The sequence below is a fragment of the Actinomyces slackii genome, from assembly GCF_900637295.1.
GTDB lineage: Bacteria > Actinomycetota > Actinomycetes > Actinomycetales > Actinomycetaceae > Actinomyces > Actinomyces slackii.
The window spans coordinates 1,553,341-1,611,011 of record NZ_LR134363.1 but is presented as its reverse complement, the minus strand read 5'-3'; the positions used below and the strand labels follow the sequence as shown (position 1 = coordinate 1,611,011).

Annotated in this window: 43 protein-coding genes, 2 pseudogenes and 1 riboswitch (1 of these 46 running past the window's edge); of the genes and pseudogenes, 16 read left to right on the top strand and 29 right to left on the bottom strand. The window is 70.8% G+C overall.

The window, feature by feature from the left end; translation table 11 throughout:
- On the bottom strand, nucleotides 1–1,686 hold the 5' portion of the coding sequence (locus EL266_RS06695; protein WP_126412245.1) for a hypothetical protein. Its footprint begins 645 nt before the window's first position; the window shows 1,686 of its 2,331 coding nt (coding positions 1–1,686); it begins with the start codon at nucleotides 1,684–1,686; the stop codon falls past the left edge of the window.
- 388 nt (nucleotides 1,687–2,074) lie between these two features.
- On the opposite strand from EL266_RS06695, the gene EL266_RS06690 reads away from it, so the two are divergent.
- Nucleotides 2,075–3,556 (top strand): coiled-coil domain-containing protein, encoded by a 1,482-nt coding sequence (locus EL266_RS06690; protein WP_232012151.1) that lies wholly within the window; start codon nucleotides 2,075–2,077, stop codon nucleotides 3,554–3,556.
- 144 nt (nucleotides 3,557–3,700) lie between these two features.
- On the top strand, nucleotides 3,701–4,156 hold the full coding sequence (locus tag EL266_RS06685; RefSeq protein ID WP_026428143.1) for a hypothetical protein: 456 nt from the start codon (nucleotides 3,701–3,703) through the stop codon (nucleotides 4,154–4,156).
- A gap of 19 nt (nucleotides 4,157–4,175) precedes the next feature.
- Here the strand turns inward: EL266_RS06685 and EL266_RS06680 are convergent, their stop codons facing one another.
- The 5 genes from EL266_RS06680 to EL266_RS06660 all read right to left on the bottom strand — a co-directional run bounded on the left by EL266_RS06680 (nucleotide 4,176) and on the right by EL266_RS06660 (nucleotide 8,994).
- Nucleotides 4,176–4,469 carry a hypothetical protein gene (locus tag EL266_RS06680; protein WP_026428142.1) on the bottom strand — a complete coding sequence of 98 codons (294 nt, stop codon included), beginning with the start codon at nucleotides 4,467–4,469 and terminating at the stop codon, nucleotides 4,176–4,178.
- A 58-nt stretch (nucleotides 4,470–4,527) separates the two neighbouring features.
- Entirely contained in the window at nucleotides 4,528–5,406 is an 879-nt protein-coding gene (locus EL266_RS06675; protein ID WP_051281489.1) for a carbohydrate ABC transporter permease, read from the bottom strand.
- Nucleotides 5,407–5,414: 8 nt separating this feature from the next.
- Entirely contained in the window at nucleotides 5,415–6,374 is a 960-nt protein-coding gene (locus EL266_RS06670) for a carbohydrate ABC transporter permease (protein WP_126412243.1), read from the bottom strand.
- Nucleotides 6,375–6,421: 47 nt separating this feature from the next.
- On the bottom strand, nucleotides 6,422–7,756 hold the full coding sequence (locus tag EL266_RS06665) for an ABC transporter substrate-binding protein (RefSeq protein ID WP_026428139.1): 1,335 nt from the start codon (nucleotides 7,754–7,756) through the stop codon (nucleotides 6,422–6,424).
- Nucleotides 7,757–8,007: 251 nt separating this feature from the next.
- A complete protein-coding gene (locus EL266_RS06660) occupies nucleotides 8,008–8,994 on the bottom strand; it encodes a malate dehydrogenase (RefSeq protein ID WP_026428138.1) in 987 nt (328 codons plus the stop codon).
- Nucleotides 8,995–9,328: 334 nt separating this feature from the next.
- Between EL266_RS06660 and EL266_RS06655 the strand changes: the two genes are divergently transcribed.
- Together EL266_RS06655 and cydC are read left to right on the top strand one after the other, a co-directional pair.
- On the top strand, nucleotides 9,329–11,125 hold the full coding sequence (locus EL266_RS06655; protein WP_051281484.1) for an ATP-binding cassette domain-containing protein: 1,797 nt from the start codon (nucleotides 9,329–9,331) through the stop codon (nucleotides 11,123–11,125).
- Nucleotides 11,122–12,963 (top strand): thiol reductant ABC exporter subunit CydC, encoded by a 1,842-nt coding sequence (cydC, locus tag EL266_RS06650; protein ID WP_084501199.1) that lies wholly within the window; start codon nucleotides 11,122–11,124, stop codon nucleotides 12,961–12,963. The genes EL266_RS06655 and cydC overlap by 4 nt, the downstream gene beginning before the upstream one ends.
- A 348-nt stretch (nucleotides 12,964–13,311) precedes the next feature.
- On the opposite strand, the pseudogene EL266_RS06645 reads toward cydC, so the two are convergent.
- Nucleotides 13,312–13,764 (bottom strand): annotated as a pseudogene (locus EL266_RS06645) (cation:dicarboxylate symporter family transporter); the annotation flags it as partial.
- 68 nt (nucleotides 13,765–13,832) lie between these two features.
- Here EL266_RS06645 and EL266_RS06640 point away from each other — a divergent pair.
- Together EL266_RS06640 and EL266_RS06635 are read left to right on the top strand one after the other, a co-directional pair.
- Complete coding sequence (locus EL266_RS06640; RefSeq protein WP_026427393.1) at nucleotides 13,833–14,117, top strand: transposase; 285 nt, start codon at nucleotides 13,833–13,835, stop codon at nucleotides 14,115–14,117.
- Nucleotides 14,114–14,998: an IS3 family transposase gene (locus tag EL266_RS06635; protein ID WP_026427392.1), complete on the top strand. Its 885-nt coding sequence runs from the start codon at nucleotides 14,114–14,116 to the stop codon at nucleotides 14,996–14,998. The genes EL266_RS06640 and EL266_RS06635 overlap by 4 nt, the downstream gene beginning before the upstream one ends.
- Nucleotides 14,999–15,036: 38 nt before the next feature.
- Here EL266_RS06635 and EL266_RS06630 read toward each other — a convergent pair.
- From EL266_RS06630 to sucC, 7 genes and pseudogenes are all read right to left on the bottom strand, one after another.
- Nucleotides 15,037–15,906 (bottom strand): annotated as a pseudogene (locus EL266_RS06630) (cation:dicarboxylate symporter family transporter); the annotation flags it as partial.
- 121 nt (nucleotides 15,907–16,027) lie between these two features.
- Complete coding sequence (locus EL266_RS06625; protein WP_232012134.1) at nucleotides 16,028–16,321, bottom strand: DUF3017 domain-containing protein; 294 nt, start codon at nucleotides 16,319–16,321, stop codon at nucleotides 16,028–16,030.
- Between the two features lie 91 nt (nucleotides 16,322–16,412).
- Nucleotides 16,413–18,161, bottom strand: coding sequence for a bifunctional phosphoribosylaminoimidazolecarboxamide formyltransferase/IMP cyclohydrolase (gene purH / locus EL266_RS06620; protein ID WP_026427330.1), 1,749 nt, complete (start codon nucleotides 18,159–18,161; stop codon nucleotides 16,413–16,415).
- Nucleotides 18,162–18,250: 89 nt separating this feature from the next.
- A riboswitch (ZMP/ZTP riboswitch) is annotated at nucleotides 18,251–18,339 on the bottom strand.
- Nucleotides 18,340–18,385: 46 nt separating this feature from the next.
- Entirely contained in the window at nucleotides 18,386–18,982 is a 597-nt protein-coding gene (gene purN, locus EL266_RS06615; RefSeq protein ID WP_026427331.1) for a phosphoribosylglycinamide formyltransferase, read from the bottom strand.
- Nucleotides 18,975–20,579 (bottom strand): cell division protein PerM, encoded by a 1,605-nt coding sequence (locus EL266_RS06610; protein ID WP_197719276.1) that lies wholly within the window; start codon nucleotides 20,577–20,579, stop codon nucleotides 18,975–18,977. The genes purN and EL266_RS06610 overlap by 8 nt, the downstream gene beginning before the upstream one ends.
- A complete protein-coding gene (gene sucD, locus EL266_RS06605) occupies nucleotides 20,576–21,514 on the bottom strand; it encodes a succinate--CoA ligase subunit alpha (RefSeq protein ID WP_026427332.1) in 939 nt (312 codons plus the stop codon). The genes EL266_RS06610 and sucD overlap by 4 nt, the downstream gene beginning before the upstream one ends.
- Before the next feature lie 3 nt (nucleotides 21,515–21,517).
- The gene (gene sucC, locus EL266_RS06600; protein WP_051281302.1) at nucleotides 21,518–22,753 is read right to left on the bottom strand and encodes an ADP-forming succinate--CoA ligase subunit beta; all 1,236 of its coding nucleotides are present in this window, start codon (nucleotides 22,751–22,753) and stop codon (nucleotides 21,518–21,520) included.
- A gap of 315 nt (nucleotides 22,754–23,068) precedes the next feature.
- On the opposite strand from sucC, the gene EL266_RS06595 reads away from it, so the two are divergent.
- Nucleotides 23,069–25,378 (top strand): 6-phosphofructokinase, encoded by a 2,310-nt coding sequence (locus EL266_RS06595; protein WP_026427333.1) that lies wholly within the window; start codon nucleotides 23,069–23,071, stop codon nucleotides 25,376–25,378.
- An 80-nt stretch (nucleotides 25,379–25,458) separates the two neighbouring features.
- Here the strand turns inward: EL266_RS06595 and EL266_RS06590 are convergent, their stop codons facing one another.
- Both EL266_RS06590 and EL266_RS06585 read right to left on the bottom strand, forming a co-directional pair.
- Nucleotides 25,459–26,721 (bottom strand): MFS transporter, encoded by a 1,263-nt coding sequence (locus tag EL266_RS06590; RefSeq protein WP_232012133.1) that lies wholly within the window; start codon nucleotides 26,719–26,721, stop codon nucleotides 25,459–25,461.
- 33 nt (nucleotides 26,722–26,754) lie between these two features.
- Entirely contained in the window at nucleotides 26,755–27,771 is a 1,017-nt protein-coding gene (locus EL266_RS06585) for a sugar phosphate isomerase/epimerase family protein (RefSeq protein ID WP_084500904.1), read from the bottom strand.
- Between the two features lie 259 nt (nucleotides 27,772–28,030).
- Between EL266_RS06585 and EL266_RS06580 the strand changes: the two genes are divergently transcribed.
- The 3 genes from EL266_RS06580 (at nucleotide 28,031) to EL266_RS06570 (ending at nucleotide 30,449) form a co-directional block, all read left to right on the top strand.
- Nucleotides 28,031–28,555: a Gfo/Idh/MocA family protein gene (locus EL266_RS06580; protein WP_051281303.1), complete on the top strand. Its 525-nt coding sequence runs from the start codon at nucleotides 28,031–28,033 to the stop codon at nucleotides 28,553–28,555.
- 6 nt (nucleotides 28,556–28,561) lie between these two features.
- Nucleotides 28,562–29,197, top strand: a complete 636-nt coding sequence (locus EL266_RS06575) for a Gfo/Idh/MocA family protein (RefSeq protein WP_269471452.1) — start codon at nucleotides 28,562–28,564, stop codon at nucleotides 29,195–29,197.
- Between the two features lie 178 nt (nucleotides 29,198–29,375).
- Nucleotides 29,376–30,449 (top strand): LacI family DNA-binding transcriptional regulator, encoded by a 1,074-nt coding sequence (locus tag EL266_RS06570; protein WP_051281305.1) that lies wholly within the window; start codon nucleotides 29,376–29,378, stop codon nucleotides 30,447–30,449.
- Nucleotides 30,450–30,464: 15 nt separating this feature from the next.
- Here the strand turns inward: EL266_RS06570 and EL266_RS06565 are convergent, their stop codons facing one another.
- The 9 genes from EL266_RS06565 to EL266_RS06525 all read right to left on the bottom strand — a co-directional run bounded on the left by EL266_RS06565 (nucleotide 30,465) and on the right by EL266_RS06525 (nucleotide 39,836).
- Entirely contained in the window at nucleotides 30,465–31,112 is a 648-nt protein-coding gene (locus EL266_RS06565; RefSeq protein WP_026427334.1) for a nitroreductase, read from the bottom strand.
- A gap of 232 nt (nucleotides 31,113–31,344) precedes the next feature.
- Complete coding sequence (locus tag EL266_RS06560; protein WP_026427335.1) at nucleotides 31,345–32,154, bottom strand: CPBP family intramembrane glutamic endopeptidase; 810 nt, start codon at nucleotides 32,152–32,154, stop codon at nucleotides 31,345–31,347.
- Nucleotides 32,155–32,193: 39 nt separating this feature from the next.
- Nucleotides 32,194–32,739: a PadR family transcriptional regulator gene (locus tag EL266_RS06555; protein ID WP_026427336.1), complete on the bottom strand. Its 546-nt coding sequence runs from the start codon at nucleotides 32,737–32,739 to the stop codon at nucleotides 32,194–32,196.
- A gap of 47 nt (nucleotides 32,740–32,786) precedes the next feature.
- Nucleotides 32,787–33,269 (bottom strand): hypothetical protein, encoded by a 483-nt coding sequence (locus EL266_RS06550; protein ID WP_026427337.1) that lies wholly within the window; start codon nucleotides 33,267–33,269, stop codon nucleotides 32,787–32,789.
- Entirely contained in the window at nucleotides 33,269–34,576 is a 1,308-nt protein-coding gene (locus tag EL266_RS06545) for an AAA family ATPase (RefSeq protein ID WP_026427338.1), read from the bottom strand. Before EL266_RS06545 ends, EL266_RS06550 begins: the two co-directional genes overlap by 1 nt.
- 120 nt (nucleotides 34,577–34,696) lie before the next feature.
- Nucleotides 34,697–36,553: an alpha-glucosidase gene (locus EL266_RS06540; protein WP_026427339.1), complete on the bottom strand. Its 1,857-nt coding sequence runs from the start codon at nucleotides 36,551–36,553 to the stop codon at nucleotides 34,697–34,699.
- Between the two features lie 158 nt (nucleotides 36,554–36,711).
- Nucleotides 36,712–37,629 (bottom strand): carbohydrate ABC transporter permease, encoded by a 918-nt coding sequence (locus EL266_RS06535; RefSeq protein ID WP_232012132.1) that lies wholly within the window; start codon nucleotides 37,627–37,629, stop codon nucleotides 36,712–36,714.
- A gap of 3 nt (nucleotides 37,630–37,632) precedes the next feature.
- A complete protein-coding gene (locus tag EL266_RS06530) occupies nucleotides 37,633–38,550 on the bottom strand; it encodes a carbohydrate ABC transporter permease (RefSeq protein WP_232012131.1) in 918 nt (305 codons plus the stop codon).
- An 11-nt stretch (nucleotides 38,551–38,561) separates the two neighbouring features.
- Complete coding sequence (locus EL266_RS06525) at nucleotides 38,562–39,836, bottom strand: ABC transporter substrate-binding protein (RefSeq protein WP_026427342.1); 1,275 nt, start codon at nucleotides 39,834–39,836, stop codon at nucleotides 38,562–38,564.
- A 195-nt stretch (nucleotides 39,837–40,031) separates the two neighbouring features.
- On the opposite strand from EL266_RS06525, the gene EL266_RS06520 reads away from it, so the two are divergent.
- The 6 genes from EL266_RS06520 to EL266_RS06495 all read left to right on the top strand — a co-directional run bounded on the left by EL266_RS06520 (nucleotide 40,032) and on the right by EL266_RS06495 (nucleotide 51,028).
- Entirely contained in the window at nucleotides 40,032–41,210 is a 1,179-nt protein-coding gene (locus EL266_RS06520) for an ROK family transcriptional regulator (RefSeq protein WP_051281306.1), read from the top strand.
- Nucleotides 41,211–41,392: 182 nt separating this feature from the next.
- Nucleotides 41,393–43,933, top strand: a complete 2,541-nt coding sequence (locus EL266_RS06515) for a glycoside hydrolase family 31 protein (RefSeq protein WP_126412237.1) — start codon at nucleotides 41,393–41,395, stop codon at nucleotides 43,931–43,933.
- A gap of 53 nt (nucleotides 43,934–43,986) precedes the next feature.
- Nucleotides 43,987–45,570: an MDR family MFS transporter gene (locus EL266_RS06510; RefSeq protein ID WP_051281477.1), complete on the top strand. Its 1,584-nt coding sequence runs from the start codon at nucleotides 43,987–43,989 to the stop codon at nucleotides 45,568–45,570.
- 180 nt (nucleotides 45,571–45,750) lie between these two features.
- Complete coding sequence (locus EL266_RS06505) at nucleotides 45,751–47,688, top strand: beta-N-acetylhexosaminidase family protein (protein WP_051281478.1); 1,938 nt, start codon at nucleotides 45,751–45,753, stop codon at nucleotides 47,686–47,688.
- A 244-nt stretch (nucleotides 47,689–47,932) separates the two neighbouring features.
- Entirely contained in the window at nucleotides 47,933–48,493 is a 561-nt protein-coding gene (locus tag EL266_RS06500; RefSeq protein ID WP_034515812.1) for a sugar O-acetyltransferase, read from the top strand.
- A 129-nt stretch (nucleotides 48,494–48,622) separates the two neighbouring features.
- Nucleotides 48,623–51,028, top strand: coding sequence for a glycoside hydrolase family 3 protein (locus EL266_RS06495; RefSeq protein WP_026428127.1), 2,406 nt, complete (start codon nucleotides 48,623–48,625; stop codon nucleotides 51,026–51,028).
- Between the two features lie 165 nt (nucleotides 51,029–51,193).
- On the opposite strand, the gene EL266_RS06490 is transcribed toward EL266_RS06495, so the two are convergent.
- The 4 genes from EL266_RS06490 to EL266_RS06475 all read right to left on the bottom strand — a co-directional run bounded on the left by EL266_RS06490 (nucleotide 51,194) and on the right by EL266_RS06475 (nucleotide 57,532).
- Entirely contained in the window at nucleotides 51,194–54,019 is a 2,826-nt protein-coding gene (locus tag EL266_RS06490; protein ID WP_232012130.1) for a UvrD-helicase domain-containing protein, read from the bottom strand.
- 169 nt (nucleotides 54,020–54,188) lie between these two features.
- Entirely contained in the window at nucleotides 54,189–55,220 is a 1,032-nt protein-coding gene (ilvC, locus tag EL266_RS06485) for a ketol-acid reductoisomerase (protein ID WP_026428129.1), read from the bottom strand.
- 9 nt (nucleotides 55,221–55,229) lie between these two features.
- Nucleotides 55,230–55,742 (bottom strand): acetolactate synthase small subunit, encoded by a 513-nt coding sequence (gene ilvN, locus EL266_RS06480; protein WP_026428130.1) that lies wholly within the window; start codon nucleotides 55,740–55,742, stop codon nucleotides 55,230–55,232.
- Between the two features lie 5 nt (nucleotides 55,743–55,747).
- On the bottom strand, nucleotides 55,748–57,532 hold the full coding sequence (locus EL266_RS06475; protein WP_026428131.1) for an acetolactate synthase large subunit: 1,785 nt from the start codon (nucleotides 57,530–57,532) through the stop codon (nucleotides 55,748–55,750).
- Between the last annotated feature and the right edge of the window lie 139 nt (nucleotides 57,533–57,671).

Below are 57,671 nucleotides of genomic sequence, written 5' to 3'. Positions count from 1 at the left end.
CTGATCCCAAGCCTCGGCTGCACCGGCGGCCGGCTCCTGACCCCAGGACTGCTGAGCCTGCTGGGGCTGGTCCCACGTGCCCGTCGCTGCGGCGGTCGGGTCCTGCTCCCAAGCCTGCTGGTCCTGGCCCCAGGCGTCGGTCGCAGCCGTGGCCGGCTCCTGGCCCCAGGCCTGCTGGGGCTGGTCCCACGTGCCGGTCGCAGCAGTGGCTGGGTCCTGGCCCCAGGACTGCTGAGCAGCCTGCTGACCCTGATCCCAAGCATCGGTCGCACCGGCGGCCGGGGCCTGACCCCAGGCCTGCTGAGCCTGCTGACCCTGGCCCCAGGCCTCGGTCGCTCCAGGGGCCTGCTCGGGCATGGAGTAGGGCGTCTGCAGGGAGGCCTGCTCGTGCTGGCCGGGAAGTGAGAAGGCACCCGTCTGACCCTCGGGGGCCAGGCCCTCACCCTGACCTGATCCCTGTTGCCATGACGGGGCGAAACGGGAGTGGTCCTGCTCCGCCGGGGCGGGGTCGTCGATCACCGGGGGAACCTCGGCGGTCTCGCTCTCCATGGAGCCTGCCGCGAAGGAGGCAGGACTCCTCATGCCGGCCACTCCCTGGTGAGCCATGGTGGCGGCCTCGTGCGCACCGCCGAAGCCGCCAGCGGCCTGCGCAGCGCCGCCTGCAGCGTCACCTGCGGCCTGCACGGCCTGGTCCGCGCCCAGGGCGGCGTGCCCCTGAGCCTCCTCCGCCTGGGCTCCCGCCCAGGCGCCCGCGGCGGCGATTCCCTGGGCGGCCTGCGGTCCCTGAGGCACCTCAGGAACCTCGACGCCGTCGCGGTAGACACGCCCGGTGCGCGGATCGGTCCACTCCTCGCCCTCGGACTCGGCACGCTCCTTGTCCCGCTTCTCACGGCGGGTCAGCGGGCGGTCAGGGTCATCGAGCTGCGGGATGGACGCGGTGGACACGCCGTCGGCCGCGGCGACTCGCGCGGCGCGCTCGGCGGCACGCGAGCGGCGCTGGGCATCGGCATTGCGCATCTGGATGTCGATGAGGAACAGGAAGACGCCCACGAGGAACAGGACGCCGCCCAGCACAAGTCCGGCGTAGAAGTACCACGGCGTGGAGACGGTGCGCTCCCAGCTCAGCGTGATGCTCGGCGCCGCCGCCTTGCCGTCGGTGACGGCCATGATCACCGTCTGAGGATCTGAGGCGGACTGCTCGAAGGTCACCGTGCCCTTGCCGGTGTGCTGGTCCTCCCACAGGTCGGAGGCGGAGGCGGGGTTCTCACCGGAGGCCTCCCGGGGCGTGCACTCCCCCGCGGTGGCCCCAGCACTCGGCGTCTGCCCTCCCTGTGCGGGCGCGCCGCAGGCCTCCGTGACCTCCTCGGCCTGGAGGGAGGTGGAGTCTGCGGACAGGCCGGTGACCGAGATGTAGGGGTCGGTGGCGAGCCAGGCCTGAACATCGGCATCGCTCGCCACGACGACGCGCACATCGGCTCCATCGGCGGCCGTGGCGGTGACGGTGACATCGGAGCCGATGGTCCCCAGGACTCCGGGAGCGGTCACCACGTAGGGCTGGGTTGGATTCTGCGCAAGAGTCGCCTCGACCGTCGAGGAGGGCTTCCAGATGGTGGCGGAGCAGACGGCCAGGGCGATGACGACCAGTCCCAGGACGGTCACGATCGCGCTCAAGATACGTCGTTTCACGACGTGGTCTCCTATGTTCGCGGACATGTACGCCGACCCGCGCGGGGTCGCGCTCAGCGCGCCGAGGCGCGGCCGAGCAACCAGAATCGCATGAGATGGACCGGTCAACCGGCGACACAGGGCAATATCACACAGGGACACGCGCTCAGCGAAGTACTCCGTGCCCCGCCTGTACGCCTCCGTCCAGCAACCGACCCGGAACCGTCGGGGCATTTCCGAGCAATCGCATCCCATCGTGACCTTCCGCCGCTCCCAACGCGCACAATGTGTCACCGGTCACGCCATCGGAGTGCAGGTCCGGGACTGAGGCCGGTGCGCTGGGGGCCCAGGGATCGCTACGCTTGGCCAGGTGGCGGTGACCCTGACCGCCCAGCAGGAGGAGAACAACGTGCCCGAGGACTTCAGCGAGTTCGCGATCACGATGCGCGGCTACGACCGCGCGCAGGTCGATCAGCGACTCGAGACCCTGAACCGACAACTGGCTGACGCCCGCCGCGAGGTCGCCAGCCTGGACCAGCGCGCAATGACGCTCGCCGGTGAGTTGGCCGACGCCCAGCGCCGATTGCGCGAGGCGGACAAGCCCACCTACGCGGGCCTGGGCTCACGCATCGAGCAGCTGCTGCGCAGCGCCGAGGAGCAGAGCGCCTCAGTGCTGTCCAAGGCCAATGCGGAAGCCGATGCGCTGCTGACCCGCACCCGCACCAACGCCAAGAACCTCTCCGAGCGCAGCGCCTCGGAGGCGGCCACCCTTCTGGCAGAGGCGCGCCGTGAGGCCGGAGAGCTGCGCTCCCGCTCGGAGTCCGAGGCCTCCACCACACTGGCCAATGCCGAGGCCCGGGCGCAGGAGCTCGTGGCCTCCGCAGAGCGCAAGGCGGCTCAGATCTCCGCCGACTCCCAGGCGGCTGTCACCGAGATGCACGCCACAGCCGAGCGCGAGTCCGCCCTGGTGCTCTCCCAGGCCCGCAAGCAGGCGGCCGAGATCGCCATCTCCTCGGAGCGGGACGCCACCGCGAACCGGGATGCCGCGATCGCCGAGGCCGACGAGCTGCGCAGCTCCTCGGCCGCCACCGCCGAGGAGATCATCTCCGACGCCAAGCAGGAGGCCGAGCTCACCCTGGGCAAGGCCCGCCGGGAGGCCGAGGAGATCCTGACCTCGGCGCGCACCGAGTCCGAGGCCCTGCGCCGCTCGGCCGCCGACGAGGCCGCCGCCGCTCGTGCCGAGGCCACCGAGCTGCGCCAGCAGGCCACACTGGAGATCGCGGCCGCCCATGAGGCCGCGGCCCAGGAGGACTCCGACGCTCACGCCGCCACCAAGGAGCGCATCCAGGAGATGCAGGCTCAGGCGCAGATCCAGGCCGAGGAGGCCGAGGCCCGCCTTCAGGACGCCCTGGCCCGGGCGGAGGAGGTGCGCGCACGCACGGACAAGGAGACCCGCGACCGCCAGGAGCAGGCCCTCGCCCAGGCGGAGGAGACCCTGGCCCAGGCGCGTGTCGAGGCCGAGCAGATCGTGTCCGATGCGCGCGCTGACGCCGATGTGGCGGCCGCCGTGGCCACTCGCCAGCTCGAGGAGCTCGAGCGCCAGCGCGACTCGGTGTCCAGCTACCTGGCTGAGATGCGCGGAGTGCTGGGAGGCGTGCTTCCCCAGGCCCCGGTTCTTCAGCCTCTGGCCTCCCTGAGCCCTGCCGTTGAGGAGACCGCCGAGTCCGAGGACAGCGTGGCGCAGAGCCCGGAGTCGACCGATGCCACGAGTGCCCCGGCGCCTCCGCCGCCCTCGCCGTCCTCCCCCGAGCCGACCGACCCCACTGAGGCCATCGAGGCCGTCCCCGCCCCGCGCCCGCCCCGCGCCCGCCAGGGCAGGTCGCGCCGCTGAGCCAGCCCGGCCCACCAGTCCGGCTCGACCCGCGCTTCCTGCGCCCGCACGACGGCGCCCAGCACCTTCCCCAGGATGCCGGGCGCCGTCGTCGTCCCGTGCCCGGCCGCCACGGGAATCGGCGGCTCGCTCTACAGTAGGCTCATGAGCACCCAGGATCAGGCCCAGCCGGAGAATTGGGCGCGACGGCGCCGGGATGCGGCCGCTGAGCGGGCGCGCATGCTGCGCGAGCGCCAGGGCGCCGAGCATGCCAGGGCTCAGCGCATCGTCTCCCTCTTCCTGGCCGTTGCCCGTCACGAGGGGCTGGCCCCGGTGCCGCTGCGGGTGCAGGGCTATGGCGGGGGCAGCGCGCGCACGGGCCTCCTGGGCTGGTACCTGCGCGCCGATCAGACCGTGGCCATCGACACCGAGGGGCGCTTCTACGTCCTGTCCATGCCGCTGAGCCTGCGCCAGCGCCTGGCCGGGGCCCATCCGGCGCCCGAGCCGGTGCCGATGACCATCGGCGAGGGCGGGCGCGACGGCGACATCGTCCCCCTGCGCTTCGCCCTGGACCGCCTCCTGCCGGGCTGGGAGGAGCGCAGCCCCGAGCCCCTGGTCTAGAAACCGGTGACCCGGGCGCCTAGCGCCACAGGCCCCGCTCCCAGCAGGAGGTGTGCCAGTGCCGGCGCTCCTCCAGGCCGCGGTCGGCCCCGAAGAGCGACTCATTGGACCAGGCCACCACATGCGGCGTCCCGGCGGGGATGATCCGATGGCAGCCGGGGCAGGTGTAGGGCTTATCGCTGCCGCGCAGATGGCGCACTGTGAAGTCAGCGCCCCCTGGCCCGCGCTGGGTGCGCGGCACGGAAGCCAGGCGATCCATGTTCAGGGGCACATGGTCCCGCCCGTAGGGGCGCTTGGAGCTGCGGCGTGCCATGGCCCGATCACATCACGACGGGTCCGGCCTCTCAAACTCGTCCGCCTGGAGGCCGCCCTCAGCCCTTGACGCTGCCGGCCATGAGCCCGCCCACGAAGTACTTGCCCAACAGGATGTAGACCAGCAGCGTGGGCACGGAGGCAATGAGTGCCCCGGACATCGAGGCCCCGTAGTCGGCCATGATCGAGCCGTGCGCCAGGTTGTTCAGGGCCAGGGTCACGGGCCCCGCCTGGGCTCCCCCGCCGAAGAACAGGGCGAAGAGGAAGTCGTTCCACGCCGAGGTGAACTGCCAGATGAGCACCACCACGAAGCTGGGGACCGAGATCGGCAGGACCACGGAGACATAGGTGCGCAGCATTCCGGCGCCGTCAACACGGGCCGCCTCGATGAGCTCGGCGGGGATGGTCTCGTAGTAGTTGCGGAAGATCAGGGTGGTGATGGGGATGCCGTAGACCACGTGCATGAGGATCAGCGTGTGGATCCCGAATCCGATCTCGGCACTGGTGATCAGGCGCATGAGGGGGATCATGACGGCCTGGTAGGGGATGAACATGCCGAACAGGATGAGGGTGAAGACCAGGTTGGCCCCCGGGAAGCGCCACTTGGAGAGCACGAAGCCGTTGGCGCTGCCCAGGATCGCGGAGATCACCGAGGAGGGGATCACCAGGGCCAGGGAGCGCAGCAGGCCGCCGGAGAGCTCCTGCCAGGCATTGGTCCAGTTGCGCATGGTCCAGGTCTCGGGCAGGAACCAGGTCCGCGAGGGGTCGGCCTCCACCGCCCCTTTGAAGGAGGTCACCAGCAGGACGTAGACCGGGATGAGGACGAAGACCACCGATCCCATGAGCAGGGCGTAGCGAAGAGTTGTCCCCCAGCGGGTTCCGGCGCTCAGGGGCCGACGGCCCGAGGCGGCGACGGCGCTGCGCGCCGGTCGTGTCATGGCGGTCATCATCTCCTCCCCTTGGCGTCGTGGATGAGATAGGGGACGACGGCGATGGCCACCAGGACCAGGAGGATCGTGCCCACGGCCGCGGCATTGGAGTAGTCGTTGTCCGTCATGAAGTTGAACATGTCGATGGCCGGCACCTTGGTGGAGTAGGTGCGCTGGTCGGTGATGGACATGACCAGGTCGAAGGACTTCAGGGACATGTGCCCGATGATGATGACGGCGCTCAGGGCGATCGGGGTGAGCTGGGGGAAGATGATGGAGCGGTACAGCTGCCACTCCGTGGCCCCATCAACGCGCGCCGCCTCGCGCAGGTCCTCGGGGATGCCGCGGAAGCCCGCCAGGAAGAGGGCCATGACGTAGCCGGCCAGCTGCCAGATCGCCGGCAGGGCGATGGCCAGGATCCCCAGGGTCGTGTCCTGGGTCCAGGAGCTCTCCAGGAAGCGCAGGCCCAGCATCTCGAAGAGGCGGTTGAGCCCCGAGGCCTGCTCACCCTGGGCGGAGTTGAGCAGCCAGCGCCACACCACGCCGGAGGCCACGAAGGACACGGCCATGGGGAACAGGAAGATCGAGCGGAAGATCCCCTCCCCCTTGATGGGCCGGTCCAGCAGCCAGGCCCACAGGAAGCCGAGGATGAGGGTGCCGGCCAGGAAGGCCACGGTGAACAGCACCAGATTCATGAAGGAGTGGCGGAAATCTGGGTTGGCGAACAGCCCGATGAAGTTGTCCAGACCCACGGGCTCGGAGCCCTTCCGCCCCGAGACCTGCCCCGCCGTGTGCATGTTCAGCAGGGAGGTGTTGATGTTGATGCCGATCATCCCGTAGACGAAGATGCCCACGAGGATGAGGGACGGGGAGATGAGCAGGAGCCCCGGCCCCCACTGCCTCCAGTCTCGACGACGGCGCCTGGCGCCCTGCCTGCTTGTCACTGCGCTTCCGCTCCTTCCTGTTCCTGCGCTCATGGACCCGCTCAGGTGGGGCGGGGCCGCCGGGCCCCGCCCCACCTGGGTCAGGAGGCCACCGCGTCGTAGGCGGCCTTGAGCGCCGCCTGCAGGGCGGCGGCGTCGGAGGCGCCCTGGGCGAACTTGGTCAGCGCATCGTTCATGGCATTGGTGGCCTTGGCGGGCAGGGCGGCGCCATGGGCGATGGAGGACACGATCGTGTCGGAGGCGAAGGACTCCATCGCCGCGCGCTGGTAGTCCGAGAATCCGGCCTTGTCCTCATCGCTGAGGTCCGTGCGCGCCGGGATGGAGCCCTTGACGGTGTTGAAGGCGATCTGCCCCTCCTTCGAGGAGATGCAGTTGAGCCAGTTCTTGGCGCCCCCGGGGTGGGCGGCGCCGTCGGGCAGGGTGAAGGAGTCGGCCAGGAAGTCGAAGACGCCATCGGTGCCGGGCACCGGGAAGTGGACGTAGTCGGTGCCGGCCGTCATCTTGGCGGCGTCGAATCCGGCCACGGCCCAGTCGCCCATGACGTTGAAGGCGGCCTTGCCGTCCATGACGGGCTTGAGGGCGGGCTCCCAGTCCTCGGTGTGCAGGGAGGTGTCGGTCAGGGCCACGATCTTGGCGTAGTGCTCCACCGCCTTGGTGACCTCGGCCCCGCCCCAGTCGGTGGTCCCGTCGAACAGCCCCGTGTAGGCCTGGGCGCCCAGGTCGGCGATGAGGACGGTCTCCAGCAGCTGGAGCTGGGTCCAGGCCATGCCCATGGTGATGGGGGTCAGGCCCGCTGCCTTGACCTTCTCCATGTCCGCGATCCAGGCATCCATGTCGGCGGCGGGCTTGGCGGGGTCCAGACCGGCGGCCTTGAGGGCGGAGACCGAGGCCCACACGACATTGGCGCGGTGGATGTTGGAGGGCACCGAGTAGATGGCGCCGGCGGAGTCGGTCAGGCGGTCCATGAGGGTCTTGGGGAAGGCGTCGCTCAGGCCGAACTCCTCGTACAGGCTGGAGACATCGGTGAGGTACTCGGCCTCGATGTCGTCCTTGAGCTCGGCGCCGGCGTGGGCCTGGTAGGTGTCCGGCGGGTTGCCCGCGGCCAGGTCCGCGGCGAGCTTCTGCTTGGCCTGGCTGCCCGCTCCCCCGGAGACCGCCTTGTTCTCGAAGGTGGTGTCGGGGAACTGGGTGTTGAAGACCTTGACCAGGGCATCCAGGCCGAGCTTCTCGCTGCCTGCGGACCACCAGGTGACGACGTCGACCTTGGTGGCGTCGCCCTGGCCCGCGGGGGTGGCCTGGCCTGAGCCGGAGTCCTGGCTGCCCGAGGTGCCGCAGGCCGCCAGGGTGGCGGCGATGGCGGTGGCCCCGAGTCCGGCCATGATGCTGCGGCGGGTGTACAGCGGTGTGGAACGCATCATCTGCTCCTTGTGAAACATCGTTGTTCCTCAGCCGCGGCATCCTCGCAGCGGCCGGAGAGACGATAAGAGCAGACGTATGTTGTCTGATCTCATCGGCTCATAAGGATATACCCTCCGCTGAGAGCTCCGCAAACCGCCCTGGGCCACGTGCCCCGACGCCCGGAGGTGAAGCCCGCGCACGGCGCTGGCCCGCCCGCAGACGAGGCTGCGGACGGGCCAGCGATGCAGGACCGATATGGGGCCAGGGGTCAGATCAGGCCCATCTCGGCCACGGCGGTCTTCTCCTCGACCAGCTCGGCGGCCGAGGCGTCGATGCGGCCGCGGGAGAACTCATCGATCTCCAGGCCCTCGACGATCTTCCACTCACCGTTGACCGAGGTGCAGGGGAAGGAGGAGATGATGCCCTCGGGGACGTCGTAGGAGCCGTCGGACATGATGGCCGCAGAGGTCCACGAGCCGGAGGTGCCCAGCACCCAGTCGTGGACGTGGTCGATGGCCGCCGAGGCCGCCGAGGCCGCCGAGGAGGCGCCGCGGGCCGCGATGATGGCCGCGCCGCGCTTGGCCACCGTGGGGATGAAGTCCTCCTCCACCCAGGCGCGGTCCGCCAGGATCTCGGGGATGGGCGCGCCCTTGATGGTGGCCTGGGTCAGGTCGGGGTACTGGGTGGTGGAGTGGTTGCCCCACACGGTCACCCGGTCGATGTCGCTGACATGCACCCCGGCCTTGGTGGCCAGCTGGGCCAGCGCGCGGTTGTGGTCCAGGCGGGTCATGGCGGTGAACCGCGAGGAGGGGATGTCCGGGGCGTGGGAGGCGGCGATGAGCGCGTTGGTATTGGCGGGGTTGCCCACCACCAGCACCTTGATGTCCTGGGCGGCACCGGCGTTGAGGGCCTCTCCCTGGGGGCCGAAGATGCCGCCGTTGGCCGACAGCAGGTCCGAGCGCTCCATCCCGGCCTTGCGGGGCATGGAGCCCACGAGGAAGGCGATGTTGGCGCCCTCGAAGGCGGCCTTGGGGTCATCGAAGATATCCACGGTGCCCAGGGTCGGGAAGGCGGCGTCGAAGAGCTCCATGGCGGTGCCCTCAGCGGCCTGGACCGCCTGGGGGATCTCCAGCAGGCGGAGGTTGACGCGCTGGTCAGGTCCCAGCAGGGCGCCGGAGGCGATGCGGAAGAGCAGCGCGTAGCCGATGTTGCCGGCCGCACCGGTGACGGTGATGTTGACGGGGGCGTTAGCCATCGAGGACTCCTTGTCAGGGTTCGTCGTCATGGGCGGCGGGCAGCGGCCCACCTGCCCAACGCTATGACGGCTGCCACCTGGGAACCTACCACGACGAGGAATTCGTGACTCTCACCACGGCCCTGAGGCGCTCGCGTTCCCCACGATCGACCGCCGAGAAGGGGACCGAAGCCCCAGGGCTGAGGCGCCGCCGCCCGCCAGACTCACCATGCCCGGTCATGCCCCGCACCGCTCCGCACGCCCCTTTACCGACCATCTTCCAGGTCTCTATAGTCGCATCGCGGCACGGTGCGCCCGGCTGCACCCTGCCTCCCTCCCGCATCCCAGGACGATCATGAGCTCACTGCGCTGGGCGTCTCGCCCGCTCCGTTCCCTCGCCCCGGCCCTGGCCCGCCGGCCCCGGGTCGCCTCGGCCCGGGGCCGACGCGCCAACGCCGCCGCCTTCACCCTGACCCTCCTGGGCGCCCTGGCCACCTGCTGGGCGCTCATCTCCACCGGGCGCGCCCTGGGGGCGCTGGTCGCGCAGGGCTCGCCCACCCCCTTCCTGCTGCAGGCCCTGGCGGCGGCCGGGGCCGCAGGGGCCTGCCAGGCGGCCTGCCAGATGATCGCCCGCTCCAGTGCCTCGGCCGAGGAGGCCCACCTGCGCCGCCTGGGCCTGACTCATCTGCTGGCCCTGGGACCGGCCCGGGCCACGGACCTGCGCACAGGCGCCACGGTCTCCCTGCTGGCCGACGGCGTTGAACGAATCGCCCTGTACCGCCAGACCTTCCTGGCACCCACCGCCGCGGCCGCCGCCGCGCCCCTGGCAGGCCTGGCGCTCCTGGCGCTGGCCGCCGATCATGTCACCGCCGCGGTCCTGGCCGGGGCGGTGATCGCGGTTCCGGCGGTGATCGCGGTGGCGCACATGGCGATGCGATCCCCCTCCTCGGAGTCTCGGCGCGCCCGCAGCCGCCTGGCCGCCGAGTACCTCGACGCCATCCAGGGGCTGACCACCCTGACCCTGGCCCGTGCCGCCCGACTGACCCGGGAGCGACTGAGCGAGGCGGGTCAGGACAACCGCCGCGCGGTGATGAGCCTGCTGGCCGGCAATCAGCTCGTCATCCTCATCACCGACGGCCTGTTCTCCCTGCTCGTCATCACCATGGCAGCGGGCCTGGCCCTGCACCGGCTGGGCACCGGTGCGATCGGCCCGGGAGATGCCCTGGCGATCGTCCTGGTCTCCTACGCGCTGCTGGAGCCCTTGCACCATGTGGGGGCCTTCTTCTACGTGGGCATGGGGGGCATGGCGAATCAGCGCGCCCTGCGCAGGCTGCTCTCCCGCCCGCTCGCGGGCACGGCGCCCACCGGCCAGGAGATGACGGAGTCGGGCCCGGCGCCCGAGGAGGACTCCGCCGAGTCCATGAGCGAGTCGGGCATGCCTGATGAGCCGGATGCGCCCGATGCGGCGCCGCCCACCTGCCCCCGGGCCGAGGTGCTCCTGGAATCGGTGGAGGCCACCTGGGAGCCCGAGGGCCCCGCCGTGGTCCAGGAGGTCGACCTGCGCGTGGAGCACGGGGAGCATGTGGCTGTCATCGGGCCCTCGGGCTCGGGCAAGTCCACGCTTGTGGCCCTGCTGTCCGGCGATCTGCTTCCCGCCTCCGGCGCCGTACGGGTGGCCGGCACCGAGCTGACCGCGGCGACCCAGGACACAGTGCGCGCCGCCAGTGCCCTGGTGTCGCAGTCCACGTGGCTGTTCACCGGGACCATCGCTGACAACCTGCTCCTGGCCCGCCCCGGGGCGACGCATGACCAGATGTGGCAGGCCCTGGAGTCCGCCAATCTCGACCGGGAGGTGGCCCTCATGCCCCAGGGCCTGGACACGCCCGTGGGCGAGGCGGGCATGGGCCTGTCCGGCGGGCAGGCCCAGCGCCTGTCCCTGGCGCGCGCGGTCCTGGCGGACCGCCCCCTGCTGCTGCTCGATGAGCCCACCAGCCAGGTGGACCTCGCCAGCGAGGCGGCCATCGTCGAGGCCGTGGAGCGCCTGTCGGGAACCCGCACCATCGTCACGGTCTCCCACCGCGCCGGCGCCCTGTCCCGAGCGGACCGCACGGTGCGCGTGTCCCAGGGCCGAGTCACCGAGGAGGCCTCATGAGCACCGATGCCCGCATCGAGGATCGCACTGGACGCACCGAGCACATGGATCCCCTGGACAACATGGAGCCTCTGGACAGTCTCCCCCAGGATCGTCATCCCAGCCGAGGAGAGCTGTGGCGCTGGCTGCTGGGGGTGACGCGTCCGGCTCTCACCGCCCTGGCGGGCTCGACCGCCTGCCGCGTCGTCGAGCAGCTGGCGGGGATCGCCATGCTGGCCCTGGGCGCGCACGCCGTGGCCAGCACTGCCCTGGCCCTGGCCCAGGGGCGCGCCCCGGGAGCCATCTGGCCGGTGCTGGCAACGATGGCGGCCCTGGCCGTCATCAAGGCGGCCCTGCGCTATGGGGAGCAGTTCCTGGGGCACATGGTGGCCTTCAAGGCTCTGGAGCTGCTGCGCGAGCAGATCTTCACCGCGCTGATCCCCCGCTCCCCCCAGGTGTCCCTGACCATGCGCTCGGGGGACCTGCTGACCCGCTCCACCAAGGATGTCGACCGCATCGAGGTCTTCTTCGCCCACACCATCGCCCCACTCGCCTGCGCGGTCGTGCTTCCCACCGTGGTCCTGTCCGCCATCGGCACCACCGTGTCCTGGGCGGTGGCCGGCGCCGCGGCGGCCGTGCTGGCCACCGGGCTGATCATCGTGCCCCTGCTGGGACGGGCCGCCGGACTGGCCGCCTCGCGGGCCGCAGCCCGCCAGCGCGCGCGCCTGAGCCAGCACGTCACCGACACCGTCCAGGGCATGAGCGAGGTGGTGGGCTTCGGGCGGAGCCAGGAGCGGGTCGAGGAGATGGGCCGCATCGACGCGGCCCTGGGCGGAGCCGTGCGCCCGGCCGTCACCTGGGCGGCGGTGCGTCGCGGCACCAATCATCTGGTCTGCCTGGCCGCCCCCATCGCCGTGGTGGCCCTGGGCGCCGGTCATGTGGCCGAGGGCGCCATCGAGCTGCCCGTGCTGGCGGCCGCCGCCGCGGCCGTGCTGCGCCTGGGCGACACGGTGCGCGGCATCGAGGATCTGGCCTCCGCCATGGCCACCGCCCAGGCCTCGGCCGAGAGGGTCTGGCAGGTCGTCACCGCGCCGACCCAGGCACCCGAGGGCACCAAGGACCTGACGACGGGCATCTCCCACGAGATCCTGTGGCAGGACGTCAGCTACACCTATCCGGGCGCCACCCGTCCCGCACTGGAATCGGTGAGCCTGCGGGCCAAGGCCGGGCAGTGGACCTGCCTGGTGGGGGCCTCGGGCTCGGGCAAGACAACGCTGGCCCAGCTGGTGGCCCGCTTCGATGCGCCCACCAGCGGGCGCATCGTCATCGACGGGGTGGATCTTGGCGACCTGCGCTCCCACAGCCTGTATCGGGAGATCGGCCTGGTCCCCCAGCACCCCCACCTGTTCAGGGCCACGGTGGCGGAGAACCTGCGGCTGGCTGCGCCGTCGGCCAGCCACGCCGAGCTGGAGCGGGCCTGCCGGGCGGCCGGCATCCATGAGGAGATCGAGGCCCTCCCCCAGGGCTACGACACCCTGGTGGGCGAGCGGGGCGAGTCGCTCTCAGGCGGTCAGCGCCAGCGCCTGGCCCTGGCCCGAGTGCTTCTGGCGCGCCCCACCACGCTGCTGCTCGACGAGTTCTCCGCGCATCTGGATCCCCAGACGGACGCCGCGGTGCGCGCCTCGGTGCGCGACTACCTGGAGGGGGCCACGATCATCGAGATCACCCACCGGGTGCAGTGGCTGGACCAGGCCGATCACGTCGTCGTCCTGGACGGCGGACAGGTGGTCCAGTCGGGGCGACCGGCGGATCTCCTTGAGGCCGACGGCCCTCTGCGCGCCCTGGCGGCCCGGGACTGAGCCGGGGAAGGGAGCCTGCCCCCAAGGCCCTGGCGCGCACGACCGCCCGCTTTTCCTTCATGGCAACGAGGAAGTGTCGGCCCTTGCGCACACGACCGCCCGGTGCCTGTCGCGGAGCCGGGCTCCACGGCTGGCGCCGGGCGGTCGCCGATGAGCGCGGGATGGGATCTCGTGGCCGAGACTGCCGCCCTGCGCTGCCCCTGCTGCTCAGGCCTGGTCGTGAGCTCGGACCTGGTCGTGACCCCGATGCTGGCGGCGCGCACGCGCGCCCTGGCGCCCAAGGCGGGACCGTGAGGGCCGGCGGGCCGCGCCCCGGCGCCCCTGCTGAGGCCGGTCGTTCCCCTTGTCGAGGTCCTCAGGGCTGACCACGCCCTCGATGCTGACGCCGTGCAGGTAGGCCATGCCGTCGAAGGCGAGCCTGCGGATATTCGCGGGCTCGGCCTCGTCCCCGATGCGCCCTCCGGCCATGCGGTCGACGATGAGGGCGATGGCGCCGTCGCCGGTGACATTCGTGGCAGTGCCGAAGGAGTCCAGGGCGATGTAGGTGGCGATCATGAGGGCCACCTGGTCCTCGTTGAAGCCGAGCATGGAGGACAGCAGTCCGGTGGCGGCCATGATGGCCCCACCGGGAACGCCCGGGGCCGCCACCATGGTGATGCCCAGCATGAAGATGAAGCCCACCCACTGCGCGGCGGAGATCTCGATGCCCTGGGACAGCGCGATGGCGAAGGCGAAGGCGAAGATCTTGGAGGTCGAGCCGGCCAGGTGGATGGTGGCGCACAGGGGCACGGTGAAGGAGGCCTGGGGTGAGTGGTGTTTCTCGGACAGGGGAGGATTTTCATCCTCCTTTGATTCGATAGGATGGAGCCATGTCAAGGGCAAAGTACTCTGATGAGTTCAAGGAACAAGTGGTGCGCGAGGTGATCGAGAAGGAACGGTCGATCGCGTCGGTGGCCGCTTCCTACGAGTTGGTGCCCCAGACGGTGGGCAACTGGGTCGCGAAGCACAGGAAGGAGCACGGCAGCGCTGAGGAAAGAGAAGCGGTTGCCGAAGCCGAGGAGGTAGCCCGCCTGAGGAAACAGGTCCGCGAGCTGCAGCAGGAGAACGAGTTCCTGAAAAAAGCGGCGGCCTTCTTCGCGAAGGAACAGCGGTGAGTCACAAGTATGCGCTCATCAATCGCGAGGAAGGCAACTACCCGATCGTCTCGATGTGCCGGTGGTCGAAGGTCTCCCGTTCGGGCTACTACTCCTGGCGGGACCGGCCACAATCGGCGACCTCAATGAGAAGGGAAGAGCTGACGGCCCTGATCAAGGCCGAGTTCGAGGCCTCGGACGGCACCTACGGGTACCGCAGGATTACCGCCCGTCTGGGGCGCAGAGGCGTGGTGGCGCACCATGACACCGTGCGCTCCATCATGCGCGAGCGCGGCCTGGTGGCCGCTCAGCCTCGCCGAAGGACTCGCACCACCACCCCGGCGGCCGACCTGAAGGAGTGGCCAGACCTGGTGGAGCGCGACTTCACCGCCACGGCGCCAGGAACCAAGTGGGTCGGGGACATCACCTATATCCGCACCTGGGTGGGATTCGTCTACCTGGCCACCGTCCTGGACTGCGCCACGAAGAAGGTCGTGGGCTATGCGATGGCTGATCACATGCGCACTGAGCTTGTCTGCCAGGCTATTGATATGGCGGTGCGCAACTGCCCGCCGGTGACAGGAACGACGATCTTTCACTCCGACCGGGGGTCGCAGTACACCTGTCAGAAATTCGCTGAGCACCTGGGCGCCTATGGTATTCGCTTGTCGGTGGGCAGGACCGGGGTGTGCTGGGACAATGCGTGGGCGGAGTCCTTCAATGCCACGCTCAAGAATGAGAGGGTGCACCGGATGGTGTATCCCACACGGGGCAAGGCCATGAATGATATTGCCTCATGGATCGAGCTGGTCTACAATCACACCCGGCTGCATTCTTCTCTGGGATATCGCACTCCTAACGAGGTGGAGCGCGAGCTCCTGGACCACAAGAAGGCAGCCTGACCAACACAACACACAGTCCGAAAAACACCCAGCAGTCCAGCCACCGCGTCGGACACGCCGTTCTTCTTGACCTGACCCAGGGTCACCGGGATGGTCGCCGCCGAGGAGGAGGTGCCCAGGGCCGTGAAGTAGGCCGGCAGCATCGTCACCATGGCGGTGATCGGGTTCTTGCCGGAGATGGCGCCCGCCACCAGGTACTGGACCGCCAGGATGACCACCTCCAGGACGAGGACCACCACGACCACCTTCAGCAGGGTGCGCATGATGTCCCAGGCCTCACCGGTGTAGGTGAGGTTGAGGAAGATGCCGAAGATGTGCAGCGGCAGCAGCGGGACGATGATCCTCTCGATGAGGCCGGTGATGATGGCGCGGAACTCGATCGCGCCCTTGCGCAGCACGCCGCGGGGCACCAGGGACAGCCCGACGCCCAGGAGGAAGGACAGCAGCAGCGCGGTCATCACCTCCATGGCCGGGGGCATCTCCACGGTGGTGAAGTAGTTCGTCAGCGCGCTCTGGGGCTCCTCGACATCGCGCAAGGACCCCTGGCTCAGGAAGCGGGGAAGGACCTGGGCGCACACCAGGTAGGTGATGAAACCGGCGAAGAGCGTCGAGCCGTAGGCCATGGCGGCGGTGATGGCCAGCCACCTGCCCGCCCCACGGCCGAGCTCGGCGATGGCCGGGGTGACCAGGCCGATGATGATCAGCGGGATCGAGAAGGACAGGAACTGGCTGAACAGTCCCGAGAAGGTGGCGAACACATTGCCCACCGGCGCGGGGATGAGGTGAGTGTCGCCAATGCGGATCGAGCCGAGCGCCAGGGCCAGAACGATGGCTGTGATCACCCATGGCAGGATGCCGCCGGGGATGCGAGGCGCCTCGCCGGGGCGCCGCTCGGTGGCCTGTGACATTGCAGATGCCTTCCATATCGTGAGGGGCGCCGGGGAAGGGCGCCATGAGACGTGGGGCAGACTGCCATATTCCCGCGGAATCAGCGCGCCGGGCCCGGCCTGCGGACACGTCGTCCGGGGCTCACTGCATGGCGGGCAGGTTGGCGTAGGGCGCCAGGAGGAAGATGATGATGGCCAGGGCCACGCCGAAGGCGACGTCGAAGCCCCGGCCTCGGGCGGCGATCCAGGACCCGTTGGGGCGCTGGAGCCGGACCATGGACAGGGCCAGGATGCCCACGGCCAGCCACAGGACCGCCGCGCGCCCCTGCCCGAGCAGGGCCAGGGCGGGAACGAGGGCCAGTCCCAGGAACACCGCGGCGACGGCCATGGTGCGATAGCGGCGCAATCGGTCCGTCGGTTCGTGCTCCTGGCTCACCCCCGCAGTCTAACCGCGCCCTGGCCGGCGCCCCTCCAGGCAGGATCCGCCGCAGATCACAGGACTGCGCCCCGGCCGCACGGAGAGGGCCTCAGTGGGAGAAGTGGCGGGCGCCGGTGAGGTACATGGTGACCCCGGCGGCCTGGGCGGCGGCGATGACCTCCTCATCGCGAATGGAGCCGCCCGGCTGGACCACGGCGCGCACCCCCGCATCGATGAGCACCTGGAGGCCGTCGGCGAAGGGGAAGAAGGCGTCGGAGGCCGCCACGGCGCCGGCGGCGCGCTGCGGAGGGGCCTCCTGGAGGATCTCGGCGGCATCCGCCCCGCCCACGGCGCCCGAGGCCGGTTCTGAAGCCGAAGCTGCGGCGTCCCCTGTGGCACGCGCCCCCAGGGTGTTGGCGCGCTCGACGGCCAGGCGGCAGGAGTCGACCCGGTTGACCTGCCCCATGCCCACGCCGACGGTCGCGCCGTCGCGGGCCAGCAGGATGGCATTGGACTTCACCGCGCGCACGGCGCGCCAGGCGAAGGCGAGGTCGGCCAGGGTCGCCTCGTCGGCGGCGGGCCCGGCGGCCAGGGTCCAGGTGGTGGGGTCGTCATCGCCGGCCTGGTAGGTGTCGCGCTCCTGGACAACGGCGCCCCCGGAGATCGGCTTGATCTCCCAGCCCTGGCGCGCCGGCGCCTCGACGACGAGCAGGCGCAGGTTCTTCTTGGCGCGCAGGATCTCCACCGCCTCCTCCTCGAAGGCCGGGGCGGCGACCACCTCGGTGAAGATGGGGGCGATCTGACGGGCCATGGCGGCGGTGACGGTCACATTGGTGGCGATGACGCCGCCGAAGGCGGAGACGGGATCGCAGGCGTGGGCCTTGCGGTGGGCCTCGGCGACATCGCCGCTGGCGCTGACGGCCACGCCGCAGGGGTTGGCATGCTTGATGATGGCCACGCAGGCCTGCTCGCCATGGTCGTGGGCGGCCCGCAGCGCCGCATCGGTGTCCGTGTAGTTGTTGTAGCTCATGGCCTTGCCACTGAGCTGGCGGGCACTGGCCACTCCCCCGATGGTGCCCGGCGCGGTGTAGACGGCCGCGCCCTGGTGGGGGTTCTCGCCATATCGCAGGGCGGCCAGGCGCTGGTAGCCGGCGCCGACGTAGGCCGGTGGCGCCTCCGGGCCCGCGGACTCACCCGGGTCAGAGGCTGCCAGGTCCACCCGGTCGGCCTCGACCTGCCGGGCCATCCATGTGGCCACGGCGGCATCGTAGGCGGCGGTGTGGGCGTAGGCCGCCGCCGCCAGGGACCTGCGCTCATCGAGGGTGAAGCCGCCCTGCTCCAGGGCGGTGGCGACCTCCCCGTAGGCGGCGGGGTCGGTGACGACGGCGACCCCCGGGTGGTTCTTGGCGGCGGCGCGCAGCATGGCGGGGCCGCCGATGTCGATCTGCTCGACGCAGGCGTCGAAGGGGGCCCCTGAGGCGACGGTGGCGGTGAAGGGGTAGAGGTTGACCACCACCAGGTCGATGGGGGCCAGGCCCAGGGAGTCGAGCTGGGCCAGGTGCTCGGGCTTGCGGCGGTCGGCCAGGATGCCGGCGTGGATGGCGGGGTGGAGGGTCTTGACCCGGCCCTCGAGGCACTCGGGGAAGTCCGTGACCTCCTCCACCGCGGTGACCGGCAGACCCGCGGCGGCGATGGTGGCGGCCGTCGAGCCGGTGGACAGGATCTCCACCCCGGCGCCCACCAGGGCGGAGGCCAGCTCGGTCAGACCGGTCTTGTCATAGACGGAGACCAGGGCTCGGCGCAGGGGCAGGCGGTCGGGGTTGATCAGACCATCGGTGGGCACATGAGCCGTGGGCACCGGGGCCGCAGCGGTGGTCGAGGCGGGAGTCGCAGTGGGCTGCTGGGAGGAGTGGCTGGTCACAAGATGCTCCTGGAGAGGCCGGGGTCGCGGGACGCCCAGGCGGGCGACGTCCCCTCACGTGGTTGTCCTGCCGCTCCCCGGTGGTGGCCCACCCTCGCCAGTTGCGGCCGGGATCAGTCTAGGGGGTGGTGGGCGATGATGCGCCCCAGCGGGCCCGGGCGTCAGGCGCGGTCCTCCTGGCGGACCAGGCGCGAGATGGTCTCGATGAGCTGGGGGGTCTCAGCGGCCTTGATGCGCTCGGTCAGGCTGGCCTCGTCGTCGTCGGGCAGGACGGGGACCTCCACCTGGGCGATGTGGGCTCCGGTGTCCACGCCCTCATCGACCCAGAACACCGTGGCCCCCGCTCGGGTGGCGCCCGCCGCCAGGGCGTCGCGGACGGCGTGGGCGCCGGGGAAGTCCGGCAGGAGGGAGGGATGGGTGTTGATGATCCTGCCGGGGAACCGGTTGAGGAACCCGGGGCCCAGGATGCGCATGAAGCCGGCGCAGACCACCAGGTCGGGGTCGTGCTCCCCCACGGCAAGGGCCAGGGCCTCATCCCAGTTGGCGCGCGCGGCGTAGTCCTCCATGGCCACGACTGCGGCGGGCACGCCGGCGGCGCGCGCATGCTCGATGCCCTGGCAGGGCTTGTCGGCGACGACGCCCGCCACACGCGCGCCGTACGCGGGGTCCTGGCAGGCCCGCAGGAGGGCGACCAGGTTGGAGCCTGTCCCCGAGACGAGCACCACCAGGCTCGCAGGGCTCCGCATGGTCTCAGTCATCGTCATCACCTGTGCTTCCTGCGCTCTTCCCGGGCTCGGCGCCCCGGGTGCTGGTCGGGCCCTCGGCGCGGGCGGCCTGGCGGCGCCAGTCGCTCCACGGGGCGGTGCCCCGCCGCGGGGCGGGCACGGTCTCGATGCGGTCGGTCGCCTCCCCCGCCTCCTCGTCCCTGCGGTCCCCTCCACGCGCTGAGGGGGATCCCGACGCGCGTGCGGGTCGGGGCGGCGCGGGCCGGGCCGGGCGCGGGGCGGGGTCAGGGCTGCGCTCAGGGGCGTCGTGGCCGCTGTCGTGAGGATCGCCGTCGTAGCCGTCATCGCCGTCGTCCTCATCACCGCCGGGTGCCGGCTGCGCTGCGGCGGCACCGCGGGAGGCCCGGCGCTCCCGGGCGGATTCGACGGCGGTCTCCACCGACTCCTCCATGCGCGACCTGGCTCCGCTGGCGGCCCCGGAGGCCAGGGACAGCGTGTAGGGGTGGGACAGGACCGCGATCGCGCCCAGCCCTGCGGCGACCTCCAGGAAGACGAACAGGACGGCGTAGCCGAGCTGGGGCCCGGTGGTGGCCATGCGCCCCGGCCCCACCGGTCCGGAGGCCGCCAGGCACAGCGCGCCCATCCCCAGGGCGACGACCGCTGAGGCCAGGAGGGCGGCGGCCACCGCATGGCGGACCCTCAAGGCGTAGAGGACCCGGCGGCGCCTCCAGGCGGCCACCATCGCCCCGGCGGTGACGACCAGCGGCAGATAGATGCCGGCCGTGCCCATGGGGGTAGTGGGCAGGAGCCCCAGCAGCGGCAGGCCGGGAACCGGGCCGGGCACCACCCGGTCCGGGGCGAAGACGCTGTCGTGGCCCACGGCGAAGCCCGCCCCCACCAGCCAGGAGCATGCCCAGACCGCTGCCGTTGGCAGCCAGCCGGCCTGCAGGGCGATCAGCCCCAGGGAGGCCATGATCCCGCCCCCGGCCACTGAGTCGTGCAGATGGGAGACCCTCCCCGCTCCCCCGATGATCGCGGCGATGAGGACCAGGGCGGTGAGGATGCCCAGGGCTCGGGTGGCGCCTCGGGCCAGGGACAGGCCCGGGCTGACCCAGTGGGGTCGGGCCTGCCACAGGCGCGTCAAGACCGGGTGCCGCACGCCCTCGCGGCGCAGCCTGAGGGCCACCACGGCCGCGGTCAGCGCGGCGATCCCCGCCACCGCGGGCCACACCTGCGCCCAGGCGGGGCCGGTCAGGCAGGCCAGGACGGCGGTGGCCGCCGAGGAGGCCACGATCCACGCCCCCGAGGCGATCGTGGTGGGCCGGGCGCGGCGCACGCAGTTCCAGGTCCACACCGCCTGCAGGGCGGTCAGCCCCAGCAGGGGCAGCCCCAGGGCGCCGTCCGGCCCAAAGGCCTGCCCCATCCTGCCGCCGAATCCCAGGCTCCACAGGGCGGTCCCGGTGCGCAGGCCGTCGCCCACCCCCAGGGCCGCTGCGGCGTCGAGGCCGGAGGACGACAGCGCGACCGCCACGGTGGTCAGCACGACCAGCAGCCAGCCCAGGCCGACGGACTCCAGGCCCGCTCGCAGTGCCCACGCCCAGTCGGCGGGGCGCAGCCGATCCAGGATCACGCGGCCCCGCCGGTGGTGAGCCCGTAGAGCTCTCGGGCGATCTGGGCCGTCTGGCTGGGGGTGCGGCCCACCTTGACGCCTGCGGCCTCCAGGGCCTCCTTCTTGGCCTCGGCGGTTCCCGCCGAGCCGGAGACGATGGCGCCGGCATGCCCCATGGTCTTGCCCTCGGGGGCGGTGAATCCGGCGACGTAGCCGACCACCGGGGTGGTCATGTGCTCGCGGATGTAGGCGGCGGCGCGCTCCTCGGCGTCGCCCCCGATCTCGCCGATCATGACCACCAGGCGGGTGTCGGGGTCGGCCTCGAAGGCCTGGAGGGCATCGATATGGGTGGTGCCGACCACGGGGTCCCCGCCGATGCCGATGCAGGTGGTGAAGCCCAGGTCGGAGAGCTCGTGCATGAGCTGGTAGGTCAGAGTGCCCGACTTGGAGACCAGGCCGATGGGCCCGGGGCCGGTGATGTCGGGCGGGGTGATGCCCACATTGGAGCGTCCCGGGGAGATGATGCCCGGGCAGTTGGGGCCGATGATCCGGGTGCCCTTGGCTGCGGCGTAGGCGCGGAACTCGGTGGCGTCGGCCACCGGGATGCCCTCGGTGATGACGACAACCAGCCGCATCCCGGCGTCAACCGCCTCGATGACGGCGCCCTTGGCGAAGGCGGGGGGCACGAAGACGACCGAGACCTCGGCGCCCGTGGCCTGCCTGGCCTCCGCCACGGTGCCGTGGACCGGGACCTCGACGGTGCCGGCGCTCACCGCCGCCGCCCCGGGACCCGTGGGCTCGACCTCGAAGGCCACGGTGGTGCCGGCCTTGCGCGGGTTGACCCCGGCGACGATCCGGGTGCCGGCGCTGATCATGCGGCGGGTGTGCTTGCGGCCCTCGGAGCCGGTCATGCCCTGGACGATGACGCGGTCGGACTCGGTCAGGAAGATGCTCATGGCTCAGGCCTCCTGGGCGGGGGTGTCGGTGGTGGGACGCTCGGCCTTCGGCTCCGCCGAGCCGATCCGCTCGGCGATGGCGGTCACGGTGTCGGCGGCCCCGTCCATGGTCTGGGCGACGGTCACGCCCTCGATGGCGGCCTCGGCGAGAATCCGGTGGGCGAGGTCGGCGTTGTTGCCGTCCAGGCGCACCACCACGGGCTTGGGCAGGCCGCCCAACGACTCCACGGCGGAGACGATGCCCTGGGCGACGGTGTCGCAGGAGGTGATGCCGCCGAAGACGTTGACCAGGATGGTGCGCACCTGGGGGTCGGAGGCCACGACCTCCAGGCCGGTGGCCATGACCTCGGCCGAGGACCCGCCCCCCAGATCCAGGAAGTTGGCGGGCCGCATCCCCCCATGGGCCTGGCCCGCGCCGGCCACCACATCCAGGGTGGACATGACCAGGCCGGCTCCGTTGCCCAGGACACCGACCTGCCCCTCCAGGCGAACGTAGTTCAGGCCGGCGGCCTTGGCCCGGGCCTCCAGGGGGTCGTCGGCCTCGGCGTCGACCAGGGCCTCGTGCTCGGGGTGGCGGAAGCGGGCGTTGTCATCCAGGGTGACCTTGCCGTCCAGGGCCAGGATGCGGCCGTCCTCGGCCAGGACCAGGGGGTTGACCTCCACCAGGGTGGCGTCCTCGTCGGTGAAGACGCCCCACAGCTGCTCGATGACCGCGGCCACGGCGTCGGCGGTGGCGCCCGGCTCGAAGCCGGCGGCCTGGACGATGCGCTGGGCGACCTGCGGGGTCAGGCCCTCCAGGGGGTCGACGCCGATGCGGGCCAGGGCCTCGGGGCGCTCCTTGGCCAGGGTCTCGATGTCCACGCCGCCCTCGCGCGAGCACATGGCCAGGTACTGGCGCTCGGCGCGGTCCAGGAGGATGGAGACGTAGTACTCCTCGGCGATGTCCGCGCCCTCGGAGATCAGGACGGTGCGCACCGTGTGGCCCTTGATGTCCATGCCCAGGATCGCCTCGGCGTGCTGGCGGGCCTCGGCGGCGCTGCGGGCGAGCTTGACGCCGCCGGCCTTGCCGCGACCCCCGGTCTTGACCTGGGCCTTGACCACGAGGAGGCCGGCGCCGGCCTGCAGCAGGCTGGCGGCCTCGGCCTCGGCCTGGTCAGGCGTGGTCGCGGTCCCGCCCCTGAGGACGGGCACACCGTGGGAGCGGAAGAGCTCCCTGGCCTGATACTCGTAGAGATCCATCGCTCGTCCTCCCGGGACGTGGTTGGTGACTGTCTGCGCCGCGGGCCAGCACTGGCCGGCACGCACCCTGTATGAGCCTAACGTTCCAGCGCCGCGCGCGGCGGGACGATGGGGACTGCGAGTCGGCGCGCAGCTGGGTGCTCGTCGCCTGATGGCCGCATCATGATGCTGTGCTGCGCAGGCAGGCCCGCGGCCTACCGGCAGCGCATGGGCCGCTGCGTCGACGTCGTCGGCCGGCGCTAAGCAGGGTCCCCGGCCGCGCGGATGGGGGCACAATAGGACCTGAGCACTGATGCCCGCCCGGAAGGATGCCCCATGACCGCCGTCGTCCCATCCCCCTCCCCGCTCAAGATCGGAGTCCTGACCTCTGGGGGCGACGCCCAGGGCATGAACGCGGCCGTGCGCGGCGTGGTGCGCACCGCCCTGCGCTTGGGCGCCAAGCCCTACGCGGTCATGGAGGGCTGGGCCGGCGCCGTCGCCGGCGGGGACGCCATCCGCCCGCTGGCCTGGGACTCCGTCAGCTCGATCCTCCAGCGCGGGGGAACCATCATCGGCACCGCCCGCTCCGCGGAGTTCCGCGAGCGCGCCGGGCAGCTGGCGGCCGCCCGCCACCTGCTGGCCCACGGCATCGACCGGCTCGTGGTCATCGGCGGGGACGGCTCCCTGACCGGCACCAACGAGTTCCGCAAGAACTGGCCCTCCCTGCTCGAGGAGCTGGTGGAGGGCGGCGACATCCCGGCTGAGACGGCCCAGGCCCACCCCGAGCTCATGGTCACCGGGATCGTCGGCTCCATCGACAACGACCTGGTGGGCGCCGACATGACCATCGGCACCGACTCGGCCCTGCACCGCATCCTGGAGGCCATCGACGACATCTCCTCAACCGCGGCCTCCCATCAGCGCACCTTCGTCGTGGAGGTCATGGGCCGCCACTGCGGCTACCTGGCGCTCATGGCAGCCATGGCCGGGGGATGCGACTACGTGCTGGTCCCCGAGCTTCCCCCGGGCCGCAACTGGGAGGAGGACATGTGCCTCAGGCTCAAGGAGGGCCGCGAGGCGGGGCGGCGCGAGTCCATGGTCATCGTGGCCGAGGGGGCCACTGACCGGGCCGGGAACCGCATCACGGCCGACGACGTCAAGCAGGTCCTGTCCGACCGCCTGGGCGAGTCGGCGCGAGTGACCATCCTGGGCCATGTCCAGCGCGGTGGCCGGCCCAGCGCCTACGACCGCTGGATGTCCACGCTGCTGGGCTGCGCCGCGGCCCGTGAGGTCATCACCATGGAGCCCGAGGCCGAGCCGGTCATCATCGCCGAGCGCCACAACCGGATCCGACGCCTGCCCATGATGAAGCAGGTGGAGGCGACCCGCGCGGTCAAGGATCTGGTGGCGGCGCAGGACTACCTGGCGGCGGTCAAGGCCCGCGGCGGCAGCTTCGAGCAGATGCTCACCATCTTCGAGACCATGTCCATCCCCCCGCTGCCCGATCACGACCCCAGCCGCGGCCCGGACGGCGCCAGGCGCAAGCGGGTGGCGATCCTTCACGCCGGCGGCCTGGCCCCGGGCATGAACACGGCGGCGCGCGCCGCCGTGCGCCTGGGCATCGATCACGGCTTCACGATGCTGGGCGTCCACGGCGGCTTCCCCGGGCTGCTGGACGGCGAGGTGCGCGAGCTGACCTGGGCCGACGTCGAGGGCTGGGTGGGCGACGGCGGCGCCGCCCTGGGGACGCGCCGGGAGATCCCCGAGATCGAGCAGCTCTACGCCCTGGGCAGGGAGATCGAGAAGCACGAGATCGACGCCCTGCTCATCATCGGCGGGTTCAACGCCTACCTGAGCGCTCACCGCCTGGTCACCGAGCGGGATCGCTACCCCGCCTTCCGCATCCCGATCGTGTGCGTCCCGGCCTCCATCGACAACAACCTGCCGGGCTCGGAGTTGAGCATCGGGGCGGACACGGCGCTGAACAACGCGGTGGCGGCCCTCGACGCCATCAAGCTCTCCGCGGCGGCCTCCCACCGCTGCTTCGTGGCCGAGATGATGGGCCGCAAGTGCGGGTACCTCTCGCTCATCTCGGGCATTGCCACCGGTGCTGAGAAGGTCTACCTCCACGAGGACGGCATCCGGCTGTCCACCCTGGCGGCCGACTCCGAGCGGATGGTGGAGTCCTTCCGCTCGGGCCGCAGCCTCTACCTGGTGGTGCGCAACGAGCGGGCCTCGGAGCACTACACCACTGACGTCCTGGCGCATATCTTCGCCGAGGAGGGCCGGGGGCTCTACGACGTGCGGGAGGCCGTGATCGGGCATCTCCAGCAGGGCGGCAACCCCACCGCCTTCGACCGGATCATGGCCACCAAGCTGGTGGCCCACGCCCTGGACCTGCTCGCCGCGGACCTGGAGGGCCGGGGCGACGGCGCCTCCTATGTGGGGCTGGTGGGCGGCAAGGTCTCCCACAGCCTCCTGGAGCGCATGAACGACGAGTTGGACCGGGATAACCGCCGCCCCCGTCACCAGTGGTGGCTGGGCATGCGCGACGCCGTCGACCTGGTCAGCCAGGACGTCGGGGTGCTGCCGCTGGAGGCGGTCCCGGACTTCGGCCAGGCCGTCGACCAGGCCGCCGCCGGCTAACCCTCCGTGACTCCGCCAATTTGCGTGAGTTCGTACTTTTCCGGGCCCGGAAAAGTACGAACTCACGCAAATTGGCGGAGTCAGGGGCGGCGGGGCTGCCTGAGCGCCAGCACCGTCAGGGTGAAGACCAGGGGGATGCCCGCGCAGACCATGAGCGCGGCGCGAAGGCCCGTGCCGCCGTCGTCGGGCAGCGCCGCCGCCACGGCGGACAGCGGCCCGCCCGCCTCGGCCAGGCCCGCCAGGCGCCCGGCCAGGGCGGGCCCCACGGTCGCCCCGCCGTCGCCGGCCAGAGCCAGGACCGCGAACATGGCGGCGCCGCCGGCGGGGAATCGTGCAGCGGTCAGGGAGATCGTCCCCGGCCACAGCAGGCTGATGCACAGTCCCGTCATCGCGCAGCCCAGCAGGCTGACCACCGGATGCCAGGCGGTGGCCGCCACCAGGTAGCAGATCACCGCGCCCGCGCTGGAGACTGCCAGGGCCACCCGCAGGTCGACCCGCTCGCCCGCCAGCCCATAGGCCATGCGCCCCAGGCCCATGAGCAGGGCGAAGAGCCCGGGGCCCATGAGGTCTCCGATCTCCTTGGGCACGCCCGTGGCCGACTCGGCGAAGAAGGAGGACCACTGCGCCATGGTCAGCTCGGCCGCCCCGCCGGTGACCATGAGGACGAGCGCCGCCAGGAAGACCGGGCTCCCCGCCAGGCGGCGAAGCGGCGTGCGCGACTCCTCCCCGACCGTCTCGGGGAAGGGCACCCGGGCGAAGACCAGGCCATTGACCGCCGGCACCAGCGCCCAGATGAGTGGCAGCACCGGCCAGGCGCCCAGGCCGATCAGCGCCAGGGCGCCGGTGCTCAGCATGACGACGGCCAGCTGCCCCCAGCAGTAGAAGGAGTGCAGCAGCGCCATGGCCGAGGCCTTGCCCTCGGCCGGCGAGGGCAGGTGCTCGACGACGGGACTGACCAACACCTCCAGCAGTCCGCCGCCGACGGCGTAGACGCTGACCGCGACCGCCAGGCCCCACATGGGGTCCATGACCTGGGGCAGGAGGGCCAGCAGCACCAGGCCCGCGGTGGCGGCGGCGTGCGCCACCAGCATGGGGCGCCGGTAGCCGACGCGGTCGATGACCCGGATGGCGGCCAGGTCGGTGACGAGCTGAACGGCGAAGTTCAGTGAGGCCAGGGCTCCCAGTTGGGCCACGCCCAGACCCAGCCGCGTGTGGAAGGCGATGAACAGCAGGGGCGCCAGGTTGTTGACGATGGCCTGGACCACGAATCCGGCGTAGCTGGCGCGCCTGGTGGCGGTGAAGGTCAGGGGGCGTGAGACGGGGCGAGTGGGCTGGGGGCGCACAGGCAGACCCTACTCCCCCGCCTCAGCGCCGGCTCACAGGGTGCCCAGGTTGCACTGCGCCAGGTAGCGCCGCGTGGCGATCGCATTGGGCAGGGGGAAGGCCGGGTCGACCGGGTAGAGGTCCTGCTCGACGACGACGTTGAGGTCCTTGCCCAGCCCCGCCAGGGCGTCGATGAGCGCCCGCATCTCGGGCTGGCCCTGGGGAGGGGTCACCGAGACCCCGTGGGCCACGGCCTGGGCGAAGGACCACCCGTTGCGGCGGGTCTCTGCCAGAACCTGGGGGTCCATGGCCTTGATGTGGACAAAACCGATCCGCTCGCCGTGGTCGCGGATGATCTTCAGGGGGTCGCCGCCGCCGTAGACGACGTGGCCGGTGTCCAGGCACAGGGAGACCAGGTCGGGGTCGGTGTCCGCCAGGGCGCGGGCGATCTGCTCGGCGGACTCGATGTAGGTGTCCCCGTGGGGGTGAACCTGGAGGGTCATGCCGTAGTCCTCGCGCAGGAGGGCGCCCACATGGTTGAGCCCCTCCATGTAGACCGCCCAGTCCTCCTCGTCGATGGTGCGCGGCTCGACCTGCTCAGAGGTCTTGTAGTCGATGTAGGGGGTGGGCAGGTAGACCAGGTGCTTCGCCCCGAGCTCGCTGACAAGGGCGGCGACGTCGCGGATCCCCTTCTCGGTGGCGGGCCAGTCCTCGCGGTGGTGCAGGGGGCCGCCCTGGGTCCCCGCCACAACCGTCAGGCCTCGGGCCGCGGTCTCCCGGGCCAGGACGGCCGGGTCGGTCGGGAAGTAGCCGTGGGGCCCGGTCTCCAGGTACTCGAATCCAGCCTCGGCCATCTGGTCGAGGGTGGTCATCGGGCCGATCTGCTGGTCGTCCTGGGGGAACCACACTCCCCAGGAGTCGGGCGCGATGCCGAGGGCCAGGCGGGAGTAGGCGGGGTCGGCGCTGCGGGCCTTGCACGGGGCCGCTGAGGGTGCTGCGGCGGTCGTCTCAGCGGTGGTGCCGGGGCGGTCCGCGCCGGGGGTGCTGGGGGTGTGTGCGGTGTCAGTCATGGGGGTGTTCATCCTCGTCGATGCTCGTTGACCTTCAGTTTTAGCACGTGCTAACGTCTGACGGGCACGACGTTACGGGCCGGACCGAGGCTGTGTCAACCGCAGCAGGCCCCTCCCGAGCGCAGGCGGGCAGCACCCGCTCGCAGCCCCGTGGCGGGGACCGAGCGGCCCAGCGCCGTCGTCGGACCCGGGCACGGCCGCCCGGCATCGGCGGCGCCCACAAGCACAACGAACCGAGCACCACCCAGGGAGGAACCCCATGACCACCATCACCATCGCCCTCATCGGAGCGGGCTACGCCGGGCAGTCCCACGCCTTCGGCTACCGCAACGCCCAGCTCGACGACGCCCTCAACGGCGTCGAGATCGTCCTGGACACGGTCGTGGATCCCAACGAGGAGCTGGCCAACCACGTGGCCGGCAAGTACGGATTCGCCAAGGCCTCCACCGACATCGAGCAGGTGCTGGCCGACCCGGCAATCGACGCCGTCTCCCTGGCCCTGCCCAACCGGCTCTACGTCGACATCGTCCCCAAGGCGCTGGCGGCGGGCAAGCACGTGTTCTGCGAGAAGCCCCTGGGGCTGGACGCCGCCGAGGCCGAGGTCATCGTCAAGGCCGCGCAGGCCTCCGATCGCATCAACGCCGTCGGCTTCTCCTTCCGCCGCATCCCGGCGCTGGCGGCCCTGCGCGACCTGGTCGCCGCCGGGGCCCTGGGGGAGATCGAGCACTTCCGCGCCCACTACTACGCCGACTACGCCGCCGATCCCGACCAGCCCCTGACCTAGCGCTTCATCCAGGAGCAGTCCGGCGGCGGCGCCCTGGCGGATATCGGTGCCCACGCCCTGGACACGGTGCGCCACGTCGTCGGCGAGATCACCGAGGTGACCAGCGCTCAGCTGGAGACGGTCATCAAGGACCGGCCCCTGCCGGCCGGGGGCATCGGCCACTCCCAGAAGGCCTCGGCCACCGAGCGCGGGGAGGTCACCAACGATGACATCGCCAATCTCTCGGTGCGCACGGCCACAGGGGCCATCGGCTCCATCACGCTGAGCCGCATCGCTCTGGGCACCCCCAACGACCTGGGCATCGAGGTCTACGGCACCCGGGGCCACGCCCGCTTCTCCTCGGCCTCCATGGACGCCCTGACCGTCTACCAGGCAGGCTCTGAGGAGCCCGGCATGGACGGGCCGCGCACGGTGGCGGCCGGCCCGGCCTTCCCCTACTTCGCCTCGACCGCGGCCATGCCCGGGCGCGGGGTCGGCACCGGCTATGGCGAGGCCTTCATGGCCGAGATCCAGGAGTTCGTCAAGGCACTGGCGGGCATGGGCGAGGTGACCAACCCCTTCCGCGACGCCATCCCCACCATGCGCGCCATCTCGGCGGCCCAGGCCTGCGCCGCCCAGGGTCGTCCCGTGGCGGTCGAGTGACGCGCAGACCCCGGGGACGGCAGGGTCCGCGGAGTCCGGGGTGGGCCCTGGGCCGGACACAGGGCCGGGCGGCGGCGGAGCCGCGCGCCTGCGAGGGCCGGGCCGGACGGGCCCGCGGCACCCCTCCCCCGCCGGCCGGCTCGCCTTGGCCGGCCGGCGGGCTCCCTATGATCGGGGCATGAGTTCCAGCCAGCGCCGCCGCTACGTCACGCAGGCCGACGTCGCGCGCGAGGCCGGCGTCTCGCGCCCCCTGGTGTCCCTGGTCATGAAGGGCTCGCCGCATGTCTCGGATGACAAGCGCCAGCGGGTCCTCCAGGCCGCTGCCGAGCTGGGCTACCTGGGCAACGGCCTGGCCACCTCGCTGGCGGGCAACCGCTCCCACTGCATCATCGGCTTCCTGGCCCAGGCGCTGTCCAACCCGGTGTTCGTCGACGTGCACGATGGCCTGGCCGAGGAGCTGATGGCGGCCGGGCACCGGGTGGTGGTCATGCAGGGCGGCATGGATCCCGCGCAGGAGGACCGCAGTCTGCGCGACCTGGTGGCGCTCCGCCCCGACGGCGTGGTCCTGGCTGGCTACGCGGGCTCCACCGGCGCCCTGCGCGCCGCCCTGCACTCCCTGCCGGTGGTCTGCGTGACCCGGGACGTGCCCGAGGCGGGGGTGGACAGCGTTGTGGGCGACGATGACGCGGCGGCCCGCGAGGTCACCGAGCGCCTCATCGCCCTGGGGCACCGGCGCATCGCGCATGTTCCCCTGCCCGCCTCCATCCCCTACGAGGACCGGGCCCGCAGCTATGCGGCCACGATGCGCGACCACGGCCTGGAGCCCCTCCTCATCCCCACCGATCAGGTCTCCTCGGCGAGCGCGGCGCGCGCCGTGCGGGAGGCGATCGACGCCTCGCTGCGGGCAGGAGAGCCACTGCCGACGGCGCTCTTCTGCGGCAACGATGTGCTGGCGCTGGGGGCGCTGGACGCGGTGCGCGAGCGCGGCCTGCGCGTGCCCGAGGACATCTCGATCGTCGGATTCGACGACACCGAGATCGCCGGCCGCCTGGGGCTGAGCTCGGTCAACCAGCACAGTCGTGAGCTGGGGCGCCTGGCCGCCTCGATCCTCGTGGCGCGCATCGGGGGCGGAGCCGCGGAGAAGGAGGCCGGTCCAGGGGCCGGCGAGGACGACGCCGCTAACGACGCCGGCTCCGTGCACCGCCTGGCCCCGACCTTCGTTCCCCGGGCGTCGATCGGCCCGCCGCCATGAGGCGGTCGCGGCGCCTCACTCGGCGATGGTCAGGATGTCCTCGACGTCCTGGCGAGTGGGGGCGAAGTCGCCCAGGGGGTTGCCTGCGGGGTGGCCCAGGGCCAGGCCGATGGCCAGGGTCTCCTCCTCACCGATTCCCATGACCTCGCGCACGATGTCCGGGTACTTGACGAGCTCGTAGGCGTTGATGGCGCCCAGGCCCCTATCGAAAGCGGCTAGCGCGATGAGAGCGGAGAAGGCGCCGAGGTCGTGGATCGACCACAGCGAGGAGCCCACGGGGATGGTGAGGTAGACGATGGCCTGCGCATTGAACAGGAGGCCCTGGGAGGCCCCGAAGCTCTCCGGCTCGTCAGCGAAATGCACGCTGATCTGATTGAAGAGATCGGCCATATTCGCCTGCGCCGCCGTCGACCACTCGGTGCGGGGCATGACGGGGAACTCGGTGTGGCCCTGCTCGCCCGACGCGACCCTGGCCGCGTGGAGCTCCTTGATGCGGGCCAGGGTCTGGCCGGTGGCGATGCGCACTCTCCAGGGCTGGGAGTTGGCCCACGACGGCGCTTTCTGGGCGGTGCGCACGATCTCCACCAGGTCCTGCCGGTCGACGGGCTGGTCGGTGAAGTCGCGCACCGAATGGCGCCTGGCCACAACCTCGCTGAACTCCATGATGCTCTCCTTGCTCGATGAGGCGACGCTCGATGAGGCGACGCGCGCAGCGTCCGGACCGTGCAACCGGCGGCGGCGACGGAGAATTCCCGGCGCGCCCCTGGCTTTCGTCTGTGGCACTGCGCGGGGAGGGAGTGCGCATCTGGGGCGCGCCCGGCGATGGTGGGGCGGTCCCCCGGCCCCGCCGTCAGCGCCCCTTGCGAGGCCCTGATTCTCGGCGCCCCAGGGGGTCTCAGGCCCTGCCGGCGAGGCGCCTTCTCCGCAGTATCAACGCCACGCCGATCAGGACTGCCGAGTGCAGCAGCCCGAAGACCGGCGAGAACAGGAGAGCGGCGAGAGGGCTCATGGGCCAAGCGCCAAGGGAGACGGGGATCTGGCCGAGGTTGGCCACGCTGTGGGCGAGCAGGCAGGGCCACACACTCCGCCCCGCCAGGCGCAGCTCGGTGAACAGCGGGGCCCAGGACATGCAGACCGGGACAGCCATGAGGGCGTAGACGAACCGGGGGACGTCCCAGACGCCGCGCATGAGGGCCTCGTCGAGCAGGAACAGGTAGTAGGGCAGGTGCCACAGGCCCCAGACCGCGCCGGAGACGATCCACACGGTGATGTCGGGCAGTCCCCGGGCCATGAGCGCTGGGGCGAGGTAGCCCCGCCAGGCGCCCTCCTCGGCGATGTTCTTGACCAGGGTCGGCACGACGGCGGCCGCCACCGCTGCCCCGTAGGGTCCCGGGCCCGCTGGCCCAAGCGCCCCGCACGCCCAGCCGATGGCGAGAGTGACCGCGAAGGCCGCCGGGAAGATGGCGAGCGCCAGAACGTAGGCGCTGGGACGCCCGGGCTTCCACGAGGCGATGTAGGAGCGCCTCAGGGAGCGGTCGCTCAGGGCGAGCGCCGCACCGGCGAGCAGCGGGATGAGGATCCAGATGAGGGCGGCTGGGGAGTCCATGGAGTGGGGGACGCCTGCCAGGCGGTTGACGGCCAGGCCGATCCAGCCGGAGGCCAGGACGATCACGACGTACAGGAGCAGGGGCATGCGCGAGAACATGCCCATACTGTACTTTGCAAGTATTCGACTTTACAAGTATCAGTTGAGGGTGACTCCTGCCCGTGCGGCATCCTGCTGCACAGCCTGTCGGGTTCGCTCGATCCACTCCAGCTCCTGGCGACTCCCGTCGATGCCGTATCTCAGGATCGCCGCCTTGAGGGTGGTGTCGAGATTGGCCTCATCGAACTCGATGGTCTCCAGAACCTCCTGGTCGGCGCGGATCGCGCGCTCAGCCTCATCCAGCAACGACAGCACCCTGTGGTGGCCGAGGGGCGCGGCGAGGAAGATCCGGGCGAGGAGGGAGTCCTTGGGCTGTCGGGGCTCCAGCGGGCTAGCGAGCCAGGCCTCGAGCTCGGCGCGGCCGGCATCGGTCAGGGAGTGGAGGCGACGGTCGGGGCGCCCGCTCTGGGTGATGACGCGCGTGGAGATCGAGCCGTCGGCCTCCAGGCGGTTGATGGTGCGGTAGACCTGCGACTGGTCGGCGTGCCAGAAGTGGACGACCGAACTGGCGAAGGCGCGGCTGATGTCGTAGCCGCTGAGCGGCTCGTTCGCGAGCATGCCCAGGATCGCGTGCCGTAGCTTCATGCCCTCACGGTAGTCCAGGAACTGCTCGCGCTCGCACCGCTGCCGCCTCAGGACCGCGCCGCGAGCTCCTTGTCCAGGGTCCAGATCCCGACGGCGGACACCTCCAGACCCGCACGCTCGCAGTACTGCCGGCGCTCCACCAGGACGCTGAGATCCCCGCCGCCGACGCCCCGGCTCGCAAGATCGATCCACGACTCCCCGGTGCCACCGCCGTCCAGGAAGGCTCGGAGGAAGTCGCCGTCCCACTGGACCTCGTCCAGCACCCACGGGCTCTGCTTATTGACGACCATGTGGAGGATATTGGCGAAGCGCTCCGCCGCCGCCCGCCGGTCACCAGACTTGACCTGGCAGATGTGGTTGCCCGTCTCGACGACGGCGGTGATGGGCAGGAGGAAGGTGTGCCCTGCCTCTGTCCGCTCCTTGAGGGTGCGCAGGACGCACTCCCGTTCCTCACCCTCTTTCGACCAACCCGGCACATTGACCAGGTGGTCGAGGACGGAGGTATCGATGAACCAGGTGCGGGGCTCCATCACTCGGCTCCGATGAGCCGCAGGAACTCCGAGTAATCGGCCGGCTCGTCCTCAGCTGGCCCGGTGAGCAGGCCTTGGGAGATCACGCGCCCGAGCGTCCCCCGCGCCATGGCCCGGTCGTAGCCGGGGAGGTCAGGCATGCGCGTCACCTGGCCGTCGTGACAGACGAGCACCTCCTTGGCATGCGCTCCCCCGATCGCATCGAGAAGCGCCGGGGAGTGGGTCGTGATAACGACCGAGACCCCCGCTTGGGCGGCCGCCTCCTCAACGAGCTCGAACAGACGCGCCGCATGCGAGGGGTGCAGACCATTCTCGATCTCCTCAATGGCGAGCAGGCTGCCTGGATACGTTTCACCTGCTCCCGGCAAACGATCCCCGACAATATTTGGCGCATGGATCAATGCAGTCGCGATGCCCAGGAACCTCAGCAGGCCATCGCTCATCGACCTGGCGTCCGTGCGACTGGTCGCCGACTCCTTGAGCGCCAGCATGACCTCGCGCCCCTCATCGGCGGTGACGAAGTCGAGCGACTCGACGGGGCATCCCGCAACGTCTCTCGTCAGAGTCTCCAACCTGCGGAACAGCAACGGATACTCATCCCTCATGAAGTGAACGACGGCAGACAGATTGGCCATGTTCGGCTCGACGGAGAGATCATCCTTCGAAACATAGGTCCGCATGCGGGATGCATCGACATCGAAAATAGCCACGTTCCGCAACGCCTGTGCAGTAACCGCGACTGCCTCGGTAAACCGATGATCAGGTGATTCGATCTCCACGCTCCCCAGGAAGGACAGGGCAGTATTCTCCGCAGATACGGAGAACGGCGCTTTCATCTCACCAAACATAATGGTGTTCATCATCCCGCTGTCATTGCCTTCCACAATGACAGCGGGAGACGGGCCCTCCGCCAGGCCGGTCTCGTGGAAATAAAGCGTCTCTCGCACCACCCTAATGTCAGGGATGTCAGGGCTCACCTCGACCTTAACGTCATACAGGTACTCCACCGGGTCCTCGCCGTCGACGCGCACCGTGCACCCGAGTTCGAAGGCCGTCTCCCCGTAGGGGGCCAGGCTCCCAGACCCTCCGCGCACAGGGCCGCCTTCACGGCGCTCGCCGTCGAGACTGTCACGCAGGCGCTCGGGCGTGGCCAGCCGCGACAGGACGTCCAGGGCGTCGAAGACATTCGACTTCCCGCTGGAGTTCCGCCCGGTCAGCACCGCCAGCCCGTCGAGCGGAACGACGGCATCCCGGAAGGACTTGAAGCGGGTGAGCCGCAACTCGGTCAGGCGCGACGTCTTCCTCATACCAGCATGCTACTCAGGCGACGCCGTGTCGTTGGGCACCTCGCGCCAAGCTCCACGATGGCCGGACCGTCGCTCTTGGCGGCCGGCGCCGGCCCGCAACACTCCTGGCCCCGGCCCGCCTCAGCGCAGCCGCAGGATGACCGAGTCCCAGCCCGCCAGGACCGGCCCGGCCCCTGCATGGCCCGAGCCGGAGTGCACCGCGGGGTCGCTCGCGCGCAGCAGCACCTCGGCCCCCGCCCAGCGCTCGACCTCCAGGCTCTCAGCGGCCAGCGCCTCCCAGAGCCCGCCGTCGCCCTCCAGCGCCAGGTCCTCGCGCGCGCACTGGGCGATGAGCAGCAGCTGCTCGCGGCCGGCCTGGGTGACCAGCTCGCGCAGGATCACCCAGGCGCTGGGGTGCTCGGCGGCCAGGAGCCGGAAGGTTCCCAGGGCCAGGACCTCATCCTGGTGGCGCAGCGCTACCAGCGCCCGATGGTGCTCGAAGACGCTGCCGGGCACACCCACCTGGGCGGCGGCGTTGATCTGCCCGGCGTTGGGGGCCACGTCGATCCAGGGCTGGCCGGTGGTGAAGCCGGCCCCCTCCCCCGGCTCCCACTGCACGGGGGTGCGGGCGTTGTCACGGGAGTTGACGGGCATGGCGGCCAGAAGCGCCTCGGGGTCGTCCCCGGCGGCGACGCGCTCGTGGTAGTGGTTGATGGACTCCAGGTCCCGGTAGGCGCCGAGCCCCGGGAAGACCGTGTTGGTCATGCCCAGCTCCTCGCCCTGGTAGATGTAGGGCGTGCCTCGGTGGGCGTGGAGGATGGAGGCCAGGGTCTTGGCGCTGATCTCGCGCCAGGCGGGGTCATCGTCGCCGAAGCGGGAGACGGCCCGCGGCTGGTCGTGGTTGTCCCAGTAGTTGGAGTTCCAGCCCCGCTCGGTCAGGTCGCCCTCGGGCCCCACCTGCGGTGCCAGGGCGGCCTGCCAGGAGGCCAGGTTGTCCTTGAGCGCCACCAGGTCCACGGGCCTGGGGTCGAACTTGCCCCCGGGCCCCTCGGCCAGCCCCACATGCTCGAACTGGAAGACCATGTCGAGCTCGGCGCGCTCGGGCCCGGTGTAGAGCGGCGCGTCGCTCAGCCGCACCCCCGGCGTCTCCCCCACCGTGATGACGTGCCCGGCCCGCGGGGCGAAGACCTCGCGGTTCATCTCCGCCAGGAACTCGTGGATGCGCGGGCCGTTGGCCACGGCGTGGAAGCCGTCCCCGAACAGGTCGCCCTCGCCCTGGGCGCCATCGGCCAGGGGGTAGGTCTTGGAGATGAGGTTGATGACGTCCATGCGGAAGCCGTCCACGCCCCGGTCCAGCCACCAGGTCATCATGTCGTAGACGGCGCGGCGCACCTCCTCGCTCTCCCAGTTGAGGTCGGGCTGCTTGCGGGAGAAGAGGTGGAGGTAGAACTCGCCGCTGCCCTCGTCCCAGGCCCAGGCGGACCCGGAGAAGAAGGAGCCCCAGTTGGTGGGCTCGGTGCCGGGCTGGCCCGGCACCAGGCCGGGCACCTGCCGGGCGGGCCGCCAGATGTACCAGTCGCGCTTGGCGGACTGCGCGCTGCTGCGCGACTCGATGAACCAGGGGTGCTCGTCGCTGGTGTGGTTGACCACGAGGTCCATGACCAGGCGCATGCCCCGCTGATGGAGCCCGGCGATGAGGGCGTCCAGGTCCTCCAGGGTGCCGAAGAGCGGGTCGACGTCGCGGTAGTCGGAGATGTCGTAGCCGTTGTCATCCTGGGGGGATCGGTAGATGGGGCTGAGCCACACGACGTCGACCCCCAGGGCGTCCAGGTGGTCCAGCCGGGCGGTGATGCCGGGGATGTCGCCGATCCCGTCACCGTTGGTGTCCTGGAAGGAGCGCGGGTAGACCTGGTAGACGACGGCGCGGCGCCACCAGTCCGGCTCCTGGCCCACGTGGCGGGGCGAGACGACGAGGGCGGGGACAGACTGGGCGTCCACAGGGGCTCCTTTGCGTAGGGCGGCTCTCAACTCCCCTATTCAACCCCCTCCGGGCCGACGGCGCAGGCGGCCTCGCACCGCGCCCATGGCCGCATGGCATGGAGGGAGGCCCCGGCGCGGTTCTGCGCCGGGGCCTCCCCTGTGGCATGCGGCCGGCCCTACTTCTGGGAGCCGCGCATGACCCCGGAGATCACCCAGCGCTGGGCGAAGACGTAGACCAGCACCATCGGGGCGATGGCCATGAGGTAGGAGGCGAAGGACACCGTGTAGTTCGTGTTGAACTGGCCCTGGAAGACGTACTGCGCCAGGGGCAGGGTGGCCTTGGACTCATCGGTGAGGATGACCAGGGGCAGCAGGAAGTCGTTCCAGGCCCACAGGCAGGTCAGGATTCCCACGGTGGCGTTCATGGGGCTCAGCAGCGGGAAGATGATTCGCCAGAAGATCATCCAGCGGCTGGCGCCGTCCATGGCGGCCGCCTCCTCCAGCTCCACGGGGATGGACTTGATGAAGGAGGTGTACATGAGGATGTTGAAGCTCAGGCCGTAGACGGTGTAGAGCAGGATGAGCCCGGCCTCGTTGTCCAGGTGCATCCAGGCGGTCTGCTTGACCACCGGGAGCATGATGATGGGGAAGGGCACGAACAGCGCCGCCACGAAGTAGTAGTACAGGCGGCGGAACCAGGGCCGGTGCATGTTGCGGCCCAGGGCGTAGGCGACCAGGGAGTTGGTCAGCAGGGTCAGGACGACGGCGCCCACCGTGATCGTGGCCGTGGCCATGAGTCGACTCGGGTAGTTGGTCATCGTCCAGGCCTCGCGGAAGTTGTCCAGGCTCCAGGACTGGGGCAGGGCGAATCCGGAGGCGGCCAGCTCGGCGGGGGTCTTGAAGGCGGTGACCACGGTGAAGTACAGGGGCACCAGGATGGTCAGGCTCAGGACGATGGCCAGGGCGGTGGTGAACCAGTTGGTCCCCCCGATGGCCACCCGGCGACGCCGGCGCGGCGCGGATCCGCGGGACCCGGATCCTGCCGCTCGGGCCGAGGAGGCGGTCATGGCTGTCGTGTTGGTGGTTGCTGTCATGGCTCAGACCCTTTCCCGGCTCTGGAAGAACTTCAGCTGCGCGAGGGACAGCAGGACCACGATGAGGAAGTAGATGATCCCGTTGGCCGTCTGGTAGGCGTACTCCCCGCCCTGGAACCCGTTCTTGAAGATGAGGTAGGAGATGGACTGGGTGGCCGTTCCCGGGCCGCCGCTGGTCAACGCCACCACCTGGTCGAAGACTCCCAGGAAGTTCTTGAAGGACAGGATCATGTTGATGCCCACGAAGGGGATGATGAGGGGCAGGGTCATGGACCACAGGCGCCGGGCGGGACCGGCTCCGTCCAGTGCGGCGGCCTCGTAGATCTCGTCGGGGACGGTCTGCAGACCGGCCAGGTAGATGATGGTGTTGTAGGCCGCGGCCTGCCACACCCCGACCATGACGATGGCCAGCCAGGCGAGCTGCTCATTGGCCAGCAGGGAGCTGCTCAGCCATTCCCATCCCAGCCACTGCCCCACCAGGGGAAGGTTGTTGGTGAACAGGTAGCTGAAGATGTAGGACACGATCAGCACCGGAAGGATGTAGGGCAGGAAGAAGATCCCCCGGAAGACGGAGCGCGCCTTGAGGGCGGAGTTGAGGATCAGGGCCAGTCCCAGGGAGATGATGTTGGTCAGGACCGTGGCCACGATGGCGTACTGGAAGGTGAACCCGTAGGAGCCCCAGATGATGTCATCGCTGAACAGGCTGACGTAGTTGGTCACCCCCACGAAGCGCCACTCGCCGTAGCCCTGGTAGTTGGTGAAGGTGTAGAAGAACCCGGTCAGGAGTGGGACGGTCAGCAGGATCGTGAAGAGGATCGCCGCGGGCGCCACCATCCAGATGAAGGCGCGCTCCACGGGCTGGGGCTTGTTGTCCCGGGCCCGGGTGGAGGCCGAGGAATTCGTGACTGATGTGCGTGCCATGGTGCTCCTCCTCAGGCCGTCTCGTTCAATCGCTTCATGACCTTGTTCCACTGCTCATCCAGGACCGAGACGAATGCGTCGACGTCGTGGTTGATGAGGAACTGCTGCATGTAGGCGTTGAGGGTGACCGCCTGGGGGAAGTTGTGGTCCGAGTAGGTGGCCACGCGTCCCTCCTCGAAGTAGGGGGTCAGGCCCTCCAGCGCCGGGTCCGTGGCGGACATGCCCTTCAGAGTGGGGTAGGCGACCTGCTCGCTGCAGTAGTCGGCCATATTCGCCTCGTTCATGAGGTAGTCCAGGAATCGCATGGACTCCTCGGGGTGCTCGGGCTCGGCCCCCATGGTCAGGGCCACGTCGACTCCGGAGACCACCTTGGTGTCCTTGGCGCTGTCCGCCGGGGTGGCGAAGGTCCCCAGGTTGATGTCCTCGTTGTAGGAGCGGATGGCGGGGATGGCGTAGGTGCCGTGCCAGTACATGGCGGCCTTGCCCTGGGCGAAGCCCTGGTTGGCGTCGTTGTATCCCAGCTCGAACTTGTTGGAGTTGCCGTAGGCGGCCACGGCCGACATCTTCTCCATGACCGGGCGCAGGTCGGAGAAGCTGGTGCCCGAGTCCAGGTCGCGGCGCTGCTCGTACCAGTGGGCGACGCCGTCGGTCAGGTACCCCCCGGAGATGGAGGAGAACATGGGCGCCCCGGTCCAGTTGTCCTTGAAGCCCCAGTAGAAGGGGTCGATCCCGGCGGCGGTCAGCTCATCGCAGATCTCGATGAGCTCGGCCCAGGTGGTCGGCGGGGTCAGACCGGCCTTGTCGAAGATGTCCTTGTTGTAGATGATGCCCGAGCCGTTGTTGGCGAAGGCCAGGCCGTTGTTCTCCCCCGGGGCGCCGGAGCCCAGCGTGGCCAGGATCTCGGCGATGGAGGGCTGGACGGTGCCCATCGCCTGGGAGGAGGCGAAGTCGCGGAAGACCCCGGAGTGGGCCAGGGCCCCGTAGTTGTAGTCACCGTTGATGGTGACCAGATCGGGCATGTCTCCCTTGACCAGTCGCACGCGCAGGGCGGTGACGTTGTCGGCCTGGAAGTTCTGGGTGACGACGATGTCCGGATTGGCCGCGTTGAACTCCTCGCAGATGCGGTCGAAGATGCCGATCGCCTCGCTCTTGAACTGGAAGAGCTCCAGGCGCACCGGCCCGGACCCCCGCGAGGAGCCGCAGGCGGATAGGGCTCCGCCCGCGGCCGCGAGCGCCCCCACCCTCGCCGACGTGGCGAGGAAGGAGCGCCTGCTCAGTGATGTCATGAGGACCTCCTGGTGTCCATGTGCTGGGCGGCGGCAGGGGGCCGGCGTGGGTGCCGGTCAGCCGCCCGAGATAATTTTGCATCAAAAGAAACTCTGAGGCAACCCCGGCGAGACCGCTCTCCAGATCCGACATCACCGCACGACAGGGAGTGTTCAGTGCTAGAACAAAGGGGGCTCATGGGGGACAATGCCGCTATGGAAGCATCCGTCCCCGCGCCCCCCTGGGAGCGGCTCAGCGATACCCAGCTGACGATCGTCGCGACACTGCTGCGCCGCGGTCGCATGGCGCGCGCCGACCTCATGGAGGCGGTCGGGGTCTCCGCCGGCTCGATCACGCGCCTGACCGCCCCGCTGCTGGAGGCCGGGATCCTCACCAGCCACTCCGAGCAGGTCGCCGCCACCGGCCGGCCCCAGTCACTGCTGGAGGTCCGCGCCGAGTCCGAGTCCCTCCTGGGAGCCACCCTGTCTCCGCATTCGCTGACCGTCTGCCTGACCGATCTGCGCCTGAGGGCGCGGGCCTCCATGCAGGTGCCCCTGGAGGAGCACTCGCCGCAGGCGGTCGTGTCGACCCTGCGCCAGGCGATCGGCGAGGTGATCACGGGTGCGCAGGGCCTGGCGGCGCCTGTGCGCATCGGCATGGCCCTGGGCGGCACGGCCCGCGATCGCCGCACAGTGGATCAGGCCTCGTTCTTCGGCTGGAGCGAGGTTCCCCTGGCGCAGATGGTCCGCGAGGAGATCGGCCTGCCGTGCACGGTGGGCAACGACGTGGCTGCGCTGGCCGAGGCCGAGGCCTGGTTCGGGGCCGGGCGCCAGCATGAGCGGCTCGATGTCATCACCGTGGGCGCCGGGATCGGCTTCGCCCTGGTGGTGGGAGGCCAGGTGGTCACCAGCCCATCGGCCGAGCTGGGGCTGATGGGCAGTCTTCCCGTGCCCGACGGCTCGCGCCCGCCGGTGGCCAGCCCGGCCATGGAGTGCCTGTCCTCCGCCGCCCTGGAGGGCGCCTGGCTGCGGCGCACGGGGCAGCGGGCCACGGCCCTGGACATCGCCGGCCGGGCCCGCCAGGGCCAGGCCGAGGCGGTGGAGGTGTGCGCCTCCTATGCGCGGCGCCTGGGGCGCTTCATCGCGATGGCGGCGGCCTTCACCCTGCCCCAGACCGTGGTGGTCATGGGCGAGCGGGCCGATGTCGCCGCCCTGCTGGAGGACCAGGTCATGGTGGGCATCGCCGCGGTGCGCCGGCCGGGGGCCGAGCCCATCGAGCTGCAGGTGCGCGACCATCGGCGCACGGACTGGGCGCGCGGCGCCGCCTGCCTGGCGCTGCGGGAGCGCCTGGGCATCACCGCCCCCCAGGCAGCCCGGGCCGCCTGGGCTCCCTGAGTCCCTGGGTCCCTATGTCCCTGTGCCCCTGACCGGTCGCCCTGCGCGCCCCGCATCGGGGCGCAGCCGGCCATGGGACTAGGCTCAGCCCGTCGCCCACCCGAGCCGAGCCCCACGGCGGCCGGCGCAGGGCCTGCCAACCCATGTCTCACCCGCCGCAGACACGCCACAGGAGTCGCGTCATGACCTCTCCCCTGTCCTCCGCATCCAGCCGGCCCCGCCCGGCGCCCGCCCGCCCCGAGGCGCTGGTGACCGGGGCGACCTACCGCTTCACGGTCCTGACCAGTCGCCTCATCCGCATGGAGCACTCCCCCACCGGGGCCTTCACCGATGCCGCCACCCAGCTGGTGGTCAGTCGCGACCTGGGCGATCCGGGCGCCTTCCGCGTCATTGAGGGCGCCGACAGGGTGGAGATCATCACCGAGCATCTGCACCTGACCCATGTGCCCTCCCTGGGCTTCACCCGCTCGGGCCTGAACGTGCGCCTGCGCTCGGCCACCGCCTCCCCTCACGGCGGCACCTGGTATCACGGGGATGTCTGGGACCCCCAGGAGTCCTTCCCCTCGAATCTGGGCGGCACGGCCCGCACCCTCGATGAGGTCGATGGCCGTGTCGAGCTGGGTCCGGGCCTGCTGTCCCTGACCGGCATCTCGGTGCTGGACGACTCGGCCTCCCTCGTGGTGACCGAGGATGAGTGGATCGAGCCGCGGCCCCAGGGCAGCCGCCTCCAGGACGGGGCCCAGGACCTCTACGCCTTCGGCTACGCCCAGGACTACCGCGGCGCCCTGGCGGACTTCTTCCGCCTGACCGGCCCCAGCCCGCTCATCCCTAGGGCCCTGCTGGGCAACTGGTGGAGCCGCTACCACCCCTACAGCGCCCAGGAGTACCTGGATCTCATGGACCGCTTCGCCGCCCAGGGCCTGCCGGTGTCGGTGGCGGTGATCGACATGGACTGGCACCTGGTGGACATCGATCCGGCGATCGGCACCGGGTGGACGGGCTACACCTGGAACCGCGAGCTCTTCCCCGACCCGCCGGCCTTCCTGGCCGCTCTCCATCAGCGCGGCATGCTCACCTCCCTCAACGTCCACCCCGCCCAGGGGATCCGCCGCCACGAGGAGGCCTATGAGGCGGTGTGCCGGGACCTGGGCCTGGATGCGTCCCTGGGCCAGGACGTGCCCTTCGACATCACCGACCGCGACTTCGTGGCCGCCTACCTCAGGCGCGTCCATCACCCCCTGGAGGATGAGGGCGTGGACTTCTGGTGGCTGGACTGGCAGCAGGGCGGGACGACGACGATGCCGGGGCTGGACCCGCTGTGGATGCTCAACCACATCCACTACCTGGACTCGGCCCGCCCCCGCCCCGATGGGGCCGGGGGCACCCGGCGCCGTCGGCCCCTGACCTTCTCGCGCTTCGCCGACGCCTCGAGCCACCGCACCCCGGTGGGCTTCTCGGGGGACACGATCACCACCTGGGACTCGCTGCGCTTCCAGCCCGAGTTCACGGCCACGGCCGCCAATATCGGCTACTACTGGTGGTCCCATGACATCGGCGGGCACATGTTCGGCCAGCGCGACGACGACATGGCCGCCCGCTGGAGCCAGCTGGGCTGCTTCTCCCCGATCAACCGCATGCACTCCACGCTCTCGGTGTTCAACTCCAAGGAGCCCTGGCGCTACGGCCGCGATGCGCGGGCGACGATGGAGGCCCATCTGCGCCTGCGCCACCGACTGGTGCCCTACCTCTACACCTGGGCCCGGCGCTCGGCCGCCACCCAGGGCCCGGGCGCGGGGCTGGGGCCGGTGCGCCCGCTCTATCACGACCACCCGGGCCAGGAGGGGGCCTACGCCCACCGGGGCTCCTTCATCTTCGGCGAGCTGGTGGTGGTCCCCTTCACCTCCCCCCTGGATCCGACCACGGGGCTGGGAAGCGAGAGGGCCTGGCTGCCCGAGGGCACCTGGTTCGACCTTCCCACGGGCAGGCGCTACACCGCCGGGCGCGGGGGCCGCACCCTGATCCTGTCGCGCCCCCTGGAGCGCCTGGCGGCCCTGGCGCCGGCGGGCTCGCTCATCCCGCTGGCCGGGGACATCACCGAGGCCGCCGCGGACAACCCCCGCAGCCTGGACATCGTCATCGTCCCGGGCGCTGACGGCTCCTTCACCCTGGAGGAGGACGACGCCTCGCCCTCCCCCGGCCCCCAGGGCGTGGCCCGCACCTCCATGTCCCTGTCCTGGCCCCGGGACGCCGAGCCGGGCAGGGCGGTGGTGCGCATCGCCTGCGAGGGGGCCAGCCAGGTGGTGCCCGACGAGCGGCGCCTGGTGCTGCGCCTGCTGGCCACCGGGGCCGACTCGGCCAGGCTGCGCATCGGCGGCGACGGCGGCGAGGACCCGGGCGCGTCGGGGGCGCGCGAGGCTCCCCTGCGGCAGGTGGAGGCCGACGGCTTCACCCTGGGCGCGCATACGGAGGTCGATCTGGGGGTCGTCTCGCGCCAGGACCTCGTGGCCGGTATCGAGGTCGAGTTCCTGGGCGCCGCCGCGCGCCCGGCCGACTGGCGCCAGGAGGTCTTCGCCATCCTGGAGCCGGCCCGCCTGCCCTACCTGGCCAAGGACCAGGCCTGGGCGGCGATCGACCGGGGCCTGAGCGGCACCGCCCTGCTGGCGGAGATGGAGTCACTGGGGCTTCCCCCCGAGGTCCTGTCCGCCGTCGCCGAGGTGGTCTGAGGCGCCTGGTGCGACCTCCATGGTCGTCGGGGCGGTGAGATGATCGGGGCACCATGCCTCCTTCCCCGACAGCCCGCCCCGCGCCCCCGGACTCCGGTCCCGACCGGCCGGCCATGTCCTTCCGCCCCGACCGGCGGTTCTGGATCGTCTACGCCTGCCTCATGGCGGTCATGTTCCTCTCGGCGATGTACCAGACCGTGGTGGCCACGGCCCTGCCCCTCATCGTCGGGGACCTGGGCGGGGTGTCGCAGATGTCCTGGACGATCACCGCCTACACGCTGGCCCAGACGGTGGCCATGCCCTTCTACGGCCGGCTCGGGGACGTCATCGGGCGCAAGCCCCTCTACCTGGCGGCCATCGCCCTGTTCGTCATCGGCTCCGCCCTGTGCGGACTGGCGGCCTCCATGGAGGTGCTCGTGGCCTTCCGCTTCCTGCAGGGCCTGGGCGGGGGCGGGCTGATCATCTCCTCCCAGGCCATCACCGGGGACCTCATCCCGCCACGGGTGCGCGCCACCTACACCGCCCCGATGGGCTCCATGTTCGGCATCGCCTCCATCCTGGGACCGCTGCTGGGCGGGTGGCTGACCGAGGCGCTGAGCTGGCGCTGGGTGTTCTGGTTCTTCCTGCCCTTCGGGATCCTGGCCTGGGTCGCGGTGGCCATGGCCCTGCGCCTGCCGCGCCACAGGGTGCGCCCGAGCATCGACTGGGCGGGCCTGGCCCTGGCCACGGCCGGGGCGGTGGGCATCGTCCTGATCGCCACCTGGGGCGGCAGCGCCTACTCCTGGACCAGTCCGGTCATCGCCGCCCTGGCGGCCGGCACCGTCCTGGCCTGGGCGGCACTGGTGGTCGTCGAGCGCCGGGCGGCCGAGCCGATCATGCCCCTGTCGGTGCTGACCGACCGGACCTTCGCGGTGGCCACGGCGGTCTCGGTGATCGCCCTGGGCTGCCTGTTCGGGCTCAACGGCTACCTGCCCACCTATGTGCAGATGGTCTTCGGGGTCTCCCCCAGCGCCTCGGGGCTGGTGCTGGTGCCCGGCGCCGCGGGCATGGTCCTGGCCTCCGTGATCGCCGGGGCCCTGGTCACCCGCACCGGCCGCTACCGGATCTTCCCGGTGGCGGGCAGCGCCGTCGCGGCGCTGGGGATGGCGGTGGTGGGCCTGGCCCCTCCCACCGCGCCACTGTGGTGGCCGAGCCTGGGGGTCCTCGTGGCCGGCCTGGGGGTGGGGATGTTCTTCCAACTCATCGTCCTCATCATCCACAACGCCCTGCCGGCGTCCCTGCTGGGAACCGCGACCAGCGCCAACAACTTCTTCCGGCAGATCGGGGTGACGCTGGGCTCGACAATCGTGGGGGTGGTGTTCACCTCGCGCCTGACCTCCTCCCTCCTGGACCTGGGGCTCAGCCCGCAGCAGGCCTCCTCGCTGACTCCCGACTCCCTGGGCGCCATGGACGCCTCCCTGAGGGCGGGCGTGGTGGAGGCCTACCACCAGGGGCTGTCCCCCGTGATCCTGGGTCTGGCCCCGATCCTCCTGGCCGGTGCGGTGATCGCCCTGGGGTTCACGGCCATCCCCCTGTCCACGCGCACGGGGCTGGAGCAGCGCAGTCTCGAGGAGTCCCGCCGGAGGGATCGACCCTGATGCGCAGTTACGAGCGCTGAGAGGCACCGATGGCCGCTGGCCCCCCACTGACGGCCTGCCGGGCGTGGGCGCCTGCGAGCGCCGCCCTCAACGGTTGAGCATTTACTCATGTCCCCTGGATCTCACGCATCGCCGCTCCCGCAGGCGCCAAAAAGGCCGTGACCAGCAATAATTGGCGTCATGGACCTCATCAATCGGGGTAGCGCACGCCCCTTCCCCACTCTGATCATCACTGTGCTGGCCGGCCTGGTCCTCAGTGTCCTGCCCTCCGCCCCCGTGGCTCATGCCGCCCCGGCTCCTCCCGTCCTATCACCCATGCCCCAGTCCGTGACCTGGCAGGGCCCCGCGGTGGACCTGACTGGAAAAGTCCAGATCACCAAGGTGGGGACCAAGGCCGGCGACGACGTCGTCGCCCAGGCGACCCGGATCGTCAAGAAGGCCGGAGGGACCGTGGTCACCAGCGGCGCCACGGCCCGCATCGTGGTGGGCACGGCCGACGGCAAGCCCGTCACCCAGGGCGGCCTCACCCTGGATGTCCCCACCCAGGCCGAGGGATACGCCCTGGCCACCGTCACCTCGGGGGTGCCCACGGCCGTCGCCGTGGGGGCCGACGCTGACGGCGCCTTCTACGCCACCACCGTCCTGGAGCAGCTCACCATCGGCGGCTCGGTCACCGGCGCGCTCATCAAGGACTGGCCCACCATGCCCGTCCGCGGAATGGTCGAGGGCTTCTACGGGATCCCCTGGAGCCACCAGGCGCGCATGGACATCATGTCCTACATGGGCGCCCAGCGCATGAACACCTACATCTACGCCCCCAAGGACGATCCCTACCTGCGGGCCAAGTGGCGCGAGCTCTACCCGGCCGCCGAGCTGGAGCGCATGAAGGCGCTGGGCAAGGCCGCCCAGGCCGCGCACCTGGACCTCGTGGTCACGCTCTCCCCGGGGGACAGCATCTGCTACTCCTCCGATGAGGACTACAAGGCCGCCGTGGCCGTGTTCGAGCAGCTGCGAGGGATCGGCATCAAGAACTTCTACGTCGCCTTCGACGACACCACCTGGGAGCTGGGCTGCGACTCGGACAAGGCCGCCTTCACGGGCGCCGGCGAGTTGGAGGGACTGGCCCAGGCCCAGGCGCATTTCCTCAACCGCATCCAGAGGGACTACATCAAGGCCAAGGGCCTGCCCGACCTGTGGACGGTGCCCACCCAGTACACGGGCACGGAGGCCACGGTCTACAAGACCACGCTGGGCAAGGCCCTCGACAATGCCGTGGCCGTGCAGTGGACCGGCATCTCGGTGGTGACCGACTCGATCACCACCGCCCAGGCCACCCAGGCCGCCGCGAACTACGGGACGGACAGACTCGTCATCTGGGACAACTTCCCGGCCAATGATGGGGAGAACCAGGCCCGGCTCTTCCTGGGGCCCATGCCCGCTCGCGAGGCCACCCTGGGCAGCGCCATCACGGGCATCACCACCAACCCCATGATCCAGCCCTACGCCTCGCGGCTGGCCCTGGCCGAGTACGCGAGCTTCACCTGGCACCCGGCCAAGCACGATGCTCAAGCCACCCGGGACAAGGCGATCGCCGAGATCGTGGGGAAGAGCTCGGGCACCGAGTGGGAGACCATGCAGGCCTTCATCGATGTCCAGGAGCAGTGGGAGTTCACCGGCTGGCAGGCCACCGACACCTGGAATGACATCTACCGCTTCATCTGGGCCCTGGAGGGCAGCGATGAGGCCTGGCTGGAGGCCAAGGCCGCCACGCTGCGCGCCCGCCTGCGCCTGCTGCGCAACGCCCCCACCACCCTGGAGGGCATCGCCGCCACGGGCTTCTACACCGACACCAAGCCCTGGATGGACGTGACCTCCAACTGGGCCAGCGCGGACCTTGCCGCCATCGACCTCCTGCTGGCCCTGCGCCGCGGGGACACCCAGGCGGCGCAGAAGGCCAATGCCACCATGGAGTCCATGGTCACCTGGACCACCAAGGGACGCGTCAACACGCTCGATGACAAGGGCAATGTGGTGACCAACGGCATCGTTCCCAAGGTGGGCGAGAACGCCATGAGCGAGCTGGTCGACCAGGCCCGCACGGCCTGGGCCAACCGCTGAGCCATCCCTGATCTCACGACGAGGCGGGCCCTCCCAGTGCCGGGAGGGCCCGCCTCGTGCATGGCGCCCCGGCAGCGGGCAACCCGGAGGTAGGGTCCTGGTCATGAGCACTTCACCTGACCCCGTCGCCGACGACGCGAGCCCCTCCCACCGCGAGGGCCAGGAGCCGGACCGGCAGCGCGCGCCCCGCTTCCCCCAGGCCGAGCCCTACTTCGCCGGCGATGAGCGCACCAACCGCGAGCGCATGCTCGCCGGGGACTGGTACGTCTCGGACGACCCTGACAACGCCCGGATCGCCGCCCATGCGCGCAAGATGCTCCACCGATTCGAGCAGGCCTTCGCCGAGGGCGACCCCGACTGCTGGGACCTGCTGCGCTCGGCGATCCCAGGGCTGGGCCAGGGCGCCCGCCTGCTGCCCCCGGTGCGGGTTGACTACGGGGACAACATCGTCGTGGGCGAGGGGACCTTCGCCAACTACGGCCTGGTGGCCCTCGACGTGGTGCCGATCCGCATCGGCGCGCACTGCCAGATCGGGCCCAATGTCCAGCTCCTGACGCCAGTCCACCCCCTGGAGCCCGCGCCGCGCGCCGCCGGCCTGGAGGCCGCCGACCCCATCACCCTGGGGGACAACGTGTGGCTGGGAGGAGGGGTGATCGTCTGCCCCGGAGTGACGATCGGGGATGACAGCGTCATCGGCGCGGGCTCGGTGGTCACCCGTGACATCCCCGCCCGGTCCCTGGCCGTGGGCAATCCCGCCCGGGTCATCCGCACCCTGGATGACTCGACCTTCGCTGCCCGTCACTGAGCCGCCCGACAGGGCGGGCGGGCCCCATCACCGCGGCCGCGACAGCGCCCGAATCCGTGCTGATTCAGCCGCGAGCGCCTAGGCTGGAGGTGGCACAAGGGCGAGCCGCACGATCGGGAAGGACCGGCCATGACTCCCAGCGATGTCGCACAAGGATCCGTTCAACTCCAGGGTGAGGATGCCAAGGACGCCTGGGTCGACCCCCGCCTCGCGGACCTGTGCCGGCGGGCGGCCGCTCGCGGGACGGTCCTGCTGCGCAATGACGGCGCCCTTCCACTGGCCTCTCAGGCTCCTGTGGCGGTCTTCGGGCGCGTCCAGGTCGACTGGTTCGCGGTGGGCTACGGATCGGGGGGAGACGTCAACGCCGCCTACACCACCACTCTCCTGGACAGCCTGGTCGCCGCCGGGGTCGCTGTCGATGAGGAGCTGGCGGCCGAGTACCGCCGCTGGTGCGCGGACAATCCTCCCCCCAGCGGCGAGTGGGGCCAGTGGCCGCGCTTCTTCGAGGAGATGCCGATCAGTGATGAGGCCATCGAGCGGGCGGCGCAGGCGGCCCGCACGGCGATCGTCGTCGTGGGCAGGGCCGCGGGCGAGGATCGGGAGAATGTGCTGGAGCCGGGCTCCTTCTACCTGACCGGGGCGGAGGAGTCCCTTCTGGAGCGGGTGGGACGGGCCTTTGAGTCGATGGTCGTGGTGGTCAACACCGGCAACGTCATGGATCTGTCCTGGGCCGACCGCCTGGGCGCCGGGGCCCTGATCCTGGCCTGGCCCGGCGGGATGGAGGGGGCCCGGGCGCTGGCGGATGCGCTCACCGGCGCCGTCGAGCCCGGTGGGCGCCTGACCAGCGCGATCGCCCACGAGTACCAGGACTACCCCAGTGCCCCCGACTTCGGTGCCGAGGACTACAACAACTACAGCGAGGACGTGTTCGTCGGCTACCGCTTCTTCGAGACCTTCGCCCCGGGGGACGTGCAGTTCCCCTTCGGCTTCGGCCTGGGCTACACCACCTGGCGCATCGACCCGGCCGGCCTGAGCGGGCCCGACGACAGTGATGGCCGTGCCCTGAGGGTGCGAGCCGCCGTCACCAACACCGGGGAGCGCTCGGGCTCGACCGTCGTGCAGGTCTACGCGGCCCCACCGGCCGGGCAGACCGGGATGACACGTCCCGAGCGCAGCCTGGTGGGCTTCACCCGCACCCCCGAGCTGGAGCCGGGGGCGCGGGCGGAGGTGGAGATCAGCGTCCCGATGCGCCGCCTGGCGGTGTTCGACGACCACGGAGTCACCGGCCATCCCGACGCCTGGGTCCTGGAGGCGGGCAGCTACCCGATCCTCGTGGGCGACGACGTCCAGTCCACCCGTTCGGCGGGCACCGTTGAGGTGGCCGAGCTGGAGGTCGTGCGCCAGTGCGAGGAGGCCCTGGCCCCGAGCGAGACTTTCAACCGCATGGTGGTCAGCCGGGATGCCGATGGCGTGCCGATGCCCGGCTGGCAGGAGGCGCCCACCGCGACCGCGGACCTGCGCGCCCGGATCGAGGAGCGCCTGCCCACCGAGGTCCCACCCGTGCCGGGCAGCCGGATCGGCTTCGCCGAGGTGGTCGCCGGCAGGGCCGGGATCGAGGACTTCCTGGCCCAGCTGAGCATCGAGGAGCTGGCGGACCTGACCTTCGGGGACATCACCATGGACTCCCCGCTGGGGGCGCCGGGCAATGCCGGCGCCCTGGGCGGGGTGACGCCGAGCCTGCGCAGCCGCGGCATCCCGGCGGCCATCACCACGGACGGCCCCTCGGGGCTGCGCCTGGCGACGCATGCGGCCCTCCTGCCCTGCGGCACGGCCCTGGCCTCGACCTGGGACACCGCGCTCATCGAGGAGCTGGCCGCCCTCCACGGCCAGGAGATGGTGGCCAAGGGCTCGGACATCCTGCTGGCACCGGGCATGAACATCCACCGCAACCCGCTGTGCGGCCGTAACTTCGAGTACTTCAGTGAGGACCCCCTGCTGACGGGGCTGTGCGCGGCCGCCGTGGTGCGGGGCCTCCAGTCCCAGGGGGTCGCCGCCTGCCCCAAGCACTTCGCCGCCAACAACCAGGAGACGGCCCGCACCGTCAGCGACTCGCGAGTCTCAGCCCGAGCGCTGCGAGAGATCTACCTGCGGGGCTTCGAGATCTGCGTGGAGGAGGCGGCCCCGCGGGTCATCATGACCAGCTACAACAAGATCAACGGGCAGTGGGCGCACTACAACTACGACCTGGTCTCCACGATCCTGCGCCGGGAGTGGGGCTACGCGGGGCTGGTGATCACCGACTGGTGGATGCGCTACGCCCCCGACCCGCTGTTCCCGGGGCTGGCGGACTCGGCCACCCGGGTGCGCGCGGGTGTCGATGTGCTCATGCCCGGGGGGCGCGCCCACACCTCCACTCATGAGGAGGGGCACGACGACTCCATCGTCGAGGGCCACCGCGAGGCAGGGCTGACCCTCGGCGAGGTCCAGGCCAGTGCCCGCCGCGTCCTGGAGCTCCTGGTGGCGCTGCACCGCTGAGGCCATGCTGACAGAGATGCTGAGGGGATCTGTCCACCGTGAACAACTTTAAGCTGCCCCACAGGGCAGTTCCTGGAAGAAACGAAGGGCTGACCTGCGCATTTATCATCGCGCCTGCGGCTGGCACTCACTAAAGTTGTTCACCGTGGACAGCACGGGGCGGGTTCACACCTTGGCGACCGGGGCGTAGCGCAGGATGAGGCGCTTGGTGACGGTGACCCCGTCGATGACGAACTCCACGCGCGCCGTGGTCGAGCGCCCGGCCCCCTCCAGACCAACGACCGTGCCCAGGCCGTAGGAGTCGTGGCGCACCTGGTCGCCGACTCGGATCCCGGCCACGCAGGCGGGAAGATCGGCCGGAGCCTGCTCGGGCTTCCCGGCGCGGGCCCTGCGCGCCTCGACCCGCTTGGCCGCCCGGTCCTTGGCGCTCTCGACGCGCCCGAGCCGACCCGTGCGAGTCCCCGCGCCCACCGGCGGGGCGAAGTCATCATCCTCGGTGCGGGTCGACCGCCCGGCTCGCGATGAGCGCCCTGAGAATCCGCCCTCACCCCAGCCGCTGCCCCAGCCCGTGGAGCCGCGCAGGAGCTCACTGGAGGAGGCCAGGCGCTTCCACTCCATGGTCTGCTCGGGGATGTCGTCGAGGAAGCGGGAGGCCGGCATCGCATTGGCCGCCCCCCAGGCGCTGCGCACCGCTGCGCGGGTGAGGTAGAGGCGCTCGCGGGCACGGGTCAGGGCCACGTAGGCCAGACGACGCTCCTCGGCCAGCTCGGAGTCCTCGGCCAGGGCCCGCATATGCGGGAAGGTGCCGTCCTCCATGCCGGTGACGAAGACGGCGGGGAACTCCAGGCCCTTGGCGGTGTGGACGGTCATGAGGGTGATCTGCCCCTGATCCTGCTCGGGGGCGTCGGGCAGCTGATCGGAGTCGGCCACCAGGGAGACCCGTTCCAGGAAGTCGGCCAGGGATCCATCGGGGTTGGCGCCCTGGAAGTCGGTGGCCACGGAGTGGAGCTCGGCGAGGTTCTCCACGCGGGTGGCGTCCTGGGGGTCATCGGAGGCGCGCAGCTCGGCCAGGTAGCCCGAGGAGTCCAGGGCGGCATCGAGGATGTCGGCCACGCCGTCACCCGCAGCGAGCATGTGCCGCAGTGAGGTCAGCAGCTCGTGGAAGCCGCGCACCTGGTTGCGCGCCCTGGTGGTCAGCCCCTCGACGGCCGGGGGCTCGCTCGGCTCGGCGGCCCCCCTTGCCCCGGCCGCCCCGGCCTCGCCGGCCCCCTCGCGCAGGGCGCCGGCGGCGTCGGCGATGGCCAGGCCGAAGGAGATGGCGTGGCGCGAGGCGTGCTCCGCCAGGGCGGCCTCGGCCTTGTCCCCCAGGCCGCGCTTGGGGACGTTGAGGATGCGGCGCAGGTTGACATCGTCATCCGGGTTGTCCACGGCGCGCAGGTAGGCGATGGCGTCCTTGATCTCGCGCCGCTCGTAGAAGCGGGTGCCGCCGACCACCTTGTAGGGCTGACCGGAGCGGATGAAGACCTCCTCCAGGGCCCGGGACTGGGCGTTGGTGCGGTAGAAGACGGCCACATCCGCGGGCCGCAGCCCGTGCTCATCGGACAGGCGGTCGATCTCCTGGCTGATCCATCGGGCCTCGTCGTGCTCGGAGTCGGCCACGTAGCCCACCACCGGGGCGCCGTCGCCGGAGTCGGTCCACAGGTTCTTGGCTCGGCGCCCCGTGTTGCGGGCGATGACGGCGTTGGCGGCGGCCAGGATGTTCTGGGTGGAGCGGTAGTTCTGCTCCAGCAGGATGGTCCGGGCCGAGGGGTAGTCCTTCTCGAACTCCTCGATGTTGCGGATGGTGGCACCGCGGAAGGCGTAGATGGACTGGTCGGAGTCGCCCACCACCGTCAGCTCCCCAGGCGTCAGGGGCGAGGCGGCCCCTGAGGCGCCGGGGCCGACCAGCTCGCGCACGAGCACGTACTGGGCGTGGTTGGTGTCCTGGTACTCGTCGACCAGGATGTGGCGGAAGCGGCGCCGGTACATCTCGGCCACCGCGGGCCGGGCCTGGAGGAGCTGGACGGTGCGCATGATGATGTCGTCGAAGTCCAGGGCGTTGGCGGCGGCCAGGCGGGCGGCGTAGGCGGGGTAGACCTCCGCGAGGTGGCGCTCCAGGGGGTTGGAGGTCTGGGCGGTCTCGGCGAACTGCGCCGGCGTGATGAGCTCGTTCTTCAGGTCCGAGATGCGGTGGGCCAGGACCTTGGGGGTGAAGCGCTTGGGGTCGATCCCCAGCTCGCGCACGATGAGGGTGATGAGGCGGGTGGAGTCGGCGGCGTCGTAGATGGAGAAGGTCGAGCGCAGCCCCGCGGCCTCATGCTCACGGCGCAGGATGCGCACGCAGGCGGAGTGGAAGGTGGAGACCCACATGCGCTCCCCGGCCGGGCCCACCAGAGCCGATACCCGCTCGCGCATCTCTGCGGCCGCCTTGTTGGTGAAGGTGATGGCCAGGATCTCCCCGGGGCGTGCGCGACCGGTGGCGATGAGATGGGCGATGCGGTGGGTGAGCACGCGGGTCTTGCCCGAGCCGGCGCCGGCGATGATGAGCAGGGGGGAGCCGGCGTGGATGACGGCCTCGGCCTGAGCGGGGTTGAGGCCCTCGATGAGGGCCTGGGGGTCGGCGACGCTCACGCCCCAGGGCCCCGTGGCCCTCGCCTGGGAGCCGGCGCGCCCCTGAGGGCCGACGGCGTCCTGAGCCTGGGCGGCGGCCCGGGCCTGAGCTCCGGCGACGAGGGCGGCCAGCTCGGCCTGGCGCTCCTCCCAGGTGGGGGCCACGGCCGAGGCATCCTGGGGGGCCTGTTCGAGGTCCTCGAGGTCCTCGGGGGCAGGCGGGGCCTCGGTGGGCTCCCAGGCGTCGTCGGGGGCGGCCAGTGCGGGCAGGGCGGCCTCGGCGGCGGGCTGGGCGCCAGGCATGGGCAGGGCCCCGAAGAGGGCGTTCATCGCTTTACTCATGGCGAGCCAAGCCTAGATGATCGACTCCGCGGAAGGCGGGCAGGAGTCGGCCGGCCCGCACGGCAACGCGGGTCCTCCGACCAAGCCCCAGACGCGCAGCCGGCAACGGGCCGGGCCCCGCGGGGATGTCCCTGCGGGGCCCGGCCCATGCGGCTGTCAGGCCTGCGACTCAGCGAGCCACGGAGCCCTCGGTGTAGTCCTGGTCCAGGTCGGCGCGCCAGGCGAACATGGAGCGCACCTCACGGCCCACCGTCTCGATCGGGTGGCCCTCGCCCTTGGCCCGCAGCTCCTTGAACTCCGGTCCGCCGGCGGCCTGGTCCTCCATGAAGCGCTTGGCGAAGGTCCCGTCCTGGATGTCGGCCAGGACCTCCTTCATGTGCTCCTTGACCTCCGGGGTGATGACGCGCGGCCCGGAGACGTAGTCGCCGTACTCGGCGGTGTCGGAGATGGACCAGCGCTGCTTGGAGATACCGCCCTCCACGATGAGGTCCACGATGAGCTTGAGCTCGTGGAGGACCTCGAAGTAGGCCATCTCGGGCTGGTAGCCGGCCTCGGTCAGGGTCTCGAAGCCGTACTGGATGAGCTGGGAGACGCCCCCGCACAGGACGGTCTGCTCGCCGAAGAGGTCGGTCTCGGTCTCCTCGCGGAAGGTGGTCTTGATGGCCCCCGCCCGGGTTCCGCCCACGCCCTTGGCGTAGGACAGCGCCAGCTCCCAGGCCGATCCGCTGGCGTCCTGCTCCACGCAGACCAGGACCGGCACCCCGCGGCCCGCCTCGTACTCGCGGCGCACCGTGTGGCCGGGGCCCTTGGGGGCGACCATGACGACGTCGATCTGCTCGGAGGGCCTGATGTAGCCGAAGTGGATGTTGAACCCGTGGGAGAACAGCAGGGCCGAGCCCGGCTTGATGTTGGGCTCGATCTCCGCGGTGTACAGGGCGGCCTGGACCTGGTCGGGAGCCAGCACCACGACGACGTCGGCCCAGGCCACGGCCTCGGCGATGGGCTTGACGGTCAGGCCGGCCTCCTCGGCCTTGGCCACGGAGGCCGAGCCCTCGCGCAGGCCCACGACCACCTCCACGCCCGAGTCGCGCAGGTTGAGGGCGTGGGCGTGCCCCTGGGAGCCGTAGCCGATGATCGCGACCTTCTTGGACTGGATGATCGACAGGTCGGCGTCGTCGTCGTAGAACTTCTCAGCTGCCATGGTTGCTTCTCACTTCTCCTTGAGTTGGTCGGTGATGGATCGAGGGCCGCGAGTGATCGCGACGGTGCCGGACTGGACGATCTCCTTGACGCCGTGGGGCTCCAGGGCCGTCAGCAGCGCTTGGATCTTGGATTCCGAGCCGATGGTCTCGATGACCACCGATGTGGGGGCGACGTCCACGACATGCGCCCGGAACAGGTCGACGATCTGCAGGACCGCGGTGCGGTTGGAGTCGTCGGCCCGAACCTTGATGAGGTAGAGCTCGCGCGCCAGGGACGTATCAGGATCGAGCTCGACGATCTTGAGGACGTTGACGAGCTTGTTGAGCTGCTTGATGACCTGCTCCATGGCCAGCCCCTCGGCGTCGGCGATCACCGTGATGCGCGAGATGGCCTCGTGCTCGGTGGGCCCCACGGCCAGGGAGTGGATGTTGAAGCCGCGTCGGGTGAACAGCGCCGAGACGCGCGTGAGCACGCCGGGCTTGTTCTCGACCAGGACGGACAGCGTGTGCTTGTGGCTCACGTATCTCACTCCTCTTCCCACTGGGGGCTCATGCCCCGGGCGTGCTGGATCTCGTCATTGGACAAACCGGCTGCCACCATCGGCCAGACCTGGGCGTCCGCCGAGACGATGAAGTCCACGACGACGGGGCGGTCATTGATGGCGTTGGCCTGGGCGATGATCTCGTCAACATCCTCCAGGCGCTCGCAGCGCAGGCCCACCGCGCCATAGGACTGCGCCATGGTGACGAAGTCGGGGACCCGCTGGGTGCCCGCACCGGTGTGCAGGTCGGTGTTGGAGTAGCGCTCCCCGTAGAAGAGGGTCTGCCACTGGCGCACCATTCCCAGGGAGGAGTTGTTGATGACGGCGACCTTGATGGGGATGCCGTTGATCGTGCAGGTGGCCAGCTCCTGGTTGGTCATCTGGAAGCAGCCATCGCCGTCGATCAGCCAGACGGGTCGATCGGGGCGGGCCCGCTTGGCGCCCATGGCGGCCGGCACGCCGTAGCCCATGGTCCCCGCCCCCGCTGAGGTCAGCCAGGTGTGCTGCTGGTGGAAGTCCAGGTGGTGGGCGGCCCACATCTGGTGCTGGCCCACGCCGGTGACCCAGATGGTGTCCGGGCTGGCCGCGCGGCTGAGGTGGGTGATGACCTCCTGGGGCTGGAGCAGGCCGTCGTCGGTGTCCGTCCACTTGGTGGGGTAGGTGGCCCGGATGCGGGCGATCTCCTTGTGCCAGTCGGTGGTGTCGGCCGGCTCCTCGGCGGCCAGGGCCTTGCGCATCTCCTGGGTCAGGGCCGGGACGACGTCGGCCAGGTCGCCCACGATGGGGACGTCGGCGGTGCGGATCTTGGAGATCTCGGCCGGATCGACATCCACGTGGATGACGGCGGCCCGCGTGGCGAAGGTGGAGGGCTTGCCGGTCACCCGGTCATCGAAGCGCGCCCCCAGGGAGACGACGACGTCGCTTCGCTGCAGGGCGCCGACGGCGGCCACCGTCCCGTGCATCCCCGGCATGCCCAGATTGAGGGGGTGCTCGGAGGGCATGACATCCAGGGCCGTCAGGGTGGTGACGAAGGGGGCGCCGATGACCTCGATCAGCTCGGTGAGCTGCTCGACGGGCACGCCGGCGCGGTTGAGCCCTCCGCCCAGGTAGAGGACGGGGCGCTCGGCGGCAGCGATCGTCTCGGCGGCCTGGGCCACGCGCCGCTGGTTGGGCTTGCCGGGAGGCTGGTAGCCGGGCAGGTCCATGGCGGGGGGCCAGACGAACTCCGTGAGCCCCTCCTGGGCGTCCTTGGCCACGTCGACCAGCACGGGGCCGGGCCGGCCGGTGGAGGCCAGGTGGTAGGCCTCGGCGATGCGCGGCGCCACGTCCTGGGGCCGGGTCACCAGGAAGGAGTGCTTGACGAAGGGCATGGTGGCCCCGACGATGTCAGCCTCCTGGAAGGCGTCGGTGCCGATGAAGCGGCTGTTGACCTGCCCGGTGATGGCCAGCAGGGGCACGGAGTCCATATGCGCGTCCGCGATGGCCGTGACCAGGTTGGTGGCGCCCGGGCCGGATGTGGCCACGCAGACGCCGGGCCCGCCTGTCACCATGGCGTAGCCCTCGGCGGCATGCCCCGCGCCCTGCTCGTGGCGCACCAGGGTGTGGCGGATCTTCTCACTGGCCAGCAGTGGGTCGTAGAAAGGGAGGATGGCCCCACCGGGCATGCCGAAGATATCGGTGACGCCCAACTCCTCCAGTGCCCGCACCAGAGCCTGGGCTCCAGTCAGCAGCGACTGGTCCTGGCTCGAGGGAGCGTCCTTGCGCGGCATCGCTCGCCCTCCTTATCTGCACGTCGGGTCCCCGGCGCTCCGCCGGACATGGGAACATTAGGCCAGGTCACACTGCCAGTCACGTCGGGACCCTGTGATCTCACATCGTGGGACCACGGACTGCGGTCTCCGGCTCCCG

Bases quoted from the DNA above. Each gene is read 5' to 3' on its own strand.
- EL266_RS06685 (WP_026428143.1), top strand. From the start codon at position 3,701: ATGAGCACCCAGGATCAGGCCCAGCCGGAGAATTGGGCGCGACGGCGC.
- EL266_RS06680 (WP_026428142.1), bottom strand. From the start codon at position 4,469: ATGGCACGCCGCAGCTCCAAGCGCCCCTACGGGCGGGACCATGTGCCC.
- EL266_RS06675 (WP_051281489.1), bottom strand. From the start codon at position 5,406: ATGACACGACCGGCGCGCAGCGCCGTCGCCGCCTCGGGCCGTCGGCCC.
- EL266_RS06670 (WP_126412243.1), bottom strand. From the start codon at position 6,374: ATGAGCGCAGGAACAGGAAGGAGCGGAAGCGCAGTGACAAGCAGGCAG.
- EL266_RS06665 (WP_026428139.1), bottom strand. From the start codon at position 7,756: ATGCGTTCCACACCGCTGTACACCCGCCGCAGCATCATGGCCGGACTC.
- EL266_RS06660 (WP_026428138.1), bottom strand. From the start codon at position 8,994: ATGGCTAACGCCCCCGTCAACATCACCGTCACCGGTGCGGCCGGCAAC.
- EL266_RS06655 (WP_051281484.1), top strand. From the start codon at position 9,329: ATGAGCTCACTGCGCTGGGCGTCTCGCCCGCTCCGTTCCCTCGCCCCG.
- cydC (WP_084501199.1), top strand. From the start codon at position 11,122: ATGAGCACCGATGCCCGCATCGAGGATCGCACTGGACGCACCGAGCAC.
- EL266_RS06640 (WP_026427393.1), top strand. From the start codon at position 13,833: ATGTCAAGGGCAAAGTACTCTGATGAGTTCAAGGAACAAGTGGTGCGC.
- purN (WP_026427331.1), bottom strand. From the start codon at position 18,982: ATGACTGAGACCATGCGGAGCCCTGCGAGCCTGGTGGTGCTCGTCTCG.
- sucD (WP_026427332.1), bottom strand. From the start codon at position 21,514: ATGAGCATCTTCCTGACCGAGTCCGACCGCGTCATCGTCCAGGGCATG.
- sucC (WP_051281302.1), bottom strand. From the start codon at position 22,753: ATGGATCTCTACGAGTATCAGGCCAGGGAGCTCTTCCGCTCCCACGGT.
- EL266_RS06595 (WP_026427333.1), top strand. From the start codon at position 23,069: ATGACCGCCGTCGTCCCATCCCCCTCCCCGCTCAAGATCGGAGTCCTG.
- EL266_RS06585 (WP_084500904.1), bottom strand. From the start codon at position 27,771: ATGACTGACACCGCACACACCCCCAGCACCCCCGGCGCGGACCGCCCC.
- EL266_RS06580 (WP_051281303.1), top strand. From the start codon at position 28,031: ATGACCACCATCACCATCGCCCTCATCGGAGCGGGCTACGCCGGGCAG.
- EL266_RS06570 (WP_051281305.1), top strand. From the start codon at position 29,376: ATGAGTTCCAGCCAGCGCCGCCGCTACGTCACGCAGGCCGACGTCGCG.
- EL266_RS06565 (WP_026427334.1), bottom strand. From the start codon at position 31,112: ATGGAGTTCAGCGAGGTTGTGGCCAGGCGCCATTCGGTGCGCGACTTC.
- EL266_RS06560 (WP_026427335.1), bottom strand. From the start codon at position 32,154: ATGTTCTCGCGCATGCCCCTGCTCCTGTACGTCGTGATCGTCCTGGCC.
- EL266_RS06555 (WP_026427336.1), bottom strand. From the start codon at position 32,739: ATGAAGCTACGGCACGCGATCCTGGGCATGCTCGCGAACGAGCCGCTC.
- EL266_RS06550 (WP_026427337.1), bottom strand. From the start codon at position 33,269: ATGGAGCCCCGCACCTGGTTCATCGATACCTCCGTCCTCGACCACCTG.
- EL266_RS06545 (WP_026427338.1), bottom strand. From the start codon at position 34,576: ATGAGGAAGACGTCGCGCCTGACCGAGTTGCGGCTCACCCGCTTCAAG.
- EL266_RS06535 (WP_232012132.1), bottom strand. From the start codon at position 37,629: ATGACAGCAACCACCAACACGACAGCCATGACCGCCTCCTCGGCCCGA.
- EL266_RS06530 (WP_232012131.1), bottom strand. From the start codon at position 38,550: ATGGCACGCACATCAGTCACGAATTCCTCGGCCTCCACCCGGGCCCGG.
- EL266_RS06525 (WP_026427342.1), bottom strand. From the start codon at position 39,836: ATGACATCACTGAGCAGGCGCTCCTTCCTCGCCACGTCGGCGAGGGTG.
- EL266_RS06520 (WP_051281306.1), top strand. From the start codon at position 40,032: ATGGAAGCATCCGTCCCCGCGCCCCCCTGGGAGCGGCTCAGCGATACC.
- EL266_RS06515 (WP_126412237.1), top strand. From the start codon at position 41,393: ATGACCTCTCCCCTGTCCTCCGCATCCAGCCGGCCCCGCCCGGCGCCC.
- EL266_RS06510 (WP_051281477.1), top strand. From the start codon at position 43,987: ATGCCTCCTTCCCCGACAGCCCGCCCCGCGCCCCCGGACTCCGGTCCC.
- EL266_RS06505 (WP_051281478.1), top strand. From the start codon at position 45,751: ATGGACCTCATCAATCGGGGTAGCGCACGCCCCTTCCCCACTCTGATC.
- EL266_RS06500 (WP_034515812.1), top strand. From the start codon at position 47,933: ATGCTCGCCGGGGACTGGTACGTCTCGGACGACCCTGACAACGCCCGG.
- EL266_RS06495 (WP_026428127.1), top strand. From the start codon at position 48,623: ATGACTCCCAGCGATGTCGCACAAGGATCCGTTCAACTCCAGGGTGAG.
- EL266_RS06490 (WP_232012130.1), bottom strand. From the start codon at position 54,019: ATGAGTAAAGCGATGAACGCCCTCTTCGGGGCCCTGCCCATGCCTGGC.
- ilvC (WP_026428129.1), bottom strand. From the start codon at position 55,220: ATGGCAGCTGAGAAGTTCTACGACGACGACGCCGACCTGTCGATCATC.
- EL266_RS06475 (WP_026428131.1), bottom strand. From the start codon at position 57,532: ATGCCGCGCAAGGACGCTCCCTCGAGCCAGGACCAGTCGCTGCTGACT.